Genomic DNA, 50097 nt, shown 5'->3' with positions numbered 1-50097 from the left:
GATATTGGACCTCAGGGACCAACGGGACCAAGTGGACCTTCGGGGGATATCGGACCTCAGGGACCAACGGGACCAAGTGGACCTTCGGGGGATATTGGACCTCAGGGACCAACGGGACCAAGTGGGCCTTCGGGGGATATCGGACCTCAGGGACCAACGGGACCAAGTGGACCTTCGGGGGATATCGGACCTCAAGGGAACACAGGGCCTCAAGGCGATACGGGACCTCAGGGCGATACGGGACCTCAAGGTAGCACGGGACCTCAAGGCGATACGGGACCTCAAGGTAGCACGGGACCTCAAGGCGATACGGGACCTCAAGGTAACACGGGACCTCAAGGAAACACAGGGCCTCAAGGGGCCTCAGGACCCACTGGGACTATTAACACCAGTAATATGATGGTTGCACGCAGTACTGGAATTACAGGTGTAACCGGTACCTCATCTTCTCCGGTAGCAATTCCATTAGATACTGTACTCGTTAATAATGGCGGAGCAGATATTACTTTTACAGGTACAGATATTACTTTAACGAATGGGCACGTCTATTTAATCTCTTATTCTGTATTTGTTAGACCGACAACCCCTCCAGGTGCAATATCCGTTGCATTAAGTTTAGATAACGTTGTTCAGAGTGGTTCCATGCTGACTTTTGAAAATGTCAGTGACTTCCTAACTGGATCTCAAACGTATATTACTGATTTAACAGCAGTCGTAACTCCTAGCACACTACAAGTTGTTAACACACAAGGTATAAATGATTACGCAGTATTTAATGAATCACTTGCAGTTACAGTAAACATAGTAAAAATATCTTAGTTGATATCCGCATGCATAACAAATCCCCTTATACGGCATCTCGCCATATAAGGGGATTATCTTTTACCTAATCATCCACTTAAGATACAACCGAAAAATCTTCCTTTAACAATGAATACATATACATATCATCAAACTTCCCAACTGTATATTCATATTTCCGTAATAAGCCTTCTCTAATAAAGCCGCTTTTTTCGCATAGCTTCTGTGAAGCGATATTTTCGAGTTCCATCAATCCTTGGATTCGGACAAGCTCCATGTGGTCAAATCCATACTGAAGGATCGCTTGAAACGCCTCAGTCATAATTCCTTTACTCCAATATTCTTTCGATAACTCAGCGCCCACTTCCGAACGATAATGTTGAGTAGACCAGTTGAGGAAGCCACAGCTACCGATAACTTGATCGGTCCCTTTTAGCGTAATACCCCAGCGAATTCCCGTTTTCTTTTGAAAAATGCTTCCATACCAAGCGATTTCGTCTAGCGCATCTTGTTCTGATTCAAAAGGAGCGAGTCCGTAATACTTCATCACGACTGGATCTGATAAATAGACCATCATATCTCCCGCATCAGCAGGGGTAACCTCTCTTAACACGAGCCGCTCCGTTTCTAGCACAGGAAAAATTTTGTTTGGTTCCAACTGAGTTGTCATATGTATATCCCCTTAATTTTTTATTTAGCATAAATGTTTGTACATTATACCATTGTTTAGATAGAAAGATGAAAGAGTCGGATCACTACGATTCATCAAACAACCTGCCCCACCTTACCCAAATCCATAATCCGACCATACTCCATCTTAATCACCCGATCCGCCAAATGAAAATACCCATCATCATGCGTCACCGCAATCACACACTTCCCCCGCTCCTTCAAATCCGGGAGCAAATTCTCATAGAAGAATCGTCTAAACTCCGGATCTTGATCCGCAGCCCATTCATCAAACAAATAGAAAGGCTTGTCCTCCAGATAACTAATCATAAGCGCGACCCGTTTCCGTTGTCCCGTTGAGAGATTCACCGTACTGAAGACCCCGTTTGCATCTACCGATATCTTATCCTCTATTTCTAGCAATTTGAGATAGCGTTTGATGTCCGCTTGTTTGTTATCGGTGTGAATCCCATATAAACGATCAAATAAGTAGACATCGCTAAAAATAGTAGAAAAATGAGAGCCTATTTGCGCTGAATCAATAGATTCATGATCCATCTTAACTTGTCCAGAATCAGGCGAATAAAGCCCCGTGATCAACTTAGCTAAGGTAGACTTCCCACTACCATTGCCCCCTGTGATAAACACAATTTCCCCAGACTGAAACTCATACTGGAGCGGGCCCACAGAAAACGTTTCTCCCGATTTGCTTTTATATCGATAAACCACATCCTCAATCTGTAGCGAGCGAGCCGTTTTATATTCCACACTCTCCGCCACTTCTTCCACCTGTGAAGCTGAAGCGAGATCCAACGTTAGCTCATTCATTCGCTTCCAGCTAATCCGAATGCGAAATAACTCTGGAAATGAGTTTAAGATCCCATGAACCGGACCTGTCATATACAAGAAGACAAATACATAACTAATCAACGATTCCTTTTGAATTTCGGGAAACAAGATCGGGAAGAAAAAAGCAACAGCCCCAATAACAAACACAAACAACAATTCTCCAATCACAAAAACATTCACAAACTTCTTCTCTCCAAGAGCTCTCTTGGTTCGATAGGCATCACAGCTTTCCTCTATCGCTTGCTGAAAGTCTGCCCGCTTTCCTTTTTGTAGGTACAGCTCCTTAAAGCCCCCCACAATATCATTGATAAATTTGAAAAACACATTTTGAATATCGCGTGTTTGCTCCCACATCAGGTTGGCCGAACGACCGATGATGAAATAAAGCCCTACTGATAAAAGAATGACCCCGAGCGAAACAAGTAATCCGTAAAAATTGATAAACCCCAGATACACGAAGCAAAACAGCAAGGTCACGGAACTTGTAATTCCAGTAATGACAATCGTAGAAAAACGGCTTATGGTTTCGGTATCGTTATTCAACGTAGCATAGATTTTCCCATCTGGGATACATTCAAAATTTTGATAAGAGGTTCCGAGTATCTTTCCAATTAAGTCCATGCGCTTTTCATAGACGATGTTATTAGTGATATCAATTAACTTGGTTCGCACCATCTTCTCGCCCATCACATAAATGGCGATTCCCATGATAAAGTAGCCAAACAGGACTGGACTAAACCCCTTATCCGAAGCGAGGGTTGAATTAATCATGAAAATAATAAGCCCATTTCCCAGACCGCCAATTAAGCTAAGGATTCCTAAATAAAAGATAGGCTTGTCTTTTTTTTTAGGATAAAGCTTGGCTAGTATGGCGTACAGGCAAAACAACCCGTTCACAACTCCTAATGAAAGGATCGCTGTCAAAATGGTCATCGGACCCCATACAGTGACGAAACTCCACGGAAGTCCTTGGAAAAAGACTTCAGGCAGATAATACAACGCTCCCACAAAGGCCCCGCCCATGATGGCTAGTAACACCGCAGTCAGGAAGGCTGTACGCCATCGGACTCCTACAAATGTACGCTTCCCCCTGAAGATTTGAATTGCAATGCGAGATAAAAAGAAGAGTGTAATCAGTGCCATCGTCCCAAGAATAAACGTAACAGCTGTTGCCACTTGGTCCACTTTCACATACATATCGGAAGTAAGCTTGGTCCCTTTTTTCTCATTCATCATATTCATGATTCCTTGGCCAATCACAGCTGTATAATCCGAATTCATATTCGCTAAAACCGCTACCCCGAGTTGATCTTTTGGACGAAAGGCAAAATAAGAAGAGAAGTTAGGATTATTTCCACTATGAGCGATCTGCCCGCCATCTCCATTTTGATAGACAGACCATCCTGCCGCATAAGAAGAACCGTCTAGATCTGGGGCCACTTTTCGGTCAGGTTCGTGTGACCGAGTGATTCGTTTACTAATCTCTTCATTTACCTTCACACTGCCCATCTGAACCTTCAACCACTGCTCTATGTCCTCGATGCTTGAGACGACATAACCAGCCGGATAGTTGCCTCGAAAGAGTGGCGCTTTGTATTCAAGTGCTCTCGTAAAGCCAGCCTTGTATCCTGTTGCCATTCTGTCCAACGGCACATTCCCTTGAATATATGTGTCCTTTAGCCCTAACTCTGGAAAGACGTTCTTTTTCATATATTCTTCAAACGAAAGCCCTGAAACGCGTTGGATCACATAGCCGAGCACATCATAGTTAATGGTGGCATACTCAAATTTTTCACCAGGACGATTTGTTAATTCGACACCTACTAGCTTACGTACGGTCTTCTCCAGTGCATCGTCTGATGTGGAACTTGCGATTTGGCCAATGGTTTTAAACGGGACACCGCTCGTATGATGGAGGAACTGCTCCACGGTGATTTGAGCAGGCTTCCCTTGATACATCATCGTAAGCCATGGGATATACTTCGTAATCGGATCATCGAAGCGAACGAGTCCCTTTTCCTCTAACTGAAATAACGCTTGGGCGGTAAAGGCTTTGCTGGTTGAGCCGATTTCAAATAGCGTATTTCGTTCGATCTTTTTTTGTTGATCGACATTGGCATATCCGACCCCTTTTTGATACAAGGTTTTATCACCTTGCGTGACGACAATGGCCAAGCCAGGGATTTTCCCAGCCTCTTTTTGGTCGTTTATAAATTTCTCTACATCCTCCACTGTCGTATGTAGTAATTCTTGCTGTGCACTTGCGATCAGTGGGGTAAAACTACCTAAGCATATAATGAAGCTTAGGAGTATCAGTCTAAAAGCTCTCATAAGATCACTCCTTTTCGATGAAGTTACGCCTCACAAACGTAGACTGGCTCTGTATAGAAACGTAGGCTGTTCATCCACTTGTTACGTAGCGTTTGCCACTTTTCCACTGGAAGTTGTTCAGATTGAAGGATTTCCAGTGGAATTCGTAAGTTCAATAAGCGACCTTCCACAATACAGCGGGTGATCCCAGCTGGCATTAATCGATTGGACTCAACGACTCTCTTTAATCCATCTAAGGTATATTGCGGATAACAGATAAATACTTCCCCATCCTTTGGTTCAACGTGAGTTCCATTTGGAATTCTACGAACATGGCATTTATGTTGATAGAGTCCTACAATATGGTGCCATGCTGCTAATTGATCCAATGGTTCTTCGCTATCATGAGTAGAATATAAATAGGTTGTTTCTCCACTAGGTAACACGACATGAGCAAGCCAATTGCGATCCAGCAGTTCCGTAGCCCAACGAATATAAGGACACTGTTGTAATTCCTCCCACCAAGCATCTTGTGGGAGGAGATGATTCCAGGCACTTAAAAAAATATCCTTTTCTTCTACTAACTGGATCACAATCCGCTTACAATCGAGTGCCTTTAAGGCCATTAGTCGATGGGCTCCATCTAATAGAAGATACTTATCATTTGATAGCTTCATCGCGATCGGCGGATTACTCAAATAGCCTTCCTCGGTTATCGATTTGCATATTTTTCCTAACCGTTCATTTTCATGTGATTCATGGAAATAAATTTGCTCCGCCGGTACTAAAGCTAGCGAAGAAATCACACTATTCATGGTAGAACCCCCTCTTTAACCCCAAAATCCAATCTATTTTCCGGACCTAGTCATCCAATTGGACCCCTGACCCTGTTTCCATTGCTAATTTGTAATAATAGGTAGCAATCGCTACATCGAAAATCGCCATGCCCATCGGGTTAAACAGAACGGCTTGTTCCGCTGGTAATTTGTTCATCGCATCATGGCACACCACATCTACAATGGAGTATGTATCCTCTTTCTGTAGATTCCGCTCATGATGCATCACTTCGATATCCGTATTTTCACGACAAACTTCTTCCCAATCATCGACAATGATTGATTTCGTATAATCGAGGATCTGCGGTTTAAAATCACGAAGCGATACATTTAGTAAGAGAGCGCCATCTTTCGGCTTCTGGTCGATATATCCTTCCGCGGCAACGGTGCATGTAATGAAAATGTCTGTATCCTGATACGCTTCTTCGTACGAATCGACGATGTTGGTTTTCGAGAGGATCTCTGCCGGAATATGCTCTTGATTAACGCCTTTTTTATCGTATAAAGTGACGGATGCTATCTTGTCTCCTAATAGATTCGTAACCATACTGAGATGCAGTTGGCCAATGGGGCCGAAGCCGATAATACCCACTTTTACATCTTTTAGATCCCGTACTTTCTCAAACTCTTGAATGATCAGACCCGATACGGAAGCAGTACGGATTCCACTCACAATCGCGGTATTTAAGGTAGCAAAAGGCTTGCCGGTATCGGAATCGTTTAGAATGGTAACCGAATGGGCCCGTTGGATGCCTTGATCGATGTTTTTTGGGAAACTAGCAATCCACTTAATCCCTGCTGCTTCGAAATCGCCTCCGATGTAGGCAGGCATCGCAATGATTCGATTGGTTTTATCTTTAAATCGCAAGTACGGCTTGATCGGCTGTGCGAAATTCTGTTCTTTTAAATTTAAAACGGCATTCTGAATGACTTGCACGGTCCCATGCCAATCGACACCTATTTGTTTGATGTGCTGTGTATTTAAATAAAGCATGATATAAATCCCTCCATGTATGTTTCATTACGAGATGCAAACTGATTGATTCAATAGCCATTTGATCCATTCGGCGTTATAAACCGTCTGTACATAGGGAACTCCGTTATCCGGGCATAGGAAGACCACATTTGGCTTTTCGGCGAAGGCCTTATCTTGAAAATATTGTTGGATCGCATAATAAGATGTTCCAGAAGATCCTCCAGCGAAAATCCCGTGATTTTCAAATAATTGATGGCATCCTTCTACCGTATGCTGTTCCGAGATATGAACCACTTCATCGATCACAGCACGTTTCACTAGCTCCGGCACAGTACTTGCTCCAATGCCAGGGATATGCCGTTTTTTGGGTTTATCATTAAAAATGACAGACCCCTCGCTATCTACAGCAATCACCTTTACATTCGGAAACGCCTCTTTCAAACGGTTCGAAATCCCTGAAATCGTCCCGCCCGTTCCCACTCCAATAAATGCATAGTCTAACGTTTCAAAATGTTGGACTAATTCAGTTCCGATTCCGTGGTAGTGGGCATAAAAATTATCTGGATTTTGATATTGATTCGTCCAATATGCATTCGGAATCGAGTGAAGTAGATCTTGTATTTTCTTTAGGCGAGTAAGTAAGAACCCACCTGTCTCATCCCGATCCGTCACTTTTACCACTTGATAGGAAATCGAGCGTAATAAATCCTCATACACTCCGTTAATATTTGGGTCAATGACCGGGATAAACTTGATCTTCAGATATTGGCAAAACGTTGCTAATGCAATCGCCAGGTTGCCTGACGAAGATTCAATCAACGTCGTACCTTCGTGAATCTCCCCGCGTTTGATCGCGGATGATAACATATAGTAGGCAGTTCGAGCCTTCACACTATTCATCAGATTATGATATTCCAATTTTGTATATAAATGGATCGATGGATGTTCTAAAGGAACCAGTGGTGTATTCCCCACTAAATGACCCAATTTTTGTAATTTCTCTAACATATGTTAGACGATCCTCCCCGTCCCCAACTCTTAAAAGGCGAATTCTTCATCAAGAGCACTTAAAGCATCCGATACATCTGCTTCTTGTTTCTCACGAATGGACAATTCCATAATGGTTTCATCCAAGTTTTCCATCATTTTTTGTAGCACGGTCAGAAAATCTTGCCCCATCATTTCGATGGTTTCCTGTTTAAATAGGCTTACTTGATACTCCGCAACTAAAGATAGGCCCTCGTCGCCTTCAATCGCCGCCCAAGTTAAGGCTCCTTGCGAAGTATGTGACTCTTCTTCATAAGGATGGAATTGAAGATGATCCACCTCAATCTCTGGAATCTCCATGTTTTGCACCACAAGCATGGTATCAAACAACGGATTCCGATTCGCCTCACGGTCGATTCCTAATTGGAATACGAGTTCTTCTAATGGGTATCCCTGATTCTCGTAGGCAGCGAATACTTGATTTTTTACATCTGTTACGAACTCTCGAACCGTCTTTTTACCAGCTGGTTGACTGCGAATCGGTAGTGTATTCACAAACATCCCCACAACGTTTTCTAAATCGATATGTTGTCTGCCAGCGATAGGTGTACCTACGGTGATATCTTCTTGTGCTGTATATTTGTAAAGTAAGATATTGTATGCAGCGAGCAAGAGAATAAATAGAGTCATCTCGTGTTCACGTGAGAATTGATATAGAAGGTCAGCCTGCTCCTTGCTTACTTGAAACAAGGCAGAATTCCCCTTGTGATCCACAGAGTCTGACCGTGGATAATCCGTTGGCAACTGTAAGGTTGGGATATCGCCTTTAAATTGCTCCAGCCAATACGCTTCCTGTTTCTTCGTCACATCAGACTGTAAGGCTTCATTTTGCCAAGCAGAGAAATCTTTATATTGAATACGCAGTGGTGAGAGTGCTTCCCCACGGCATAGACGAATAAATTCCTTGATCATGATGCCGATTGAGGTTCCATCTGAAATAATATGATGCATATCGATGATGAATAGATGAACAGTCGGCTCTACTTGAATGAGTCCAACCCGGATGAGTGGCTCTTTTTTCAAGTCAAATGGACGGATGAATCGTTTCATCACTTGATGTACGTTCTCCCACTTCGCTTCCATCATTTCGATCGTAAAAGCAACTTCATCATGTATGATCTGAACCGGTTCCCCATCCACTAATTCGAACGAGGTACGGAGCGATTCGTGGCGCTTAACGAGTTGGTTAAATATGTTTTCGAACCAACCATAGTCAAGCTCACCTCTGATCACCATCGTGCTAGTTATATTAAAGGCTGTACTATCAGGGGCCATTTCGTTCATGATATACATCCGTTTTTGTGCGGAACTCACTGGATAATTGGCTTGTTTCGCCGTTGGTTGAATAGAAGTATAATCATGCGTTTCTGCGCCTCGGATATACTCCGCTATTTCTTTTACAGTAGGTCGATTAAAGACCACATGCATCGGTAGCTCTACTTCTAGCTTTTTATGGACATGTAAGATGAGCATCGTCGCTTTGAGCGAATGTCCGCCTAGTTCGAAGAAGTGATCATCGATTCCAACCCGCTCTATACCCAGTATCTCCTGAAAGATTTCAGCTATGGTCATTTCTTCCTCGTTGGTTGGAGCCATGTATTTTTTATGAATTTGATCCTCAATATTCGGTTCTGGTAAAGCACGCTTATCTACTTTTCCGCTGGGTGTGAGCGGCAACGCGTCTAGTTCCATAAAGTAGCAAGGAATCATATAATCAGGTAGCGATTTCGCTAGATGTTTGCGTAGCTCTGATAAAGTCCATTTGCCGTCTGAAACGAGATAGCTACATAGAGAAGCATCGCCTCGTTCATTTTTATGAGCCACTACTACCGCTTTCTGAATAGCTGGGTGCTCTACTAGTTTGGTCTCGATCTCTCCAAGCTCAATGCGATAGCCTCTAATCTTCACTTGATGGTCGATCCGCCCGAAAAATTGGATGTTTCCACAAGGTAGCCATCTGGCAATATCACCCGTTCGATACATCTTCGTTCCCGGCCTATATGGATGATCGACAAAGGATTTTTCGGTCAGCTCTGGCTTATTTAAATAACCCCTCGCGATCCCTCTACCCGCTAAACATAACTCGCCCATTACTCCGACTGGTTGTAGCTGTGAATGACTATTTACAATATATGCCTCCATATTGGCAAGTGGTTTTCCAATTGGCACATGGATATGATCCTCTTCTTTGCTTAAAGGGTAGCCCGTAGCATAAACCGTCATTTCAGTAGGTCCATAGAGGTTTTTAAGCTGAACCGTATTAGTAAGCTGATAAAACTTATGAATAACAGGCTGTGTAATCGCTTCGCCGGCAACGAACAAGTATTTTAGTCTATTTAACATCGCTAGCTTGTCTTCTGTGATCGTATCCAGAAGGATCGAAAGCATCGATGGGACAAGGTTGAGATAGGTTACTTGGTATTGATCAATCGCTCGTAACATGCGAAACGGATCTTTTTCCAGCCCCTGCTCTAAAATCACGAGTCGTCCACCAAAGAACCAGCCAAACAGCTCAGCTACAGATACATCAAAGGCAAATGTGGTTTTTAGTAGATAGGCATCTGATTCGCCAAATGGATATTGGTCTTGCAACGCGCATAGTAGATTTACGATGCTATGCTGCTCAATCATCACTCCTTTGGGATTGCCTGTTGAACCTGATGTATAGATGACATTGGCGATACTTTGCGGGGTGTTAATGGTCTCCAAATTATGGCTGTCACTCTGATAAAGTGATTCATCTTCTAGATAGAGAATTTCTCCTGTAAAGTCTAATTTCCCGCGATATTTTTCCTGTGTTAACAGTACCTGCGTCTTACTATCATCTAAAATATAGGCGATCCGTTCGATCGGTAGGTCTGGATCAAGTGGCACATACGCCGCACCTGCTTTTAACACCGCATAGATGGCTACGATCATATCCACGGATCGATGCGCCATTACGCCTATAAATGAGTCCGAATGGATTCCTTTTTCTCGTATAGTGCGTGCAAGACGATTCGCCCGTTCATTCAATTCACGATAAGTAAGTTGTGTCTGGCCAAACACAAGGGCCACATGGTCTGGCGTTTTCGCTACATGTTCCTCGAATAATTGCATAATCGTTTGATCGGTCGGGGAATCCAACTTGTAGCCTGATCCCATCGCGAGAAGCTGTTGTCTCTCTTCTTCTTTTATCAGTTCAAATTCGCACAGCTGCTTCTCTGGCTGAGAGAGTACGCTTTGAATGATGTTTTGTAAATGAGTAGCAAGCTGTTTCACCGTTTCTTCGCGAAATAGTCCGGTATTGTATTGAAGATGGAACTCCAATTCCTGCTCATGATCAAATACCTCGACAAACAGATCAAACTTAGCTGTTTTATTTTCCAATTCATAAGGAGTAAAGCGGAGACCGGCAAATTCGATCGCAGTTTTATCCGTATTTTGTACGGCTAGCATCGTATCAAATAAGGGGTGTCTGCTCCGATCACGTGTAATCCCTAAGCGTTCAATTAGTTCTTCAAATTGAAAGTCTTGATTGTCATATGCTTTTAGTGCATTTGTCTTTACTTCTTGCAAGAAAGCGCGGAACGTTTTATCGCTTTTCGGTTCGTTGCGCATCGCAAGTGTATTCACAAACATGCCTACGATTCGCTCAAACTCTACATGCTTCCTCCCCGCAATCGGCGAACCCACTACGATCGATTCTTGCCCACTATATTTGGCTAGTAACAAATTATATGCCGCTAGCAAAAACATATAGAGCGTCACGCCTTCTTTTCGAGCAAACGCTTGAATCTGTGCGGTTAATACGGCATCCAAGGTAAACGAGTGCCGATCACCGGTAAAGGTTTGCACAGGTGGGCGCGGATAATCGAGCGGTAACTGAAGCACAGGCACCTCTTCTGCAAAGGTAGACAACCAGTATTCTTCTTGTGTTTTGATCTCTTCAGATTGGAAGAAATCGTTTTGCCAGAGGGCAAAGTCCACATACTGAACATCTAGCTCAGGCAGATCTATTCCATTGTAAAAAGCGAGAATTTCCTCCAGCATGGTCCGAATGGAAGTCCCATCGGCGATGATATGATGAATATCCATCATCAAAACATGCTTCTCCGTTGAAAGATTAGCTATCTCTACGCGGAGCAACGGAGCTTGCTTGAGATGAAAAGGCCTGATAAAGGAGTCTACAAGCTGTTCGATATCCTTTTCTTCTACCATCCCTCGCTCTATGACTGTCGTATCGATTGACTCATATACCTGCTGTAACACTTCACCCTTCTCTTCCACAAAGCTCGTTCTTAGAGCCTCATGTCTCTGGATCAACTTGTTTACTGCTTCATTAAAACGAGCTTTATCAAATGCGCCCTCTACCATCATCACGAGAGGGAGATTATACGCGGTACTCATCGCTTGTAATTGATGAATCAGATAGAGTCGCTTCTGTGCAGAAGAAGACTCATATAGTTCTACGTTCGACATACCTCTACTCCTTTGCTATCAAGTGCCGGGTGGAGTATAACCCCACCCAACACTTCTGATAGGAAACTATTTTTTACTTCTAGTGCGTCGTTCTACCTTTTTGAAGGAAGTGCTACTCGTCGGCTGCAAATCTCGTTTCGACTCTACTAACTGAGCCAAGGAACGAATCGTAACCGCCTGGAATAATTCTCGAAGGTTAAATTGGATCCCAAATACCTTCGTCAGTCTGGTAACTGTTTGAGTCGCCTTTAGTGAATGACCGCCCAGATCAAAGAAATTATCCGTAACACTGATTTCATCCAGTTGTAAAATCTCTTTCCAGATTGCTAGAATCTCTTCTTCGGTTTTGCTTTGTGGTAATACGAAATCTCTTTGGCTTTGAAGATTCAGAGTCGGCTCTGGCAACGACTTCTTATCGATTTTTCCACTATTCATGAGTGGCATATGGCTGATAAACATGTATTGTTGCGGAACCATATACTCAGGCATGAATTGTTTGAGGAAGCTTTGAATCTTCTCTGGATCCACATACTCCCATGTATAGGATGTGTCCGAGTTAACCGGATGCTCCATCCACACACTTGGATCCCAGTATTCTCCGATACCTTGCTCCAAGTCGACCTGCACAGGTTGCAATGCATCTGGTACCGAGTAAGAGCCACTTTGTGTAAACGAAGTCCCTGTCCATTGCCCCCAATCGGCGACACTTGCTTTTACATATTGAGATTGGGTTGCCACTTTGAGGATTTTTCCGCCCACACGTTCATGTGTACGTAGCCAGTTATCAACCGGTAATCCGTCTTCGCGGCACAGCTCGCTGTACTCTGTAAAGCTGAGATCTGGGTAAGCATGTTTACCTGTTGGACGCACCGGTACGATCAAACGCTTTAATCCGTGTCCAAGTGCCAATTGCTTAAACGCTTTTACCAACATAGCGGCGAGCCCTTTTCCTTGATACATCTCGTCTACCACTCCAGCAAGAACGAGTAACGTATTCGGTTCCACACCCGTTTCCGCATCCGTAAAGCCCTTCACTAAACCAGCATCCCAACCTTGTGGTAAGCCATCGTTCGTACCGTCCCAGTAAATCGGAACTGTATTTCCGCCTGCTACCACATGTCCTGCTTGGTCGATTAACGTAAATTGATACTCCGAAAATTGGTGGAACAGCTTTGGCCAATATTCACGCTGTACTTCTTCTCCCGCAAAATAAGCCGGCCATGCTGTCAAATGAAGCTCGTCCATACGAGGCTTTAAGCTTGGGATTTGAGAGAGTGTGTATAGTTTCAGCTTCTCTTCGCCCACTTGAAGCGGAGTCCCCTCTTGGTCTAGCTCTACATAGGCAACCAGTCCGTCCATTCGCTCATCTTTCATATGAATGACCGCACAGTTGGTTATGGAATCATGCGAAGATAGCCAATTTTCCACTTCTTCAAGCTCGACTCGATTCCCGCGCACCTTCACTTGGTTATCGATACGACCCAAGTAGACGATGTTTCCATCCTCGAGATATTTGGCGACATCCCCTGTCTTATACAGACGTGACTGAGGATCTGTAGAAAATGGATCTGGTACAAAACTTCGATTCGTCGCATCCACATCATGCAAATATCCACGAGCTAAACCAGCTGAAGCAACATAGATTTCACCTGGCACCCCTACTGGCACGAGATTCATCTGCTCATCTAACAAGTAGACTTTTGCATTGCCGATTGGCTTCCCGATTGGAACCACATTGCCTTCAAATGGCTCGTTGCAATCAAATGTAATCGCATCAACGGTCACCTCTGTCGGACCATAATGATTGCTTAGATGACAGGTAAATTGACTGCTAAATTTATCGCGCAACTCTCGTGTAAGTACCGCACCCCCACAAATGACATAGCGTAGCGACGGGGTTTGCGGGAACTCGCCATTCTTTCTCGCATTTACGAACGCTTCCAGCAATACCGGTACAAATTGGAGAATGGTAATCTGATGCTCTGCCACTAATTGACCCATTGCAACTGGATTCTTCAGCTCATCCTTGTTTGGAATAACCACCTTCGCTCCAAACATCAACGGCCAAAACGTTTCCAGAAGGGATGCATCAAAGGTATACGGAGTCATAAATAGCGTTGCATCTGCACTAGTAAGTGAATATTTCCGTCCACTCCACTCGAATAAGCTGATAACACCCCGATGCTCTACTTCGATCCCCTTCGGCATCCCCGTGGTACCCGAAGTGAATAACACATAGGCCAACTGGTTCGAGGAAACAGATAGATCCAGATTTTGCTTAGACTTCTCCTCGATTCGCGAGCGATCTGTGTCCATTTGTACCATCTGTCCGCTAAATTCTACATCGTCACGACCAAATTCACTTGTCGTAATCAGCACTTCAATGCCTGCTCGTTCGATAATCGTCTTTTGGCGGTTGATAGGAAGCTCTGGGCTTACAGGTACATAGGCAGCACCTGCTTTTAGTACCGCTACGAGTGCGATGAGCATATCCGCCGATGACTCTAACGTAATCCCTACCTTATCTTCCGATTTCACACCCAGTTCATGTAGCAGATGCGCCAGTTGGTTCGCCCGCTCATTTAGCTCACGGTAGCTGAGAGTCAGATTTTGATGCTGAACCGCTATATGATCCGGCGTCTTCTCCGCCTGTTGTTCAAACTTTTCATGGATACAGATTTGCTCGCTATATTCACTATCGGTTTGATTCCACTCTTTGACGATCATGTGCTTCTCTTCGTCTGTTACTAGCGAATAGGCATGAAGTTGCTTTTCTGGAGTGCTTACGACTTGTTCCGTCAACAAGATGAATTGTTGCGCAATCCGCTCTGCCGTTGACTTCTTAAACAGATCAGAGTTGTAGTTCAAGTTGATTTCAATGCCACTTTCCAGCTCGTCAAAAGCAAAGGTCAAATCAAAGCGAGAGCTACTTTCGATAAAGTCATATAGTTTAAAGTTGCAAGTAAGCCCTTCAAACTGAAGACTCTTCAAGAGATCCTGTTTGTTATTTTGGAGTCCATACATGATCGTAAAAAGCTTCGAACGCGATAGATCCACTTCTGCTTCGATCTGCTCCACCACGAAATTGCTCGGATAGATGTGGTTATCGTATGCTTCGATTGCCGTTTGTCTACTTTGGGCAACCAGCTGTTCAAACGTCATCTCTTTTTCAATTAGGCAACGTAGTGGAATCGCGGTCGCAAATAAGCCCAGCATATTTTCTAGCTTTACATCGTCACGATTTTGAATCGGGGAGCCGAGGACAAAGTCCTGTTGACCGCTCAAACGATGCACATATAGGTTTAAAACGGCTAACAAAAACATGTACAAGGTGATATTGTTTTGCTGGCAAAAATCCGTAACCTGCTTTTGGAGTTCGGGATGGAATCTTCCTAGAATCGTGCCACCATTAAATGTAACCATCGGCGGTCTCGGATAATCGGTAGGTAGATCAAGCCCTTTCGGAGCATCCGCAAATTTCTTCAACCAATATTGGCGTTGCTCTTCTAGGTATCCTTCTTCAATCGAACGATTCATCCACTGTGCATAATCAACATAGTCGATCGCAAGTTCTGGCAACTGTGGCTCACGATTCATCACAAATGCGTTGTATAGCTCATTGAATTCCTTCATCAAGTTCATCGAGGATGTTTCATCCCAAATGATGTGGTGACTTACAAACATAAAGAGGAACTGTTTGCCTGGGAATTCTACTAATTTGGTATAAAACAATGGACCGGTCTCGAAATGAAACAATTGGTTCGCATGTGCATATGCTACTTCCTTCGTCACTTCGTGAATCTTCTCTTCTGCTACATGGGTGTAGTCTTCGTATAGATTTCCGATCCTCATCTCCATACTTGGAGCTACGATTTGGTACGCAGTTCCATTGTCATTGCGGAAAGAAGTGCGAAACACCGCGTGACGATCCACAATCGTTTGCCATGCGTACTCGAAGGCCTCTAGGTTCATATCACCATGGAACATCACATCGAAGCTGACATTATAAAATGGGTTATCTGGCTCAAGGTGGTGCAAGTACCACTCTGGCAACTGTACCGGGGCGAGAGTATATGCCTCTTGTTTTGGCATCGGTTGTAGCGGATTGTCGCTCATCTTCTTCGCATCGTCCGTGTCAGAGCTACTCGATTTCGCTATCTCTGTATCAATCACAGCCGATAACTCACTCAGTACTGGCGTAAGAAACACTTGCTGTAGCGCCATTTTGATTTGAAAGCGATCTCGGATTCGGTTAATCACTTTTACCGCACTAATCGAATGACCGCCGATATGGAAGAAGTTATCGTCCGCATGAATCTGTTCCAGTCCAAGGATTTCCTGCCAGATCGAAGCGATCTCTATTTCCGTTTGAGTCGACGGTAGCGCTACGCCACGCTTGGTCCCTTCTTCAATCTCCCATTTCTTCAATGCATTGCGATCTATTTTTTCACTTGTGAGAAGTGGCATGCGTTCGATGCGGATGATATGAGTGGGAACCGTATAATATGGCAAAATGTCGCGTAGGTAGCTTTGTAATTCATTCGTTTCAAGCAACTGTTTACTCGTATAGAACGCAACTAACGTATTATCACCGTCAGCGGCCTGCTTCACGATCACCGCTACCTCATCTACTTGCGGATGGTTGCCAATGGCACTCTCAATCTCACCTAATTCAATCCGGAAACCACGAACCTTTACTTGGAAATCGATCCGGCTAAAGAATTCCAGCGATCCATCTGTCATCCAGCGGCCCAAATCGCCTGTCCGATATACACGGGAATGGGACGGGTCTACTGAAAACGGATTGGAAATAAATTTCTCTTGGGTTAGCTCTGCATTTTTCCAGTAACCATCCCCCACACCGATTCCACTAACCCAAATCTCCCCTTTTACCCCTACAGGAGCTAGATGATTATATTGATCCACGACATATAAGTTCAAATTAGCAAGTGGCTGTCCAACTGGGACGCGTTGTTCCGATTCAATCCGCTCGGACATGACATGTTGGGTTACATCATCCGAGCACTCGGTAGGACCATACGCATTCATCAACTTGATATGTGGGTATAGATCAAACCAACTGTTTACTAGCTTCACAGGAAGCTCTTCTCCAGTCGCAATCATCCAACGTAACTCTGGTAACTCCCGGTCTGATTGCGCTAACCCGCGAACCGTATCAAGAAAGGCAAATAGTAGAGTCGGTACGGTTTCAAGCACGGTTATCTTCTCTTTATGCAAATGCTCTAGTAATAAAGCTTGATCCCTAGCCACTTCGAAAGAGACGATGGAAGTCTTAGCACCAGCTAAAAGAGCAACAAGTGCTTGCCACACCGAGATGTCAAAGCTGACTGATGCATTTTGCACCACGACATCTTCAGCTCCGATACCAAGGCTTTCGAGCTTCGCGAATAAGTGGTTAATCATCCCATCATGACGGACTAAAGCACCTTTTGGGTTCCCTGTAGAGCCTGATGTATAAATCATGTATGCAAGATCTGTCGATGCATTCGCTATCTTCAGATTCTCATCGCTATACTCACTCAGATCTTGCTCATCCAGCGAAACCAGAGTTTGGATCATCTCACCCGCATGAGAGGTTAAACGCTCCACAAATGCAGATTGCGTCACTACTACCTTTGATTCGCTATTGCGGATAATGTAGGCAATCCGTTCATCCGGAAGATTGGGATCTACAGGCACATACGCAGCACCACTTTTGAAAATAGCGAGAATCGTTGTAAACCAATCCAGATTTCGCTCGCTTACAACCGCCACAAATTGATTTACACCTACTCCTTGCGAGCGTAGTAAATGTGCTAAGCGGTTCGCTCGTTCGTTTAGCTCCTTGTAAGACAGCTCTTCTCCTTCAAAACTGACCGCGATCGCTTCCGGTGTCCGCGCTACTTGTTCCTCAAAAAGTTGTTGCATCGGAACATGAACCGGATATGGACTCTTCAAATCATTGAATTTCTCTAAAACTTGTCTTTTTTCTTCGTCACATAACATGTCAATCTCACATACATTTTGCTCTGGATTCTCTACCACATGACTGATGAGTTGAACAAAATGACGACTTAAGCGCTCTATCGTTTCTCGCTGGAACAGAGCGGTGCAATATTGGATATAACCGTCGATCTTTCCTTCTGATTGGAATAACTCAAACGCAAAGTCAAATCCCGAGTAACGAATATGATCTAATGATTTTTCAAAGGAAAGAGTAAGATCCGAACTTACTTCTACTTCTGCATGTTTATCTGTACGAAGAGTATGCACTTCAAACATCACATCAAAAATCGGGTTACGACTTAAGTTCCGTTCCACTCCTAACTCTTCTACAATCCGGTCAAATGGATACTCTTGATTTGCATAGATCTCCAGCACCGATTGTTTAATCCGCTTTACAAAGTCTTGAAACGATTCTTCTCCCTTCACCTCATTACGCACAGGTAAAGCGTTAATAAAGCAACCGATCAAGTTCGATACCTCAGGATGAACACGCCCCGAGAGAGACGTTCCCACGATAATATCGGTATTCCGTGTGTATTTGCTAAGGAGCACATTAAAAGAAGCTAATAAAAACATATAGAGACTCACATCTAACTTCTCACACGCCGCTTTTAGCTTCTGCATCAACTCCCCTTCAATCTTGAGAGGAACCGTGTCTCCATCGAACTTTTGCATAGATGGTCTCGAATAATCGAGTGGGAAGTTAAGATCCGGTAGCTCACCCGCTAGGCGATTAAGCCAAAATTGGCGTTGTTCGTCCAGTTCTCCTCCGTTTAGCATCTCGTTATGCCAGTGTGCAAAGTCACTATATTGAATCGCTAGTGGTTCGAGTGGGTTTGGTAATTGGTTTACGTTCGCATGATAGAGCGCTGCTAGTTCGGACATGAAGACATCGATTGCCCAGCCATCAGCGATAATGTGGTGCGCTACGATGAGACACATGTGCTCTGATTCGGACAATTTATATAAAGTAGTACGTAGTAAAGGAGCTTCATTTAAATCGAATGGTTTGTTTAGTTCAGCTACGACTAAGCGTTGTAAGAAATCGCTTTGAGCGCTTCCTGTCTCCGTCGTGAGATCCACCATCAAGACGTTATAGTCAATGTTAGAGTAAATCACTTGTAACGGCTTGCCGTCTTCTTCGCGGAAGCAGGTGCGTAATGTATCATGACGATTGACTAGTTGGCTTAGTACTTGCCCGAAGTGGGCTATGTCTAGATTGCCTTTTAATGTGAATGCAGTGGATACGTGGGCCATCGCATTTACTTTTGCTTCTTGAACAAACTCGAGTTGTTCGGTGAACCAGAAACGTTTCTGGGTATGTGACAATTCATATTTACTGACTTCTTGGTTGGTGCTGGTTAGCATGGTTGTCTTCCTTTCTGTTTCGCTTTGTTGCTTTGTTGGTTGATTTAAAGAAAGAGTTATTAGCCAGGTGTGGTGTAGTTGGCTCGGGGCAATGTGTCTACTCACAGCTCAAATAGTGAACCCGCGAGGATGTGGAAAAGCAAGTCCGCTGAGAGTAGACACATATGCCCCTATTCCAATTCTCATACTGGTTAACAAAACTTGATCAAATTACGATCTACGTAGTACGACACACTAATTTGGTTCACAGTTCCTGATTAAAACAACAAGCTTGCAAATCACCCAAACAACAGGCTTGTTGTTAACCATGAATTAGGATATAGGGGTGAGGAGAGTCTGTTCGATTACGGCGATGTTAGCGATCCTACTTAGCGTAGGGATCCGTAGTGTAGGGCGCTTTTGGTGCAACCTGTTTGAGCGTTCTTTGCGAGTTTTGCACCTGCCCGAGCGAAGGATCCCGAAGCGAACACCCCTACTTCCTTGCTGGATCGGTATCTGAGCAGGTATCGGGCAGACTCTCCGGGCCCTCGATCATCCAATCAATCGTTAACCAACAAACTCAAACTCATCCAAATCCCGATTCTACAAAAAACACACGGTCCCTAATCCGTTCCTATATCCTCATTCATAAACAATCCATTAACCACCGCTTCAACCCGCTTCTCTAACTGCCCACAAATCTCCCCAACCAGCGGCTGAATATGAGGGGGCTCAAGCATAGAGTAGTGATCTCCACCCGTTAACACATGTTTCACTTGTCCCTTGGTTAATCCCGACCATAAACCCACAATCTCTTCTGGCTTCACATCACCTTCAAGCAGACTGTCTTCTAGAGCTAAGAACAAGTGAATGTCAGCACGTATAGGACCTATAAGTTGGTACTGTCTCAGCGCGAGGCCGTTAATCGCGTTGATACGTAGTTTCGGGAGAGAAGTTTCCTCTTCTAGCACCCCATCAGACACTTCTTCGCTGATCAATTGCTGGCAGACTCGAAGTTGCTCTTCTTCACTTAGTTCGGCTAAACGGCTTTCGTCTAACCCTTGAAGTAATGCGTACCGAATGAGCGGATCACGTTCCGGGTCACAAGCTGGCAACTCTTCGTGGGAACGAGGTCTAACATCACACACAGCTAGATAAGCTACCGTTTCTCCTTGTTCCTCTAGTTGCCTCGTGATCTCATAAACGAGGATCCCTCCAAAGGACCAGCCCATCAGGTTATAAGGACCTGTTGGTGAGACTTGACGCATTTCCGCGATATATCGTTCCGCCATCTGCTCTACCTTTAGCTCCATTGGTTCCTCGTCATCGTAACCAAGCGCTTGAAAAGCATAGACAGTCCGTTTCGATTCAAACTCCTGAGCTAGATGGACAAAGTTGATAATTCCACCGCCTTGCCCATGAACCACGAACAATGGTGGGACTGCTTCGTCCCCTTCATTCAGTAAAATTAAGTTTCCAGAAGCATCGTCCGCATGAGATTGAAGCACCTCACACAACAAAGCCACAGTTGGATTTTTAAACAATACGGATAACGGTAAGCTTCTGTCGAATGTCTTGGTCACTTTATTCACTAACTGGAGCGCTTTAAGCGAATGTCCACCCATCACGAAAAAGTTATCTAACACACCGATCGGCTCTACTTGTAGCACTTCTTCCCACAGCTTCACCATGGTCTGCTCTAACTCGTTGCGCGGTGCTAAGTATGCTTGTTTGTCATGCACAGTAGAGGAAGACTGATTTGGCTCTGGAAGCGCACGACGATCTATTTTTCCATTTGGTGTTAGAGGGAGTTGATCCACTCTCACAAAAGCGCTTGGAACCATATAAATCGGTAGTCGCTTGGCAATCCACTCGATCAAATCCTCATTTGTCGCCTCACTACTCATCTCTACATACGCACACAGATATTTCTCGCCCTGACTATCTTCTTTGATTAACACAAGCGCGTTTTTAACCGCATCATGCTGTACCAGGCGATTTTCAACTTCACCTAGCTCAATCCGATAACCACGAATCTTCACTTGATGGTCGGCTCGTCCGATAAATTGGATGTTGCCATCCGGAAGCCACTTCACGATATCCCCCGTACGATACATCTTTGTCCCAGGTCGAAACGGATTCTCCACAAAGCGTTCTGCGGTAAGCTCTGGCTGATTCCAGTATCCTCTCGCTATCCCATCTCCGCCTACCCATAGTTCACCCGAAATCCCGCTCGAAACGGGTTGCATATCGGCATTCAAGACATACGTTTGCATGTTCGCCATCGGCCTACCGATTGGCACATTTGGATCAATGGAGCTCTTCGATTGATAAAAATAACCTGTACAGATAACCGTCGTTTCTGTGGGTCCGTAGCCGTTTAAGAGCATTAAATCTGGATTGAGTGCTACATAATTCTCGAGATGCTCCCTTTTAGGCGCTTCTCCACCTACAAACATCTTCGTAAGCGGAAATTTCCTACCGGATTCCATAAACTCGTCGTACAGTGGATTGAGCAACGCCGGTGGGATAAAGGCAACCGTTGTTTTCTTCTGTTCCATCGATGTCGCCAGACGCATCACATCAAACTTTTCACCTGCATACATCACGAGCGTTGCTCCTACTAAGAGGGGTAGCCACGTTTCAAATATGCTGGCATCAAACGAAATATTGGTACAGACAAGGAAGCGATCCTGAGAATCGATTTGACCGCTATATAACACTTCATGAGCTACCACCAAATGATGAACAGAGCGATGCTCAATCATGACCCCTTTAGGTGCCCCAGTGGAACCAGATGTATAAATCATGTAGGCTAGATCATTTGCCCCATTTTGAAGTGGTAGATTCTCTTTGCTTTCCTCACTCGCTCCCTTATCCTCAAAACAAATCCATTCACCAGCAAAATCGACTCCCGATAACAAACTCTTTTTCGTTAGCGCTATCAGACAGCCGCTATCCTCCAACATATAGTGGATTCGCTCAGCTGGATAATCGGTAGATAACGGAACATACATCCCGCCTGCTTTCGTCACGGCCAAGATGGCGACGATGAACTCAGTCGTACGCTCTAACATAATCCCAACTGGCTGATTCGCACGTACCCCTTTACCTCTTAGCACTCTCGCCCATTGATTCGCCACTTCGTTTAACTCACGGTACGTCATTTGACGACCTTCATCATCAACCGCGATCGCTTCTGGATGTAGCTCCACTTGATGCTCAAACAGCTCGGATAACGTCGCATGTTGATCGTAATCCACACCTGTATCGTTGCAATCCACGACCCATTGCTTCTTCTGGCTCTCTGTTAAGAGATCGATTTGTTGAACGGAAATCGAGGAATCGGCCAAGACTAAGCGTAGAGCCTGCATATAGTGCTCGAAGTACTGCTCAAGTGATGATTCCTGATACAGTTCTGGATTGTACAACCAGCGCGCCGATAAGACGCCATCTACTTTTCCAAACATCAGTGCTAAATCAGGAGCCTCTTCTTCGACGAAATCGGGATCATGAATATTGTCAAGCGACACAATCAATGTAAGCCAAGGTAGCCGCTCATCCCCACTTACTCCCAGCTCATCCAGTAGCTGAGCAATCGGGAATTCCTGATGTTGATAAGCTTCTGTCAAACTTCGTTTCGTCTCCAGAATCACTTGCTTCGCTGATTGGGCTGGTTCCAGTTTAGAAACAACTGGAACCAACTTCAGAGTAGGACGGTGCGACGGGACACCCACCCCTATTTCTTGCCGACCGCTATATTTATACAGCCAGATTTTCGTAACAGCGAGTAAGAATGTATACATTAATAAATCCGAATCCTTACAAACGCGAAGTAACGAAGTCGTCACGGCTGGATCTACTGATAAGGACAAACTTGCTCTCTCGAATACTATCTCCGTTGGTTTATAATCAGACGGTACATCGGGAAAAGCAGGTTCGCTCCGGAGTGTATCCAGCCAATACTGCTTTCGCTCCAACATCTCTTTGTCATAAACGATCATGTTGCCATCACACCACCTTTCTAAACTTCCTTATTGAATCGGCTTTGCTTTAGGGATCGATCTGACTTTTTGAGCTGTTTTCGGCTTTTGAAGGGATTCGAAAATATGCTGACTGAGTGCTTGTACACTGTCGAAACGGAAGATCGTATCCGCATCCATTTTCAAGCTAAACAAGTTCGATAACTCAACCATGATATCGATCCCTTGAATCGAATCCCCGCCCAGTGAGAAGTAGCTCTCATCAGGATCCAGTTCTTCGTCTTCTTCAAACTCGAGAATCTCTCTCCAGGTTTTGGTAACAGCTTCTACAATCTGATCGAGTGTCCAAGAAGCTTGGGCCTGTGATGTTTCTGGCTTCGTCTCTATTAACTGTGAATCGATTTCAAAGAAGGAGAGTCCACGAATTTCCTCGATATCTTCTTGGTTTAAACCACTTACAAAAGCAGGGCTTACATTGGCACCCAATACTGCATGGAACGCAGCTACCCCATCATTTCGACCAAATCCAAGAATGAGCGGCGATAATCGCTTAATTTTATCCACAGACGAATGATTCTCTTTCGCTCTCTGCACATCGCCCATCCCTGTGTTTTGCCATCCACCCCATTGGATCGAGATAAACCGTTTCCCCATTTGGCGTTGCAAGGATGTATAGCTGTCTAGAAATGCATTGGCACAAGCATACGGAGCAATCATTTTTTCCGAAAGAACCGCATCCACGGAGGAGAATACGAGGAAGAAATCGACGTAATGCTCTTTTAGCAACTGATCCAGAACAAGCGTCCCCTTCACTTTTGCTTCCATCACGGCTGTATAATCTTCCATCTTCGAATCTTGCAAGGAAACAGGCTTCCCTAACACACCCGCTGTATGGATCACCCCATCCACTTTGCCAAATCGCGCTGTTACATCATCCAACACTTTGTTCATCTCAACCAAACTAGCTACATCTGCTTGGTAGTAGACCACTTCTGAACCTAGCCCGCGAATCGCATCCATCGCTTCGGTTTGCTGGCTACTCAAGTCCTGCTCACTCGTTCGTCCCACGAGGATCATCGTTACGCTATGTCTCTTGGTGATAGACTGGCAAATCTCTTGTGCAATCCCGCCTGTTCCGCCTGTTACGAGATAGACTCCGCTTTCTCTGAACATCTCCCGCTTTGGCATCGATTCGATTGGCAGTCTTTTTAGCGTTTTCGTATATCGCTTTCCACCTCGGTACGCCACTTCCCGAATCACGTTATTCTTCGATACTTCCTCATAGATCATTTGAGCCATCGTATCGGAAGAGCTCTCATTCACATCGATACAATACGATTGAATTTGATCGTATTCCCGGTTCATCGTTCTACTTAAAGCAAGGGTAGAACTATGTAGCGGATTTACATAGTGGTCATTCGATCCCACCACAAATGCTTGTTGCGTGATAAAGAAGGTGTAAACAGGATGGTTCGAAGCTAGGGTCGCGATGCTTTGTACTAGGTTTAAAGTGGAATGGATCGAAGCGTCCAACTGCTCATCGTCCCACAGAGATCCATTTGCTAGAGAGATAGATTGGAGATGAGATAGGTCCATCACGGCTCCAATCGAAACCCCTGACTCTTGTAATTCCTTCATCACTCTCGTAAAATGCTCTTCTTCTCGCGGATTAATCTCCATTTGATCAACAGCGACACTTCGGTATTGCCTACCATACTGAAGCTGAATCACGCGGTGTCCATGATCTGTAAACTTCTCTACTAACGCACTATGATTAGTTCCACTATCCAGATCCGTGATGATTAAGACAGCACCCTTTAGACCACGTGGTGAAAGATTCGACGGTAATTCAGATACCGTCCACTCCAGATGATGCATCAATTCTTCATTTACCTTGATAGACTCTGTATGATCTTGGTTGAATAGAGACGATCCACCCTTTTGTTTCTTCTGCTCAAACCAGTACGATTTTCGTTGAAACGGGTAGGTTGGGAGAGAGACCGTTCTTCCCTGTTGAATCGCTTCAAATGAAAGGTTGTAGCCTGTTTGGTACAGATGCGATAGGACTGATAAGAAATCTTGCTCTTTCTGTTCAGGAGTAAACAAATCAAGTACTTCTACACCAGAATTAATCGCTGAAAAATTGCTAGTAGAAGGATTGCCTACCGATAAAACCAGAGTATCTTCGCCGTATTTGGACACAAGTTCCAACATAGCCAGACTCTTCTCGCTCACAACTCCCGATACCCCTGCACCTTTCATCGCATCGGCAAACGAACTTGTTCCTAGAATGAACTCTCTAGCTACTACTCCTATGCCTTCTCCCTCTAACTCTACTTCGATTCCTACCTTAGCTAGTAGATGATAGAGACTCGATACAAACGCTACATATTTCGCTTTCGGATCTTGCAAGTTTTCTAAGAGCTGCTGATGTTTGCTCGTCATGGATTCATCGATCCAGCCCGTTTGGCTTAGGTGATCCAATAAGTTTTCCATGCCCAGTTCATAGTCTGGAATCCATAGCACGACCTTCTTCGAACGTTTGACAAGCTTCCTAGCCATGACCTGCATCTCTTCCAATGCCTTAGATAACCCTTCTTTATCCCTTACAACCGTTGAAAAACGATAGGAATCATGGTTTCGACGGCAATTTAAGGTGTAGCTCATATCCGCTAGTTCAAGCTCTCGATCTCTCGATAGATCACGCTGTAGATCGCTTATTTTTTCCTGTAATACCTTCTCATTCGGAGCGGATAGCGTGATTAGATGTGCCTGACCCAAAACCGTTGGCTGTTGCTCATACTCCTCCACTACCACATGCACATTCGTTCCGCTTAATCCAAATGAACTAATCCCTGCTCTTCGTGGATGTCCTTCCGCTTTCTCCCATGTTTGAAGGCTTTGATTGATATAAACAGGAGAGTTTGCAAAGTCGATAAACGCATTTGGCTTCGCAAAATGAAGGGACGGCGGAAGCATGCCATGTTGCAAACTTAATACTGTTTTCACTAGACCTGCTAGACCTGCTGCACTATCCAAATGGCCCATATTCGTCTTCACAGAGCCCATGGCGATAAATTGCTTTTGATCGGTATAGGATTCATATGCTTTCCGAATCCCCTTCACTTCGATCGGATCACCCAACTTCGTCCCTGTACCATGTGCTTCGATATAGGAAATCGTCGTTGGATCAATCTTCGCATCTTGCCATGCGCGAACGATCGTCTCTGCTTGCGCATCAGGGCTTGGGGCTGTCATTCCATTGGATCTGGCTCCGTCTTGGACAACCGCGCTTCCTTTAATCACTCCGTAGATGTGATCCTGATCTGCTACCGCCTTTTCAAGTGGCTTGATCAAGATGCAGATACTTCCCTCGCCACCGATCGTTCCATCCGCATCGTCCGAAAACGCCCGGCATGTCTCCGTCGGCGATACAATCCCCGATCCCATCGCGATCTCTTTGCGAATATGGTCAATCTCGATATGAACGCCGCCTACTAGTGCCATCTCACATTCTCCGTAGCGCAATGCATTCATCGCTGAATGAAGAGCGACTAGAGAGGAAGAGCATGCCGTATCAATCACCATCGAAGGACCATTTAGTCCGAAATGATAGGAGACCCGACCCGCTAGATTAGCTGGTAGATTACTTGCTAACAGCTCATCCACTTTGACATCCACATGGTTCATGTAGCTCGGCATCACCGATCCCATAAACACACCTACGTTTTGATTTAGCAAGCTCTCACGCGGATAACCAGCATCTTCAATCGTAGAGTTGACAGTCTCTAGCATCATTCGTTGGTTCGGATCCATATCTTTTGCTAGCTTAGGCGAGATGTTAAAATACTGCGGATCAAACTGATCGATTCCTTCGATATAGCCATAACGCAAGTACTCTTTCGCCGGATTTTGCCCTGGATCAAGCTTTTTTCTTGATTCGGGAATTTCCTGAATGCTGCTTTTTCCTTGACGTAATAGTTCCCACCACTCGTTCACATCATCCGCACCGGGTAGCTTCGCACTAAGTCCGATAATCGCGATATCTCTCGTAGTCGTTGCTTCAACTAATTCCGCTCGTTCCTCCACGATGGAAGCAGGATCCTTCTCCACCGTTACCTCATTCGATTGATTCACAAAATCTGCCAAAGATGCGATCGTATTGTACGTAAACAAGTCGCTGATCTCCAAAGATAGATCCGGAATCACCTTTTTCAACTTATTGAAGACTCGCATGATTTGAATCGAGTTACCGCCTGCTTCAAAGAAGTTTGTATAGATTCCCACGTTCTCGAGACCTAAAACTTCCTTCCAGACCGCCACGATCTGTTCATCTAACTCATGACGTGCACTTGACACATCTTGCTCATCAGCCGATACAGCAACCTCCACCTGAGCTAATGCTTTTCGATCCACCTTGCCGTTTGGCGTGAGTGGATACGAATCCACATACTCGTAGTGCGTTGGGATCATATAGTCCGGTAGCTTATCCGCCAAGAATTGATTCACATCTTGTTTTGCTAGCTTCGATTCTGCTTTCAAAAAGGCATATACATCCATGCTACTACTGCCATTTTTACGAGCGATCACGACTGCATCGTTGATTTCCGGATGCTTCAGCAACACATTTTCAATCTCACCCAGCTCCACACGGAAACCGCGAATTTTAACCTGATTATCGATTCTCCCTACATACTCCACGTTACCGTCCGCTAACCAACGGCCCGCATCGCCCGTTTTATAGAGTCGGTCTCCCGAAATTCCGCTAAACGCATTCGCAATAAACTTCTCATTCGTCAGCTCTGGTTGATACAGATATCCTCTCGCAAGTCCCACTCCACTCACACAAATTTCCCCTGGAATGCCGATCGGACAGATACGTCCATGTTGATCTAAAATATAGACACGCGTATTATCTCGCGGCTTACCTACCAGTGAAATCTCATGCTCAGAGTTCCCATCAAAGTGATAGGTACACGTTTCCACCGATGCTTCAGCCGGACCGTATCCGTTAATAATTCGTCCATCTCGGTTTAAATACGTCCGACAATTCTTCACTAGCTCAATCGGCACATACTCGCTTCCTAAAGAAAGACAAGTTAAATCAGGCAACAGAGGAAGCTCGTCCGATTCATCAATCTGCTCAATCAACACGTTCATAATCACTGGAATCTCATCAATATTATTAATCCGATGCTGTTTTAAATAATCCAGATATTGACGAGCATCCTTTCTCACATCAGGGTGAAGCAAATGCAGCGTGCCTCCCGAAACAAGTGGCGGGAAAATCTGCTGAATCGAGCTATCAAAGGCAAATGAATTGGACAACAACACTTGATAACCTAAGCGATGCTCATATTCTTTTACAGCCCATGTAACAAACTCAACGAATGATTCCTGTTCAATCATGACCCCTTTCGGACGACCCGTTGAACCTGAAGTGTAGATGACATAAGCGAGATCGTTTGGCGAAGACGTAACATCCATTAACTCAACTTCTGCCTGATGTGGAACCTCATTCTCCTCACCGTCGAGCACAATCACATTGGAAATCATTTCACTCGAAGCACCTTGGAACTCTGCTGATGTGATCAATAACTGCGAACGACTATCTTGTAAGATGTACTCAATCCGCTCGCTTGGATAATGAGGATCAATCGGCACATACGCCGCACCTGTCCCCAGTGCGCCCATGATCGCTACCACCATATCAATCGACCAGTCCAGCTGAATCGAAACAACACTTCCTGGTGCAATCCCATAGCTCTGAAGTTTCCCTACCAATCGCTCTACCCGTTCAAATAACGCTTCATAAGTGATGCTCTCATCTTGAAACACAACTGCATTCATCGAAGGAGACTCTTTTACTTGCTCGGCAAAGAGTTGATATACCGTTTTATCATGCGGAAACGCTTGCTCCGTCTGATTAAATTGGAAAACCATTAGCTTCTTTTCCCACTCCGGCAGGATCTCCACGTTCTGAACCAGCTCATCCGGTCGGCTGATCATTTGTCTCAGTACCACTTGGAAATGTTCCGCCATCCGCTCCATCGTCTGGCGATCAAATAAGCCGTCCATGTAATCAAATTTCATTTTCGGCTCTCCCGCTAAGAGAAACGCTACTGTCAAATCATAGTTATTTAGCTCCCACTCCGAATACTGCGTAATGTGGAAATCGTGGTACGCACCCTCGAGCAATTTCTGATCAAGCGGGTAGTTTTCAAACACTAAAATATGATCAAAGAGCGATTCATTCCCACGAAGCTTGGCCGCTGAGTGGATATCCGTTAGTGGTAAGTACTCGTACTCTTTCATCTCGACAGCTTGCTTGTGCACCGCACTCATTAGCTCCGCAACCGTCTGCTCTGATTCAGTCGCAACCCGTACTGGAACTGTATTAATAAATAGACCCACAGTTTGATCGATCCCTTGTACCTCATCAGGTCGACCCGATACCGTTAGTCCAAACGTCACATCGTCACTGCCACTATAGCGTTGCAACATAACGCCCCATGCTACGTTGAGAATCGTATTAGGCGTTACACCATATTTCTTCGAAAAATCGCTTACCTCAGGCATGATCTCCGATAAAGATGTCACCACCGAATTCATATGGAGATTCGCTTCATTTTTATCATGCTTATACGGGAGTTTCGTGGTCGGCTCCCAGCTTAGTAGCGCTTGGTTCCAAAACTGTTTGGCTTTACTTGTCTCTTGCTGCCTGAGCCACTTCACATACTCTTTGTACTTGATCTTGGGCTGTGCTTTCTTCTCCACTTGATTGGACTGGAGCTGTCCGTATCTGGTAAACCATTCGCTTAAAAATACCCCAAGCGACCAACCATCCATCATAATATGGTGGAAGCTAATCAGCACACGGTACTGCTCAGTACCCACCTTACTTGCCGAAATCCGAAGCAACGGGCCCTTTGTCAGGTCGAAGCCTGTGCTCCGCTCTTCCTCATCCATTTGAACGATTCGCTCTTTCTGCTCCTGCTCGCGCAAGCCCGTCAAATCATGCTCCACAATGTGATGACTCATTTCACGTAGAATCACCTGTACCGGATGACCCAGCTTCTCCCATCTAAAAACAGATCGTAAGCACTCATTTTCCTGTACGACAAGCTGAAGCGCTTTTTCCAGATTGGGCACATGAAGCTGACCCGCTACTTCTAGTGCCACTTGTCCAACATACATTTGTTGCACAGAATCCTTTAAACAGTGATATAAAATGCCTTCTTGCGTGGGTGTTAACGTAAGAATGTCTTCTATTTTATTTGGTTGCACAGATTGTGCCATGAACGTTCTCCCTTCTCAATTTCTTGTCTCTATACATACTGGTGTGAATGAATCACTGCCTCTTCAATCTTCCGCAAATGGCGTATAATTTCATCCACTGGATCGTGAATCAAGGTAATGCGAAACCAGATATCATCTGGAGTGGATTGCATGCCAAACACATTCCCAGGAAGCACACCGATTTTGGCTTCATGGAATAAAAACTTGAAGAATTCATTATCATTCTGAAATGTATACTGTGGATTGATCTTGATAAAGAATACATTGCCAATATTTTGATTTGAATAATCGGAGAACACATGCGATTGCTCCACAAATTGAATCATTTGCTTCAATGCATCTTCCTGTACATCATCCGATTGCTTCAATCTGGACAAATACTTCGGATATAAATCAAGCGATTTCATCGTGTCAAAAAGCTGTTGTTTATCCACAGCTTGTCCCCATCCAAAAATCCCTTGAGAAAAATACTTCATATCCTCTACAGATGGCTCAGCTTCATTTAATGCTAGATATTTGAAGTACAAATTAAGCGTGAAATATACGAGAGATTGTGTATTTAAACTATTCTCCGTCGCTGAAATGACGTATTTATACTTATCCATTAAGGCAGGATCACCGAACCAGTAACCCGTCCGATAACCAGAGTAAAAGGGCGTATCCTTCGAGCAACCATATACTTTCACCACATAATCAAGTCGATCCGTCAGATTAAAAACTTCAGTAAATGGCCGGTTACGCGGAAACACTAAATCTTGATAAATGTTATCCACAACTAAGTAGATCTCATTTTCTTGGCACATATTTACGATTTTCTTTAATCCTTGTACATTTTCACCCTCATACGTAGACTGTGCTGGGTTATTCGGATATGTAATCACCACTGCAACTGTATTGGGTGTAATCGCACTTTGAATCTCTTCACATGTAGGTAAGAAATTATTCCCTTGTTTTGTATATACATAGACTGGGTTTACTTTGCCATGTAGATTAGATAATTGCGCCGTATACACCGTATAGTTCGGTAAAATCAGAATGACTTCTGGTGTTTCTACTTGATCCGTTTCACTCTTCACCTTCAGAATCGAGTTAATAACCCCATTCATCACATTGGTACAGCCATTCCCACAGCCGATACCCGCCCCACTTGCCAGCTGTTTCGCGATCTCCCCTCGATGCGGCTCTTGCTTGACGAGTCGTGCATACTCTAATGAGCGAATTAACTCATGCATTTCCGTATAACCATCTGGCGAGGTATATCCTGGTTCGATCGGATGGAAATCAGCTATCTCTTTCATTGTAAAAATCTCAGGAAACAACTGATTATTGAAGTTCATATTATCCAACACATCAATTTTTTCTTCACGATCAAACATCATGCTCCAATACTGAATTAACCGTTGATACATCTCCAATTTTTCAATATCTTGATTGTAGTAAGCATTAAGTGACAATGTAATATTCCTTTCATATCGGTATAGGTTTATATGCCAGTCAGCAAATCTAATTCCTCCTGACTTAGATTTACCATTTCAAAGTCCGAAGGTGTAAACTGAGTTTGCTCCTGATTACAACATTGCTTGAGAATCCCCTGCAAATGAGATAGCCATTGCTTCATAAAGGAGGCCATCGTCTCGGTGTGGAACTCGCTTTCGTTATACGTAATAGACAACTGTAGCTCCTGATTCACAATCATGGCCGTTATATCCATCACAGCCGTTAGATGATTCACCTGACCCGTCTCAGATCCAGATGATTCACTAGCAAAAGTAAAGAATTTTGGATAAGCCGTTGCATCAAAATCGCCTAAGTAATTAAAGCGAACTAATGGTTCGTTCCCATCCTGCAGACGATTAGACATATGTTTGAGAATCAGATAATCAAGCCCTTTGTTTGGAACCTTGCGTATCTGCTCCTTCATCGATTTCATCTGTGCAGAAAACTCTTCGTCTCCCACTTCCAGGAGAACGGGATACATACTAGTAAACCAGCCAATCGTCCTTGATAGATCAAGCCCAGGCGTAAACTCTTCACGCCCATGCCCTTCCATCTCGATGCAAACACGACTTTGATTCGTATGTTCCTTTATCGCTAGTGCAAGCGATGTAATCAACAACTCAACTGGTTCGGTGCGAAAAGCTTCATTGGCACTCGTCAATAACGCCTTTGTCTCTTCTGCATTCAACTTCTCTTGAACCTGAGCCACTTGCTGCAATTGATTTCCCGACATAGTAGCATCCGACGACGAGAACCCTGATGTTCTTTTCCCTATCGACTTCCAGTATTGAATCTCATCCTCTGTCAGATTTGCCACATAGGAATGTAATTCGTTTACCCAGTATTGATACGAATGGGTCTTCGGCAGTAACCCGTCTAATCGATTCGGATTTTCCAGTAGCGAAGCCATATCCCCCAGCAAGATTCTCCACGATACCGCATCCATAATGAGATGATGCGCAGTAAGTAATAATCGCTTCCCTTGCTCACCTAAATCAAAAACACACGCATCAATTAGTAGATCCTCTTCCAGATTCATCGTAGATTTCAGCTCAAGACCGAGTCGTTCCATCTCTGACTGCTGACTTTCATACGAGAGATGAGATAAATCGATTCTCGTAAGTTGAAATGGCCTACTCAAATGAGCTGCATTGTAAAACATCGTTCCATTCTCTCTGTTCACATTGATTCGTAGCGTATCATGTTGCCTAATCAGTACATCCATGACCGCCTCAATCTGATCTACTTTGACCTGCTCGTTCAGACTTAATAGAACCGATTGATTCCAATGATGATCCTCTGGAAACGATTGTGTGAAAAACCAGGATGCGATAGGAGATAAAGGAATCTCTCCATCTACAGCCCCCTGCTCGATCCTTTGCTCATTCTGGTCCAGCTCTACACATGCCACCATCTCATGAATCGCAGAATGAGCCAGTATATCCTTTGCCCGAACTTTCAAGCCCACCTGTTTTAGCTTTGAAGCAATCTGAATCGCTTTAATCGAGTCGCCACCTAATTGATAGAAGTCATCATGTAGGTGGACGGAATCCATTTGCAAAATCTCCTGAAGCACCGTAAGGACAAGTTCCTCCCGATCACCGACTACTTGATCTGGGTCTATCTCGATGACACTTAGTTCCCCCATCGGCAACTGGTTACGATTAATCTTTCCATTCTTCGTCAACGGAATCTGATCGATAAAGAGAAAGTGTGCAGGAATCATATACGCAGGTAGCACGTTGGCTAAGTCTTGCTTGATGGCGAGCGCTGGTATATCACCATCCACAGCTTTTACAAGGTAGGCATATAATTGTTTTTGACCTGTACTCGATACCCGATCGATCACCACCGCTTCTTTCACATACGGAAGGTTCATCAAGCGGTACTCAATCTCAGTCAATTCAATCCGATAACCTCTTAGTTTCACCTGCTGATCTTTTCGACCGATGTACTCAATCAGGCCACGATCTAGAAACTTCGCTAGATCCCCTGTCTTGTACATTTTCTTACCTGCACCAAATGGCTGATCAATAAAACATTGATCCGTTAAATCTGAGCGATTCCAGTACCCTCTGGCCACACCATCGCCAGAAATATACATCTCTCCTATACAGCCCTTGGGAACAGGCTTTAGCCTTTCGTCTAACAGATAAATCTGTACATTATCCGCCGGAATCCCAATCGGAACCGCAGCGTCTGTATCAGTAGAAGGATCAAATCGATGAATCATACAACCGACAACCGTCTCCGTTGGGCCGTATTCATTTAAAATCTCAATCTGTCCATGAAAGACATCTTGAATGCTCTGAGCAAGCGACCCTTTTAACTCCTCGCCTCCCACAATCAGCCTCTTGACCGTTGAATGCGGAAACGTCTTCTCTTGCAACAAAGACAAATGTGCTGGAGTCAATTTGATGATCGATACTTGGTTGTCTTCTAAGATATCGTAAAGCACGAAATTCTCATCATTTTCGGGGTAAACGCGAATTTGGTTACCACCTATTAATGGTGTAAAAATAGAAGTGACTGTTAAGTCAAAAGCAAGCGAGGAATATAGTGCAAAAGAATCATCAATCTCTTTCACATACATCTTTTGTGCCCACCAAACATAGTTCACTAAGCCCCTATGCTCGATCATCACACCTTTGGGTTTGCCCGTCGAACCAGATGTATAAATCATGTAGACCAAATCATTTGGAGAACATGTCACCTGTAGATTGGATGAATCACCCGTATACCATTGTTCATCTTGGAAGTTGATCACAGTTCCCATAAAGCCTACATCTTTCAGCACTTCCCGATTGGTTAAGAGAGCAGAAGCTCCGCTATCTCGTAAGATCTCTTCCATTCTGCCAGAAGCCGTTTGCACGTCGATCGGCACATAAGCGGCACCTGTTTTTAATATCCCTAAGATCGCTACAGGAAGATGGAGTGAGTGATCTGCAAAAATCCCTACGATGCTATCTCGTCCAATCCCACTCCCCACTAAAACACGCGCCAATTGATTCGCTTTCCTATTTAACTCTTCATAGGTCAAAGACTCATTCCGACAAGAAACTGCTATACGATTCGGGGTACTCTTTACTTGTTCTTCAAACAGTTCCGTCACCGTTTTATCTTTTGGATACTCAGCCTCTGTATGATTAAAGTCGTATACAAGCTCCCTCGTTTCCTCATCCGATAACAAGGTTAGATCCCCGATTGACACGTCCGGATTTTGTAAGATCTGCTCAGCCAGATATAACATTCGACTGTTCATTTGCTCGATATACTCATCCGTAAACATACTTGTCCTATAGTCGAAGTCTAGTTGCAAACTACCTTCTTCAGACCAATCCTTTACTACGATTTGCATAGGGAATAACTGATGGCCACTATAAAGCTCCTCAGGATCAAGCAATTGGTTATTCGCTTGGAAATTGTAGTAATTCACAGAAAGCTGAAATAAGGAATCATAGCCATGCTTCTTTAACTGAAGATCATTCGCTAGTAAATTATACGGATACTTTTGATGCATATAACTTTGCCGAATCTCTCGTTTCACCGTCTTCAGATATTCGGATACAGAAGAATCCACATCGATCTCACACCGGAGCGGCATCGTACTGGTAAACATGCCAACCGTCTCTTTCTCTCTCTTACCTGAGCGGTTATATACCGGTGTACCCATCACAATATCTCGTCGCCCTACCATCTTATGTAAGTAGACTTGCAACAACATAATGTACCACTCGTTAAGAGAACACTGAGCCTTCTCCGCTACCGCTTTCATTTTCGCCGAAAGAGAGGGATCGATCATAAACGATTTCCGCTTCCCTTCATACCCTTGATTCTCAGCAAAAAGAAGCTCTGGCAATGTTTCAAACTTCTTCATCCAAAACTCTTTATTCTTCACCAGTCTTTCAGACTGTAAATATTGTTGTTCCTTTGCAATGTAATCGATATAGGATCCTGCTGTGTGCTCCGATTCGATCCCTTTATACATTTCGTAAATCTGCTTAGCCAAAATGTGAATGGACCAGCCATCGAAAATCAAATGATGAACCTTCACAAATAATCCATAGCATGATTCACTCATTCGATAGATTGCTAAATAAAACAAATCGTTTCTTATCATTGAAAACGGCTTTTCTATTTCTTGCCGGATCCACTGATCAAGGCGTAATGACGGATCCTCATCCTGACTAAAATCGAAAAAATCAATTTTATTGAGCGTAAAATTACTTACAGTTTGATAAACCTCTTCATCTTCCTCGAAAAAGTGTAATCGGAATGAATCATGTTTCCTCAAAAAACGGAGAATCGTTTCTTGTAGATGAGATAGATTGATTTCTCCTTTTAATTCAGCTGTACCACAAATATGGTGCAGAGGAGAATCCGAAATAAGCTTTTCAATATACCATATTCTCTTTTGAGGATGCGTCAGTGGAAAACGGCTTCCTTCTTGGAACATCACGTACTTAATCACCTCTATGCTCTGTTCTTCCTACGCTGCTGTTGCTGTGACTTCCTATAAACCGTTCCAAAAACAAAATCCCAGAAGGTAATATAAAAACCATAATTTCCTTTCACATGGTAATGATGGTTCATATGATATTCGCCTACAGCAAGGAATTTCGTAATCGGACCCTTAATACGAGGATTATGATCTAATACCGTGGCAGCTAGGAAAACCTCATAAAAATAGTGGATCACAAACAATACTAACCCTGGAATCGGGTCCAGCCAGATCACAATAATGTGTGGTAATGTAAGGGTAATCCAGACGTCTAAAGTGGCATGTAGATTGCCAAACCATAAGAAATAATTAGGCCAGTCAGGGAGGCTTGGTTTTGCATCATCATATTTATTTTTATGATGTTCCCTATGAATGATAAAAAGCGGATTTTTCTTACTCGGAATATGAGCCAGTCGGTGCATCACATATGAATAGAGGTTGCACAACAAATAGTATCCAACTAATTTCAAAACAAAAACCATACTCAGAATAGTCTCCTTGGTGTTCAGATAGGTTATTCATGGTTCAACTTTCTTACTACATCTGTATCTTAGCTACTAAATGTAGTTACATGCCGGCATTCCCATGTAACTACAAAAGAAATATATTGAATCCCGATTAAATCTTACTCATTTATTAATGTTGAAATGGAAGAGTATACAGTACTGGCGTCCCCATAATCACAGCGACTACTGCCATTGATAGAAGGTAATTTACTTTTTTCAAGATTGTCACCTCATTCTCTCTATTTTCAAGCACTTGTGCCTGTAGAAAGTATTATAGAATGCTATGAATAATCATGAATTTGACATAGAAAGAGTTCCATACTCTTTAGGTATCCATTTCACATCAATTCCTAGACTATCTCATAAAAAAAATAACTCTAATAATATAATTCGGATTGTACAAAATACATTATATTTGTAAGAAAATTAGAAGATAGAAAAAGAGAGATAGTTTCTTTCGCACACAAGCTCGAAGCAAACTATCCCCGTAAGAATGAACTACGGCGGTTCTCATCGTAACGTACTACCCTTGCTCCATATCTTGATGATCTGATATCTTAGCGATTTCCGTCTCGACATAATGAATAAATGGCTGATTTTGTTGCAACTCAAATATTTGAATGGACTCTTTCATATATTGAATTGCTTTGATATGATGGCCCAGATTTAGCCAATTAAAGCCCATATGATACATCAGTTCGCCTAATGAATAGAGAGTTTCATTAGAACGGCAAATTCGGATGCCACGATTACAAAAATCAATCGACTTTTCATACTCACCTGTTATCGTGAGACTCTTTGCGTAGTTGTAGCAGATACGAACAATAATCGAAGCATCATTTTTATACGGTAACACTTCATAATGCTTAATTGCTTTGTTAAAGTATTTATTCGCATCTACAAAGTTCTTCTCTTCACAATAGATAATGCCGATACTATTCAGGATTTCTATTTCTCGTAACGAAACGATAGCACTTAATGTCATATCTAGGGATTGCTTTAAAAGGCTCAAACATTCCTCACTATTATTTTGCAAATAATAAAGACAGATCCCCTCATGCCAAACTAGAAATTGTTTATTTCGTAGCGTTTGGAATACGGGATTTGTCTTTTCTGCTTTTACAATGCGATAGATCTTCTCGTAATCACGCTTTCTTTTATATTCCTGAATTAACAAAATCACCTCTTGAGCATAGTCAAGTCGAGGTGTCTCACAAATATCAAAAAAATAGTTAACATCAACCCCTAACTTACGAGAGATTAAGTATAACGTGGTCGATAAAGGATAAATGGATCCATTTTCAATCTTGCTGATCTGTGCTTGCGTACAAATCCCTTCAGCTAGCTCTTTTTGCGATAAACCAAATGTCTTTCGTAATTGTTTAATATTTTCTCCAACATTAGAGAAATCCATTTCCATTCTCACCTTCCAACATTCGATTAGCCTTATTCATACTTCATTATCAGCCATAAGTGTAACTATTGAAGATTGAAAATAACTTCTATTATATATTAATACAAAATTGATTGTAATTGAATAAAAATTGCTACATATTTATATCTATGAATCTCATTCAGAGAATCCCTTTCTTTACAATCAATAATTGTGTAGTGTAAGTTTGATAATTGTAAAGAACTCTTGTGCTAGGAGGTGAGTTTTATAGTGTGGAATAAAGGGAATCCCAAAAAAATCATTGCCTATCGAGAAATAGATAGCAACTATGTCATCTTACAGAATAATGGACAGATTCATATGGTAAATAGCACAAATCTCCAATTATTCGATGCTAAAAAGGTAGAATCGGACATCATCACAACGGCTATGAATCATGTGAATCTGTTCCTGTTTTCTCCTACCGTTGCTTTTTTAGAAAACCATTCAGTCCTAGATAAACCAAAAGTCGTTGGCGAAATGGAGACGGAAGTTCGTCCTTCTTTCGAGTCATACGCTTCATTCAATCATTCGATCCAGGAAATTATATGTAGCGGTGCGGATTATCTACATGATCCTGATTCCATTGATACCTTGATCCAATCTACCCCTTATCCACTAACCATACAAATTTTAGTAGATGACTTACAAATACATGAGAATATGTTATTCACACCTGTCTTCAATTCATTTACTCTCTGCTTTGACCTTATATTTAATCGAAAAAACCATAAGAAGGGTATGATAGACTTTCAAGAAATACGCTCGGTGAAAAGGGATTTACAAAAATTTAATATCAATTTGCGTTTGTTCATGTCTATTCAATTAATGGATTCGAAACAAATAGAAGAGACGATCCAATTATGCTTAGATCATCAGTTGCCTCGCCCTCAAATACTTGAGACTCATCCGATTGGCAAAGCGTTGTCTCATTCTCATATTATTTTGCAGAAAGAGTACCTCTCATTGCTTGAGAATATTACGCATCAGAATAATACCGCATTAATTATCTGATTAGCACAACTTTTATGAGCTTTAATACATAAAATGACTTTAGCCACTTAGACTAAAGTCATTTTTATATGTATTAATTTTGTATGCCATCCTCATCGTCCGCATCATTGCTAAAGCCTGTGTTTTGATCAAATTCCATTCTCCAGATACCCTCGTACTCTCGAAAAGCGAGGTAATCCCCTTTATCCTGTCCAGCCACTTCATAGACTACTTGAATGATGGGCGGAAGCGAGTCGCGGTGATAGACGGCTCTCATTTTTGCTTTGCTTAATGACTTGGCTTTCTCCATCACTTTCGGGTCCGCTTTCTTTTTTACATAAGCTTCACGCGTAGCAGGTGCTGAGATCATTTTATCTTTGTCGGCCTTAAATAGGACCTCATCTTTGGCCGCGGTGGGTAGGTATAGATCGTACTCCAAACCGTGATCTCCCATTCCTTGCGCGTGAATGAGCAATTTGGTTTGGGTAATGGGATCAACACCTTTTAATTGGGCATAATCAAATTTCTGTTTTAGTTGATCATATAAAGTTTGCTCTTCTTTCGATAACTGAAACAGGTCTACCTCTGTTACTTTGTTTAGAAACTTCTCCACCTTGGGTTCATGAAGCGCTACTGGATCACTGTCTTCCGGCTGTTGAACAGCTGCCTCCTCTTTTGGTTTCTCTGGCTTGGCCGCTTCCTTTCCACAACCTATGACAGCAACAAATAAACTTGCTACTAATGCTCCTGAAATCAATCGATTCACTCTCATATACTGCCTCCCAAGAGATCATTTATGTATTTTTTATTCATTTTGATTATACCAAAAAGATTGTTTTTTAGTACAAATTGATCTATCTAATCTGATAAACACAAAAAATCTCTTGTAAAGTTATCTTTCAACTCTACAAGAGATTTTCCTTATTTACTAGCAATATTTGTTGTAAGCATTTGTTAGATTCGCTGCAATCTCTTCCAACGAAACGCCTTCGATCTCATGACGATGAACCATATGTACTAATTTACCGTCTTTTAAGATCACAAAAGAAGGTGAAGAAGGTGGTTGACCCTCGAAATATTGACGAGCTTCTGCCGTTGCCTCTTTATCTTGACCAGCGAACACCGTATACAGGTGGTCGGGGGTTTTCTCATGTTTTAAGGATTCTGCTACTGCTGGACGAGCAAGTCCTGCTGCACAACCACACACTGAGTTTACAACCACTAAAGAAGTTCCTTTGGCTGCCTCACCTTGGAATGTTTCTTGCACCTCTTCTGGGGTGCGTAGTTCTTTTACACCAATTCGAGTTAGCTCATCTCGCATCGGTTGAACCATCATCTGCATTTGTTGAAAATAAAAGTTTTGTGACATGTGTATCCCTCCTTCTTCATTTATTGTATCCAAATCGAGAAAGAACGTCTATGAATCGTTTTAGGTTCTCATAGATGCGATCTTCAAATGAGGCAAAGTCGCTTCATGATGATTTTTTCCATGATGTTGAAACATATATTTATCTAAACAAGCTTTCCCATCTCCTCCGCCGCCTTCACCAGACGGGGTACATATTGAATCATCTGCTCCTCATTCATCCGTGAGATCGGGCCGGACAAGACAAGGGCCGCGATAAGGTTGCCTGCTCGACTGTGAATCGCCACGGAGACAGCCGATGTACCTGCCTCTCGTTCTTCCATACTAATCGCATATTCTTGTGTTCGAATTTCTTGTAATTGCTTTATGTATAAGTCTCGGTCAATTCCTGAAGGCCACATGGGATCTGAGAGAACTTTCCCTAATAAATCGCCTTCTGTATAGGCTACGATCACTTTACTAGATGCCCCTACCGATAGAGGAAGACGCGCACCAATCGGGGCTACTCGGCGAATCGCTTGCTGACTTTCTACCGCCTGGATTCGTACACGCTCTAAGCCATCCCTTACATATAAACTAACCGTTTCGTCAATCTCATCTCGGAGACGTTCCATCTCAGGAAGGAACAAAATGGCAGGATCATCAGAACGATTGATATGATTGGCTAACTCCCAGATTCGGAAGCCTAAGCTGTACTTCTCTGTATCAGCATCACGTTTGACAAAACCTTTTGTTTCTAAAGTAGCGAGTAGACGAAAGACCGTACTCTTGCTTAATTCTGTTTTCTCTACAATCTCCCGCATCGCTAATTCTGGTTTTCCCACAAAACAAAGGAGGATATCTAACGCTCTCTCTGCCGCTCTGGTTGTGGTCTTTTTCTCTTCCATCCCTGTCCCTTCCTTCTCTTGGTTCCATGGACCCTCTACATTGACTATAATAAAATGTGTGTTCCAATTTTGAAACTATGTTTCATTTTATTATACTGCTTTCTGTAGAGATTAGGAAAGGACTAAAAATATTCTTATTCTCCCTAGATAAAAGACTATACAATTTCGTTTCGTTAGTTGTATAATGAGTACTGAAAAAAGAAACGACGTTTCATCTGGTGAAACAAATAACAAAATTTACTTATGTCATTGCATTTTATAAAGGAGGCTTTTCAATGTCAGATCTCTTTCAATCTCGTTCAAAACTAACCGTAAACGGAAAAGATTTTACTTACTTTCGACTAGGTACTTTAGAAGAGCAAGGAATCGGAAACATCTCCAAACTTCCTTATTCCATCAAGGTTCTTTTAGAAGCCGCTGTACGCCAACATGATGGGAAAGCTGTAACCAAAGAACACGTAGAACAACTTGCAAATTGGGATACTGCTTCCTCAGATAAAGAAATCGCTTTTAAACCAGCACGAATCGTATTACAAGACTTCACAGGGGTTCCTGCGGTAGTCGATCTGGCTGCCCTTCGTTCTGCTATGGAACGTGTAGGTGGAAACCCAGAACGGATTAATCCACTTATCCCAGTTGACCTTGTTATCGACCACTCCGTCATGGTAGACAAAGCAGGTACGGCCGACTCACTCGAATACAACATGAAACTCGAGTTTGAACGAAACGAAGAACGTTACCGTCTCCTTCGTTGGGCAAAAGACTCTTTCACTAACTTCCGTGCTGTACCACCCGCTACCGGAATCGTTCACCAAGTAAACCTCGAGTATTTAGCAACAGTAGTGGCGACTCGTGAAGAAAATGGTGAAACCGTCGCTTTCCCAGACTCCCTAGTAGGTACGGATTCTCATACCACGATGATTAACGGTCTTGGTGTCTTGGGTTGGGGTGTTGGAGGAATCGAAGCGGAAGCAGGTATGCTCGGTCAACCCCTCTACTTCCTCATGCCAGACGTGATTGGTTTCAAGTTAACAGGAAAGTTAGCCGATGGTGCAACTGCAACCGACTTAGCTTTAACCGTAACCGAAATGCTTCGTAAAAAAGGTGTAGTTGGCAAATTCGTTGAGTTCTATGGTTCAGGTCTCTCCAGCATCAGCTTGGCTGACCGTGCTACTGTAGCAAACATGGCTCCTGAATACGGCGCAACGATGGGCTTCTTCCCAATCGACGAAGAAACCCTTAACTACCTACGCAACACCGGCCGTGATGAAGAGCTTGTACAGCTTGTAAAAGAGTACTACACCGCTCAAGGCATGTTCCGTACAGATGAAACGCCAGATCCAATCTTCACAGACGTGGTTGAACTAGACCTCAGCACAGTCGTGCCAAGTTTATCTGGTCCAAAGCGTCCTCAAGACCGTGTAGAGCTATCCAACATGCAACAAGCATGGAACGAAATCTTGAAAACACCAGTAGAAGATCGTGGATTTGGTCTCACAGACGAGCAAATCGCGAAAAAGGCTAGTGTAACAGCTCCAAATGGTGAATCATTTGAACTGACAACTGGCTCCGTGGTAATCGCAGCCATTACAAGTTGTACCAACACCTCTAATCCTAGCGTTATGCTTGGTGCAGGTTTAGTAGCGAAAAAGGCTGTAGAGCTTGGGCTTCAAGTAAAACCATTTGTAAAAAGCTCACTCACACCTGGTTCAAAAGTCGTAACCGACTACTTAATGAAGTCCAACCTACTCGAATCCCTCGAAACACTTGGCTTCCATATTGCCGGCTACGGTTGTGCGACTTGTATCGGTAACTCCGGTCCGTTAGAAGATCATATCGGTCAAGCGATTGAATCAAATGACTTGACAGTCGCTTCTGTACTCTCTGGAAACCGTAACTTCGAAGGTCGCGTGCATCCATCTGTAAAAGCAAACTACTTGGCTTCTCCTCCGCTTGTAGTTGCCTATGCATTGGCAGGCACAGTAGACATCGATTTCGCTACAGAAGCAATCGGTACCAGTAAAGACGGAAAGCCTGTCTTCCTTAAAGATATCTGGCCATCTTCAGCAGAAGTAAGCCAAGTACTGTCCGAAGCAATCTCTCGTGAGCAGTTTATCGAGCAATACGGCAAAGTATTTGATGCCAATGAGCGTTGGAACCAAATCCCAGCTCCAGAAGGCACCCTGTACGATTGGGATGCAGACTCTACCTATATCCAAGAGCCTCCATTCTTCCAAAATCTCTCTGCAGATGTGGACCCAATCCAAAACATCCAAGGCGCTCGCGTACTTGCACTACTTGGAGATTCCGTCACAACCGACCACATCTCACCAGCAGGTAACATTAAGCCATCTAGCCCAGCTGGACAACTCTTGCAAGCGAACAACGTGGATATAAAAGACTTTAACTCCTATGGCGCTCGTCGTGGTAACGATCAAGTGATGACCCGCGGAACATTTGCTAACATTCGTCTACGTAACCTAATGGTTCCTGGCTCAGAAGGTGGCATCACAAAGCATATTCCTACAGGTCAAGTAACTTCGATCTACGATGCTTCCATGAAGTATCAAGAAGCGGGTATTCCGCTCGTGATCTTCGCTGGTAAAGAGTATGGTACAGGTAGCTCACGTGACTGGGCGGCAAAAGGCACCAATCTACTTGGAGTCAAAGCTGTAATCGCTGAAAGCTTCGAACGGATCCATCGTAGTAACTTGGTAGGTATGGGTGTACTTCCTCTTGAGTTCACAAACGGTGTCTCTTGGAAATCTCTCGATCTAACAGGCGAAGAAATCATTGATATCCCTGGTCTAAACGATCAAGTTGAACCAGGTCAAACCTTGCAAGTTCGTGTAACCAAAGCAGACGGTTCTGTTGTCGAATTTGATGCAAAAGCACGTTTGGATAGCGTAGTAGATGTGGAATATTACCGTAACGGTGGTATCTTGCAAACCGTACTTCGTCAGATCCTTAGTACAGAAGTGAACGTGTAGGTAAGTTGTAATAAATTTCATGGCAACAGCCTCTCTCCATGCGAAAGAGGCTGTTTTTTATTATAATATGGATTCATTTCAAGTATAGCTTAGGGATTCACTAATTAAACTAACCGAAATATCAATCATTTTCTGTATTTAATTCAAGGAAGTTTTTTAATGGCTTTTGAAGTACGTCCATAATGGCTGTGATGATACTTATTACGAAAATACCCATTAAACCTAATGATATAGGACCTGCTGGATCATCACCTGTAACGATAGAAAGCACCTTTAAGTTTACTAGCCCTAACAAAATGAGGAAAATGACTGTAAAAGCGCATTTCTTTATAATCTTCAAAGAGTTAAGGGATGATTCAGAAAAAGCATGGCTTTTTTCGATGTAGGTTAATAGCTTATATGCTTGATACAAAGCAACCGAAAGCGAAATGCAGAATCCATATGCACATACTAAAAAGGGGATTAGGAAGTAAGCCGTATCTGGATGTACCCTTGCATCTCTAACGGCTGCCTCAGGCAACCAGATACACAGAGCAAGCATTCCAATTCCAATCAGAAAAATAATTACCTTTAAGAAAGTGGTTGAACCTCGTTTAACCATCATTTAAAACACCTCACTTATCTAATGACAACATGATTTTACTATATGATTTATCGTTTTACAATATATAAATATTGTTTTTTTTGCTATATAATCAAGTTGACGATCAGAAAGCGATCTAACAATGCTATCTGTTCAATGGTTCGCTTTGGGTACCTTACTATCCAATCTCTACTATCAAAAGGAGCTATTACGAATGAAGAATCCAGATCTAGCAACCTTAGAAAATTACCTATTCGAGCTAGAAACAACATTGCTTAAACCAACGAAAGAGCTGTATGCGGAGTATCTATCTGATGCCTATTTTGAGTTTGGAAGTTCAGGCAATGTATGGGTACGGAGGGATTATGATTCAGTCGGCTCTCGTGACACCAGACAACTAACCCCTATCCAGTTTCAACTTCATCCATTAGCAGATGGTGTAGTTATGGTAACGTATCGTATTCATGATGAAATCCGAGAGATGAACACGCTACGCAGCTCCATTTGGAAGCAATTTGACGGAAAATGGAGGATGGTATTTCACCAAGGAACTCCTACAAACTCCATAGAATGAGTGGGGTTTGTAGTGAGTCTACTTAGCATGGTACCGAAGTATAATGTACTTATACCGATCGTTTTAAACCAAGTGCCAGAATCTCCTCATCATGACGAACGAGAACGGATCGAATGTATTTGAGCCGTTCCTGCGTATCAATTCCTTCCTGCTCAATACGGGTCACTTTTTGGTCAAATAAGGCAGCCACTTGATCTACCTTCACTTCAAGATTGTGAGTGCCTTGTTTTAGGCTGTCTACTGTGTGATTAAATTGATCCATCCGCTGTTCTAATTTGTCTACTTTGCCTTCTAGGCTGTCCATTCGTTGTTCTAGGTTGTCTACTTTGCTTTCAAGCTTGTCCATTCGTTGCTCTAAGCCATCCATCCTACTTTCAATCCGGTCCAAGCGATCTTCTATATTACCAACTCTCTTATCTAACCCATCTATCTTAGCATTCATGATTAATTGTTGATCATAGATGGCTCTCACCATCATCGTAAGTTCTTTTAATTGCTCTTCCATCGACTCACCTCTTTTTCCATATACAGACAATATATCAGGTAAGCAGACATAAATAAAGATATTATTCCTACTATTTCGCCAAAACAAATCAAAAAAGCTCAGCATCTACTAATAGACACTGAGCTTCTCTCTACAAACATTTCCTAGCCTAATAGAGCTTTTTTAGCCGCTTCGATAGCCGCTTCGTAGTTCGGATGATCTGTAGCCTCTGGAACATACTCCACATAGGTTACTTTATCATTGCGGTCAACTACAAAAACTCCACGTGCTAATAGGCGAAGTTCCTTGATAAGCATGCCATAAGCAGTACCAAATGAAGCATCACGATAGTCAGAGACTGTTTGCACTTGTTCGATGCCAGCCGCCGCACACCAGCGCTTCTGAGCAAATGGAAGATCCATGCTCACTGTTAGTATTACAGCGTTATCTAATTGAGCCGCTGCTTCATTGAAGCGACGAGTTTGTGCATCACATACTCCTGTGTCTACAGAAGGAACCACGCTGATCAGACGAACTTGTCCAGCTGAACTAGCGAGAGTTACTGGGGATAAATCATTTGCAAGCACGGTAAAATCTGGGGCTTGATCGCCCACTTTCACCTCAGGTCCTACTAGAGTAACAGAACACCCTTTAAAGGTAATTGCTCCTTGACGCTCTTGTGCCATTATGTATTTCCTCCTTAATAAGGTTACAAGCCTAATCTTACCATATTCTCAGCACCAACGTAGGATTTCCACTTACTTTCATTTTCTGCTATCATTTCATCTAAAGGTTTCGATAGGAGGTCTACAACATGAAAGTTCACATATCCGACTTAGCCGCGGCAAAATTACTTTATATTCTATATCAAGAACATGCAGACGAATCGCTCGCATTTCGCGTCATGTCGCATACATCAGGTTGCGGCACTCCATCTTTTGCCATCGACCTGACAGAAATATTACCTCACTTCGAATCCATGAAAATAAAAGATATCCCCTTTACTTGGATTCCTGCTGAGCGTGCTTGGATGGATGGACTCATCATCGATTTCAATCGGGAAAACGGAAAATTTATTGTTGCGCATCCTAATCCACCGTTTCAATCCCAATGTCAACTTAGTTAATGTCCTACTACAGCCAGCCTAGGAGGAAATAGATGTGAATACGACAAAATGGCTCCTGACATTCTCTCTATCCCTAATTCTGCTCCTCCTTCTCATCATAGGCTATTTCTATCTCAAGGTATCTCAATACGATGATACCCCTACCCAGTCATCGCACGCAGATGCTGGGGTTGTGCTAGGAGCCGCATTATGGAATGGGAAGCCAAGCCCCGCATTAGTCGAGCGCTTAGAGATGGCAGTAAAACTATACGATGATAAAAAAGTAGAATATCTCATTGTTTCCGGTGGATTAGAGAAAGAAGGGGTAACGGAAGCACTTGCCATGAAAGAGTATCTGGTACAAAAAAAAGTTCCGCAAGAACGAATTTTGCTAGAAGATCAATCCTCAAACACGCAGCAAAATCTAGAGAATACTAAAAAGTTACTAGCAGGCACCCAGATCGATCACATTGTCATTATTACACATGACTACCATATGACACGGGCTTTGCAATATGCTGAGCAAACCGGATTAAAAGATTCGCTCATCGCCCCTGTCCATTCCGAAGTTTTGTTTTTGCCCTATCATAAAACGAGAGAAAGCCTCGCTTTAATCAAACAATCACTTAGTTTTTAACTGATTAACGAGTTCTCTTAAAACTTCATCCAATATGACGATCTCAATCGGTTTAAACAAAACGGATGAGTCCTGCTCGATTTTTTCTTTCACCGCAGATACATCTTGACGGGTTTGCTGGACATCAATTCCCATCCAAGGATTCGGATAATAAGCCAATTTTTGCAACCCCAAATCAAACATTTTTCGAGCGCCACCTATGTTTTCATTACGATGATGAAAAAGCCCGACTGCAATTTGAAGCAGTCCCTGATAAAATGGCTCCCGCGCTTCTTCCATCCACAAATCCTCTAGTAATTCATGGCACTCGAAGTAATCTCTCGTCTCGTGAAATTCATATAAAAAACGAACATAGAGATCAGGATATAGACAAGGCTCTTGGTTCATCTGACAAGCTCCTCTACTCATGTTACAATGATGGGAAATAGTTAAATTAGAAAGGAAGTATTCTCCTAATGGATCGACATATACCATCCGAAGAAAATCTCATTTGGGTTGTAGACGAAATCAAATCTAGCTTAAAACTGGTAAATGCAGCCCTCATCTCTCCAGAAGACTTTCGACTCCCTCATTTCGAGGACCTCCTTGAAATCTATCAATTGATTCAAAAGAAACAAGGGCAGCTTACAATGATGGAAATCGAAGGGATCTTAGAAGAACTTCGAGATATGAAGAAAAATAGTTAAATCAAAAAACGATGACGCTCTTAAAGCATCATCGTTTTTTGATATTATGTAGCTTGACAACATTCAGGGAAGTGAGTTTGTAGTGCATCAGGAAGTAGAACGCTTTTTCTGGTACCTAAGTCGATGGTAACAGAAACAACCTGCGCATCTGCAACAAGCTCACCATCTTGATTGTAAATTTCATGTTTCAGTACAAAACTGGTCTTTCCCTTCCGAAGTGGTTCTGTGGATATCGTAAGATGCTGTCCTAACTTTGCCTCTTTGCGATAGTTGATGTTAATATTTACAGATACCGTTCCCACGTTCATCTCTGTAAATACATCAAAAGGCAATCCAACTTTGTTGTACCAGTCTTCTCGACTCCACTCCATGTACTCCAGATATTTTGCATTATTTACATGGCCCATGGCATCAATTTCAGTAGGACGTACTTCGATCTCAATGTGTGTTTTCACAGTCAAAGCCCCTTCCTTAAAAATATATCCTGATTGGAAAAGAAGCTATACCATTCATAAACAAAAGATTTTATTCTCAAATTTATTCCATTTTATCATAACTGATCTGCCCTAAATGAGCAATTTTTTATATTTAAGTGTTGACTAGATAATGTAACGATGGTAAGATTTTATATGTTGCTCCAAAATGATTTATATGAATATCGGGATGTGGCTCAGCTTGGTAGAGCACCTGGTTTGGGACCAGGGGGTCGCACGTTCGAATCGTGTCATCCCGACCAATGAAAACCTTCTCTAGACTAGAGAAGGTTTTTTTATTTTTCTCACCTCCTTGACACGAACAAATATTCGGGTATGATTAAGATATAAATAAGAACATTTGTTCTGGAGTGTGATAAAAATGAACATACATAAAGTTTCGGATCCTGTACAACGCACTTTCCAAAATCACCACACATCATCTATGTTTAGCTTAGAACACACCATCGAACTAATCGATCGAATTCAAAAAGCATACGAAAACAACAGCCCTATTCTTCTAGTCTACCGTACACCTTTTGGTCATCGACAGTTTTGCGGCTTCGTCGATCGCATCGAACCCGACGATCGTACGATCCACCTATTTAATGGCAGTATAAAGAGAAAAATCGACTTAACAAGCATGGTTACGTTGGAGTTAGTGTAGGAGAATAAAATCGATTAGACCTCCTCATTATAGAGGAGGTTTCAGACTGCAGACAAACCTCTTCTGAACAACAAGTTTAGAAGAGGTTTTTGTGTGAATTGACTCAAATATCGTTTATGGCGATGGTTTCTC

29 protein-coding genes, 1 tRNA gene and 1 pseudogene are annotated in these 50097 nt (G+C 43.1%); 10 read left to right on the top strand and 21 right to left on the bottom strand.

Features of this window, described 5'->3' with window-relative positions; genetic code table 11:
• Positions 1–819: pseudogene (locus tag EDD57_RS07970) on the top strand (hypothetical protein); the annotation flags it as partial.
• 79 nt (positions 820–898) lie between these two features.
• On the opposite strand, the gene EDD57_RS07965 reads toward EDD57_RS07970, so the two are convergent.
• The 7 genes from EDD57_RS07965 to EDD57_RS07935 all read right to left on the bottom strand — a co-directional run bounded on the left by EDD57_RS07965 (position 899) and on the right by EDD57_RS07935 (position 19323).
• Positions 899–1471 (bottom strand): GNAT family N-acetyltransferase, encoded by a 573-nt coding sequence (locus EDD57_RS07965; RefSeq protein ID WP_131848928.1) that lies wholly within the window; start codon positions 1469–1471, stop codon positions 899–901.
• 95 nt (positions 1472–1566) lie between these two features.
• Positions 1567–4650, bottom strand: a complete 3084-nt coding sequence (locus EDD57_RS07960) for a cyclic peptide export ABC transporter (protein WP_131848927.1) — start codon at positions 4648–4650, stop codon at positions 1567–1569.
• A 23-nt stretch (positions 4651–4673) separates the two neighbouring features.
• Positions 4674–5444: a ParB N-terminal domain-containing protein gene (locus tag EDD57_RS07955; protein WP_131848926.1), complete on the bottom strand. Its 771-nt coding sequence runs from the start codon at positions 5442–5444 to the stop codon at positions 4674–4676.
• A 46-nt stretch (positions 5445–5490) separates the two neighbouring features.
• Complete coding sequence (sbnB, locus tag EDD57_RS07950; protein ID WP_131848925.1) at positions 5491–6459, bottom strand: 2,3-diaminopropionate biosynthesis protein SbnB; 969 nt, start codon at positions 6457–6459, stop codon at positions 5491–5493.
• Between the two features lie 27 nt (positions 6460–6486).
• Positions 6487–7449: a 2,3-diaminopropionate biosynthesis protein SbnA gene (sbnA, locus tag EDD57_RS07945; RefSeq protein WP_131848924.1), complete on the bottom strand. Its 963-nt coding sequence runs from the start codon at positions 7447–7449 to the stop codon at positions 6487–6489.
• 30 nt (positions 7450–7479) lie between these two features.
• A complete protein-coding gene (locus EDD57_RS07940) occupies positions 7480–11949 on the bottom strand; it encodes a non-ribosomal peptide synthetase (RefSeq protein ID WP_131848923.1) in 4470 nt (1489 codons plus the stop codon).
• Positions 11950–12015: 66 nt separating this feature from the next.
• Entirely contained in the window at positions 12016–19323 is a 7308-nt protein-coding gene (locus EDD57_RS07935; RefSeq protein ID WP_131848922.1) for a non-ribosomal peptide synthetase, read from the bottom strand.
• A 325-nt stretch (positions 19324–19648) separates the two neighbouring features.
• Here EDD57_RS07935 and EDD57_RS14385 point away from each other — a divergent pair, with 325 nt between their 5' ends.
• Positions 19649–19822 (top strand): hypothetical protein, encoded by a 174-nt coding sequence (locus EDD57_RS14385; protein WP_165873715.1) that lies wholly within the window; start codon positions 19649–19651, stop codon positions 19820–19822.
• A gap of 103 nt (positions 19823–19925) precedes the next feature.
• Here the strand turns inward: EDD57_RS14385 and EDD57_RS07930 are convergent, their stop codons facing one another.
• The 6 genes from EDD57_RS07930 to EDD57_RS07905 form a co-directional block, all read right to left on the bottom strand.
• Positions 19926–23306 (bottom strand): non-ribosomal peptide synthetase, encoded by a 3381-nt coding sequence (locus EDD57_RS07930; RefSeq protein WP_131848921.1) that lies wholly within the window; start codon positions 23304–23306, stop codon positions 19926–19928.
• A 30-nt stretch (positions 23307–23336) separates the two neighbouring features.
• A complete protein-coding gene (locus tag EDD57_RS07925) occupies positions 23337–30584 on the bottom strand; it encodes a hybrid non-ribosomal peptide synthetase/type I polyketide synthase (RefSeq protein WP_131848920.1) in 7248 nt (2415 codons plus the stop codon).
• A 29-nt stretch (positions 30585–30613) separates the two neighbouring features.
• The gene (locus EDD57_RS07920) at positions 30614–32038 is read right to left on the bottom strand and encodes an aminotransferase class I/II-fold pyridoxal phosphate-dependent enzyme (protein ID WP_131848919.1); all 1425 of its coding nucleotides are present in this window, start codon (positions 32036–32038) and stop codon (positions 30614–30616) included.
• Positions 32039–32067: 29 nt separating this feature from the next.
• Positions 32068–36537, bottom strand: a complete 4470-nt coding sequence (locus EDD57_RS07915) for an amino acid adenylation domain-containing protein (RefSeq protein WP_243649493.1) — start codon at positions 36535–36537, stop codon at positions 32068–32070.
• Between the two features lie 17 nt (positions 36538–36554).
• Entirely contained in the window at positions 36555–37064 is a 510-nt protein-coding gene (locus tag EDD57_RS07910) for a sterol desaturase family protein (RefSeq protein WP_131848917.1), read from the bottom strand.
• A gap of 547 nt (positions 37065–37611) precedes the next feature.
• On the bottom strand, positions 37612–38502 hold the full coding sequence (locus tag EDD57_RS07905; RefSeq protein WP_243649492.1) for a helix-turn-helix domain-containing protein: 891 nt from the start codon (positions 38500–38502) through the stop codon (positions 37612–37614).
• A 249-nt stretch (positions 38503–38751) separates the two neighbouring features.
• Between EDD57_RS07905 and EDD57_RS07900 the strand changes: the two genes are divergently transcribed.
• Positions 38752–39534: a hypothetical protein gene (locus tag EDD57_RS07900; RefSeq protein WP_131848916.1), complete on the top strand. Its 783-nt coding sequence runs from the start codon at positions 38752–38754 to the stop codon at positions 39532–39534.
• A 73-nt stretch (positions 39535–39607) separates the two neighbouring features.
• On the opposite strand, the gene EDD57_RS07895 is transcribed toward EDD57_RS07900, so the two are convergent.
• The 3 genes from EDD57_RS07895 to EDD57_RS07885 form a co-directional block, all read right to left on the bottom strand.
• Positions 39608–40285: a hypothetical protein gene (locus EDD57_RS07895; protein ID WP_131848915.1), complete on the bottom strand. Its 678-nt coding sequence runs from the start codon at positions 40283–40285 to the stop codon at positions 39608–39610.
• A gap of 156 nt (positions 40286–40441) precedes the next feature.
• On the bottom strand, positions 40442–40882 hold the full coding sequence (locus EDD57_RS07890; RefSeq protein WP_131848914.1) for a BrxA/BrxB family bacilliredoxin: 441 nt from the start codon (positions 40880–40882) through the stop codon (positions 40442–40444).
• A gap of 143 nt (positions 40883–41025) precedes the next feature.
• Positions 41026–41766 (bottom strand): IclR family transcriptional regulator, encoded by a 741-nt coding sequence (locus tag EDD57_RS07885; protein WP_131848913.1) that lies wholly within the window; start codon positions 41764–41766, stop codon positions 41026–41028.
• 275 nt (positions 41767–42041) lie between these two features.
• Here EDD57_RS07885 and acnA point away from each other — a divergent pair, with 275 nt between their 5' ends.
• A complete protein-coding gene (gene acnA / locus EDD57_RS07875; RefSeq protein ID WP_131848912.1) occupies positions 42042–44756 on the top strand; it encodes an aconitate hydratase AcnA in 2715 nt (904 codons plus the stop codon).
• 121 nt (positions 44757–44877) lie between these two features.
• Here the strand turns inward: acnA and EDD57_RS07870 are convergent, their stop codons facing one another.
• Positions 44878–45360, bottom strand: coding sequence for a DUF2975 domain-containing protein (locus tag EDD57_RS07870; RefSeq protein ID WP_131848911.1), 483 nt, complete (start codon positions 45358–45360; stop codon positions 44878–44880).
• A 193-nt stretch (positions 45361–45553) separates the two neighbouring features.
• Here EDD57_RS07870 and EDD57_RS07865 point away from each other — a divergent pair, with 193 nt between their 5' ends.
• Positions 45554–45913 carry a nuclear transport factor 2 family protein gene (locus tag EDD57_RS07865; RefSeq protein ID WP_131848910.1) on the top strand — a complete coding sequence of 120 codons (360 nt, stop codon included), beginning with the start codon at positions 45554–45556 and terminating at the stop codon, positions 45911–45913.
• A 49-nt stretch (positions 45914–45962) separates the two neighbouring features.
• On the opposite strand, the gene EDD57_RS07860 is transcribed toward EDD57_RS07865, so the two are convergent.
• Both EDD57_RS07860 and tpx read right to left on the bottom strand, forming a co-directional pair.
• Complete coding sequence (locus EDD57_RS07860; protein ID WP_131848909.1) at positions 45963–46418, bottom strand: coiled-coil domain-containing protein; 456 nt, start codon at positions 46416–46418, stop codon at positions 45963–45965.
• Positions 46419–46561: 143 nt separating this feature from the next.
• Positions 46562–47083 (bottom strand): thiol peroxidase, encoded by a 522-nt coding sequence (tpx, locus tag EDD57_RS07855; RefSeq protein WP_131848908.1) that lies wholly within the window; start codon positions 47081–47083, stop codon positions 46562–46564.
• 128 nt (positions 47084–47211) lie between these two features.
• Here tpx and EDD57_RS07850 point away from each other — a divergent pair, with 128 nt between their 5' ends.
• On the top strand, positions 47212–47523 hold the full coding sequence (locus EDD57_RS07850) for a hypothetical protein (RefSeq protein WP_131848907.1): 312 nt from the start codon (positions 47212–47214) through the stop codon (positions 47521–47523).
• A gap of 34 nt (positions 47524–47557) precedes the next feature.
• Positions 47558–48139, top strand: a complete 582-nt coding sequence (locus EDD57_RS07845; protein WP_165873714.1) for a YdcF family protein — start codon at positions 47558–47560, stop codon at positions 48137–48139.
• On the opposite strand, the gene EDD57_RS07840 is transcribed toward EDD57_RS07845, so the two are convergent.
• Positions 48125–48526, bottom strand: coding sequence for a DUF309 domain-containing protein (locus tag EDD57_RS07840; RefSeq protein WP_131848905.1), 402 nt, complete (start codon positions 48524–48526; stop codon positions 48125–48127). The genes EDD57_RS07845 and EDD57_RS07840 overlap by 15 nt on opposite strands.
• A gap of 68 nt (positions 48527–48594) precedes the next feature.
• Between EDD57_RS07840 and EDD57_RS07835 the strand changes: the two genes are divergently transcribed.
• The gene (locus tag EDD57_RS07835; protein WP_131848904.1) at positions 48595–48825 is read left to right on the top strand and encodes a DUF1128 family protein; all 231 of its coding nucleotides are present in this window, start codon (positions 48595–48597) and stop codon (positions 48823–48825) included.
• A gap of 44 nt (positions 48826–48869) precedes the next feature.
• On the opposite strand, the gene EDD57_RS07830 is transcribed toward EDD57_RS07835, so the two are convergent.
• The gene (locus EDD57_RS07830; protein WP_131848903.1) at positions 48870–49280 is read right to left on the bottom strand and encodes an acyl-CoA thioesterase; all 411 of its coding nucleotides are present in this window, start codon (positions 49278–49280) and stop codon (positions 48870–48872) included.
• 204 nt (positions 49281–49484) lie between these two features.
• Here EDD57_RS07830 and EDD57_RS07825 point away from each other — a divergent pair.
• Positions 49485–49561, top strand: a tRNA-Pro gene (locus tag EDD57_RS07825).
• 119 nt (positions 49562–49680) lie between these two features.
• Positions 49681–49965 (top strand): YolD-like family protein, encoded by a 285-nt coding sequence (locus tag EDD57_RS07820; protein WP_131848902.1) that lies wholly within the window; start codon positions 49681–49683, stop codon positions 49963–49965.
• The last annotated feature ends 132 nt before the right edge of the window (positions 49966–50097 follow it).

Source organism: Baia soyae (assembly GCF_004341445.1).
GTDB lineage: Bacteria > Bacillota > Bacilli > Thermoactinomycetales > Thermoactinomycetaceae > Baia > Baia soyae.
This window is presented reverse-complemented; position numbering and strand designations above follow the sequence as displayed.

Coding starts and splice junctions, on each gene's coding strand:
- EDD57_RS07935 (WP_131848922.1), bottom strand. CDS start 19,323: ATGCTAACCAGCACCAACCAAGAAGTCAGTAAATATGAATTGTCACAT.
- EDD57_RS07885 (WP_131848913.1), bottom strand. CDS start 41,766: ATGGAAGAGAAAAAGACCACAACCAGAGCGGCAGAGAGAGCGTTAGAT.
- EDD57_RS07915 (WP_243649493.1), bottom strand. CDS start 36,537: ATGTTCCAAGAAGGAAGCCGTTTTCCACTGACGCATCCTCAAAAGAGA.
- EDD57_RS07925 (WP_131848920.1), bottom strand. CDS start 30,584: ATGGCACAATCTGTGCAACCAAATAAAATAGAAGACATTCTTACGTTA.
- acnA (WP_131848912.1), top strand. CDS start 42,042: ATGTCAGATCTCTTTCAATCTCGTTCAAAACTAACCGTAAACGGAAAA.
- EDD57_RS07895 (WP_131848915.1), bottom strand. CDS start 40,285: ATGAGAGTGAATCGATTGATTTCAGGAGCATTAGTAGCAAGTTTATTT.
- EDD57_RS07965 (WP_131848928.1), bottom strand. CDS start 1,471: ATGACAACTCAGTTGGAACCAAACAAAATTTTTCCTGTGCTAGAAACG.
- EDD57_RS07860 (WP_131848909.1), bottom strand. CDS start 46,418: ATGGAAGAGCAATTAAAAGAACTTACGATGATGGTGAGAGCCATCTAT.
- EDD57_RS07835 (WP_131848904.1), top strand. CDS start 48,595: ATGGATCGACATATACCATCCGAAGAAAATCTCATTTGGGTTGTAGAC.
- EDD57_RS07960 (WP_131848927.1), bottom strand. CDS start 4,650: ATGAGAGCTTTTAGACTGATACTCCTAAGCTTCATTATATGCTTAGGT.
- EDD57_RS07910 (WP_131848917.1), bottom strand. CDS start 37,064: ATGGTTTTTGTTTTGAAATTAGTTGGATACTATTTGTTGTGCAACCTC.
- EDD57_RS07955 (WP_131848926.1), bottom strand. CDS start 5,444: ATGAATAGTGTGATTTCTTCGCTAGCTTTAGTACCGGCGGAGCAAATT.
- EDD57_RS07820 (WP_131848902.1), top strand. CDS start 49,681: ATGAACATACATAAAGTTTCGGATCCTGTACAACGCACTTTCCAAAAT.
- tpx (WP_131848908.1), bottom strand. CDS start 47,083: ATGGCACAAGAGCGTCAAGGAGCAATTACCTTTAAAGGGTGTTCTGTT.
- sbnB (WP_131848925.1), bottom strand. CDS start 6,459: ATGCTTTATTTAAATACACAGCACATCAAACAAATAGGTGTCGATTGG.
- EDD57_RS07850 (WP_131848907.1), top strand. CDS start 47,212: ATGAAAGTTCACATATCCGACTTAGCCGCGGCAAAATTACTTTATATT.
- EDD57_RS07865 (WP_131848910.1), top strand. CDS start 45,554: ATGAAGAATCCAGATCTAGCAACCTTAGAAAATTACCTATTCGAGCTA.
- EDD57_RS07890 (WP_131848914.1), bottom strand. CDS start 40,882: ATGTCACAAAACTTTTATTTTCAACAAATGCAGATGATGGTTCAACCG.
- sbnA (WP_131848924.1), bottom strand. CDS start 7,449: ATGTTAGAGAAATTACAAAAATTGGGTCATTTAGTGGGGAATACACCA.
- EDD57_RS07940 (WP_131848923.1), bottom strand. CDS start 11,949: ATGTCGAACGTAGAACTATATGAGTCTTCTTCTGCACAGAAGCGACTC.
- EDD57_RS07870 (WP_131848911.1), bottom strand. CDS start 45,360: ATGATGGTTAAACGAGGTTCAACCACTTTCTTAAAGGTAATTATTTTT.
- EDD57_RS07840 (WP_131848905.1), bottom strand. CDS start 48,526: ATGAACCAAGAGCCTTGTCTATATCCTGATCTCTATGTTCGTTTTTTA.
- EDD57_RS07930 (WP_131848921.1), bottom strand. CDS start 23,306: ATGATCGTTTATGACAAAGAGATGTTGGAGCGAAAGCAGTATTGGCTG.
- EDD57_RS07905 (WP_243649492.1), bottom strand. CDS start 38,502: ATGGATTTCTCTAATGTTGGAGAAAATATTAAACAATTACGAAAGACA.